Here is a 57,671-nt window from a genome sequence, read left to right as displayed (position 1 = left end):
CACGTCAGGGGTCATCACACCGCGGTAGGTGTGTACCCAGCCGTGGCCCACCTCGCGACGCAACGCCTCGGTCACCGGGTTCGCCGGCACGAGGATCGGACGGGCGAGGGACAGGGCCAGCAGTGCGGCGCCGGAATTGTGCATCTCCCGGTAGGGCAGCACCACCAGCTCGGCTCGGCCGATTTCGGCGGCGAGGTCCCTGTCGCTGGCATGGCCGAGGGCCACGGCGACGCGGTCATCCGCGGTGGCCGAGAGGAGGACTTCCGCGCCGATGTCGGCACTCGTGGCCCGACCGACCACCCGCAACGAGAGGGCGTCGTCGTCCGGCCCCGTGGTCAGCCCGGTGAACGACTGAATCAGGCCGGGGACGTTCTTGTACGGGCGGATCAAACCGAAATAGACCAGCCGGCCCGAGACCGAGTCGGGAACCGTGGCACCCGCGAACCACTCTCGGTAGTCACCGTGCACGATCGTCAACGCGGGAGCGCCCGCCGGAGTCGGCGTGCTCGGATTCAGCCTGATCCACAACGACGTGGCCCCGTCGAAGCGCTCCAGCAGCCGACGCTCCACCCGTGGCCCGTTTTCGTGGCTGCGCAGGTTGTGCACGGTACGCACGACCGCTATCCGCTTGTGACTGAGTCGGAGTCGGAGCAGAAGGGCCCGGAACAGCACCCGCCTGGCCCGGCTGCGCCACGGGCTGGTGCCGTGCAACAGGGCCTCTGGCCAGTGCGCGTGGAAGACGTCGTACCGCTGGGTGAGTGCCCGGCGCCAGGTGAAGCCCAGCACCACCGGCTCCGGGGCCAGCTGGTCACAGAGCTGCACCAGGTAGGGGTTGGTGGTGGTGCGGCCCGCCGGGAAGGATTGGAGGACGCGCATCAACTCACCGTGGTCTTGTCCGTCGTCTTCGCTTCACGGCGGGTGGCCGGCAGCGGGCCGGGACGGTTCGGGCGGGAAACGGCGGGCACGGCGATGGCCGGAGGTGCCGGCGGGACGTGCTCAGCGGACGAGGACGCTCCAGGGGCGGTCTCCGGGAGGTCCGCAGTCCCGTAATAGGCCTGCTGTCCGCTCTCCTTCACCTGGTTGAGCACGATCCCCAGCACCGTGGCGTTGACGTTTTCCAGCGACGCGATGGTGTCCTTGAGCTGGCTGCGACGGGTCTTGCGGTAGCGGGCCACGACGATGGCTCCGTCGGCGATGTGTGCCAGGCCCAGGGCATCCGTTGTCGCCAGCAGCGGCGGTGAATCGATGACGATGTAGTCGTAGGACTCCGCCAGGGTGCGGATCAGGGTGCGCATGGCGTCGGAACTGAGGAGCTGACCGGGGTTGGGGGGCAGAGCCCCTGCTGACAGCACCGACAACGTCGGGCCGAGGGGCACGATGGCCTCCTCCGCGGAGATCGCACCGACGAGGACCGTGGTGAGTCCCACGTCCGGCTCGACGCCGCAGACATCCGCGATGCTCGGTCGCCGCAGGTCCGCGTCGATGAGGAGCACCCGCGGGGAGCGTTCCGCCAGGGCCAGCGCGAGGTTCACGGCCGTCGTGGACTTGCCGTCGCGGGTCACAGAGGAGGTGACCACGATCGTACGCGGGCGATGATCGACATCGATGAACTCGAGGTTGGTCTGGATGCGCCGGTACGCCTCGGCCGCCGTGCTCCGCGGCATCACCCGCATGGTGATTCCGGCCGGATCCCGGCGTCGTTTCATCCCCACCTTGCCGAGGAGCGGCGCGTAGGACACCCGGGTCAGGTCCTTCTCATCCCGTACCCGGGTGTCGAGCATGTCGCGCAGAACGGCGAACGCCGCACCCAGCGCCAGGCCGAGGAGGGCCCCGGTCGCGGTCAACAGCACCAGGTTGGGGGAGAACGGGTTCAGCGGGGGCTGCGCCGTCGACACGGATTCGACGGCGATGGACGGAGCTCCGGACGGGCCCTCAGGGGCCAGGTCCTGACCGACGGTGGCGAGGGATCTGGTGATGGCGTTGGCGATTGTTGCGGCCTGATCTGGCGACCCGTTGACCACGGTCACCTCGATGATCACCGTGTTCAGCGGGGTCGAAGCGCTGACCTTCGCGGCGAGGGCGGCCGGGGTGGTGTCCAGCTGTAGATCGTCGATCACCGGTTGCAGCACCGCCGGCATTGTCGCCAGCTGTGAGTACGACTGCACAAGCTTTTCGGTGAAGGTGAAGCCCTGCACCAACTCGTTGGTGGTCTCGCCGCGGGGGCTGGATACGAACACGCTGCTGGTCGCACGGTACATCGTCGGCAGGGTGGAGGCATAGGCGTAGCCACCGAGGCCGCCCAGGATCCCCAGCAGCAGGACGACCTGCCACCGGCGGATCACGCTCCTCAGATAGTCGACCGATTCCATGGTGCCTTCCCCTCGTTGAGTGATGATGCGAGCACGGTGACGTGCGCAGAGCCGGCCGGACGGCCGGAAACTGTGAAGCCGGCTGCGGCCGGGTGCTGGGCGTGGTTGACCGCGTCCCTGATCGCCGAACGGTACCCCGCGAGGGCGTGCCGGTCCCGGGCCAGGAACTGGTCGGTGACGGCCGCCAACCGCTCGTGCGGCCAGTCCCGCACGATCCGGGACACCGCGTCCGCGATGGCGGACGAGTCACCCGGCGGTACCCGGAGGGTCGAGGCGAAACCGGCCGATGCCTCCCGCAGCCCCGACGTGTCGCTGACGACCACCGGGCGGGCGGCCAGGGTGCCCTCCACCGCGGTGTTGCCGAAGCCTTCTTCGAGTACCGACGGCACCAGGAGGATGTCGGAGGCGGCCAGGAACGGCCAGACGTTGCGCTGGTAACCGTGGAAGTGCACGCAGTCGTCGAGACCCTCGGCGTGCACCAGCTGGTGCAGCCGGGTGAGGTACCACTCGTAGCCGGGGAACACATCGCCGACCAGGTGGAGTTCGGCCGCGTGACCGCTCGACCGGTATCTGGCCAGTGCCCGGACCGCGACGTCGACGCCCTTCCGCTCCGAGAGCCGGCCGACGTAGACCAGGCGAACCCGATCGGTCAGAGCGGCTCTGGCCGGTTCCGGATGCTGGGGGCCCGCGATCGGGTTCGCCACCACGGTCGTTCGCCGGTGGAGGGCGGGGAACGATTCCGAGACGACGTCCCGGCAATGGTCGCTGTTGGTGATCACGCTCGCACAGAGCAGCAGGGGAGTCGCCAGGGCCCGGCGGATGAGGCCGGGCGCGTTACGTTCCGCCTCATGGATGTGGGCGATGACCGGCAGGCGGCCCAGGCGGGCCAGCAGCACCCAGAGTGGCAGGGTCACGGTGTTGACGTAGACCACGTCTGGGCGGGTGCGGAGCAGCACGCCCACCCCGGCAAGAGCGCCGGCGACCGTGTCGCGGAGGAATGCCGCCGCACCGGCCGGGCGGAGGATGCTCTTGCGCAACACCGGGGTGCGGCAGAACACGGTGGTGGCACCGCGCCGTTCGAGTTCGGCCACCAACGGTCCGTCGCCGGGGAGGGCAACGGTCACGGTGCTCCCGGATTCGACGAGGGCGCTGACGGACTCGAGCATCACCAGGTCCGAGCCGTAGAGCTCCGCACCCGGGTGGGCGATGAGTACGGTCGTGGGCCGGTGGCGGGCTGTCACGATTCCTCCGTCACGGTCTCACGCCGTGTCGGCGACACGTGCGGGGTGCGCCGGTCGGTGCGACCGGTCAGGGCCACCACGGTCACAGCCGAACCGCGCGCCAGGCCGCGCAGGGCGGCCAGCAGCAGCGGTCCGGCGTGGCGCAGCAGGTCGCGCCGACCGCCGCGAGTGAGAACGTCGACCGCGTACCCCGGGCTGCGCAGGTACCAGCGCGCCAGCTGCCGACGGGTGAGGTGAGTCGCCGCGAACAGCATCCGATTGCGGATGTTGTAGTACACGTAGGCCGGTGACTTGCCTGCCCCGGCCTGCGTACCGCCGACACCGTGCACGACCGTGACATCCTGGCGCACGACGAGTGAGCCGCCGGCCTGGGAACACCGCCAGGACAGGTCGACGTCTTCCCAGTAGAGGAAGTACCGTTCGTCGAATCCGCCGAGCCAGTGCCACATCGATGCGTGCACCATCAGGCAGGCTCCAGTGAGCCAGCCGTCCGCCGCCGAACTGTCCGAATGAGCGCCGGCGCGGGTGCGCCCGGCCGCCACCTCGACGGTGCCGCCGGAGAACCAGAGGGTGCCGTTGGAGCGCACGATCCTCGGGCACTGCAGGCTGGCCGGGTCGGCGGCGCAGCCCTCGGCCAGCACGCGCACACCGGCTTCGTCGATGAGCGCGTCGGGATTCAGCAGCAGTAGCCGCTGGCAGCCGGTGGCGATCAGGTGGTTCGCGCCGGCATTCATACCCGCCCCGAAGCCGAGGTTCAGCGCCGGACCGATCAGAGTCCAGCCCTCTCGCTTTGCCAGCGCGGCGGTCGCCGCTCTCTGGGCGATGCCGGAGAAATTGTCGACCACGACAACGTGGTCGCGGCGGAGGTGCCGCGCCAGCGGGACGAGGTTCTCTTCGAGCAGCGTGGGGTAACCGTAGTTGACCACCACGATGCCCACGTCAACGGGCAGCGGCACCGTCGCCCCATTCCTCGGCCCGGTGCCGGGGACCGGTTCCCGGTTGGATCCGTGCGGGCGGGGTGCCGAGCGCGCGCATGTCCCTGAACCACTTGGCCAGCGCCAGGACGAGGTAGAGCAGGTTGGCGGCGAACAGGGCGGTGTAGGCGGCGAAGAACACCAGGGGGGCACCCAGCAGCACGAACGACAGGCACAGAATGCCATAGTCGGTCGGGAGGGCGAGGAGAGAACGCCCCGGCGAGCTCGGTGTCGACTTGTTCGCCGGGAACGCATATTTCGCTTTGAGCAGGTCGTTCAGGATCATCGCGAAGAACGCGACGGATGCCACCAGGGCGAAGCCGAGCGGTACCAGCAGCCAGACCGGTTGCAGCCCCGTGGGGTGGCGGAACAGCATCACCAGAACGGCGAGGTGCACGCTGGACATCTTCCAGGCGTCGACGACGTGGTCCAACCACTCGCCGGCGGGGCTGCCGCCGCCGCGGAGCCTGGCGAGTTGCCCGTCGGCGGAGTCGAGTACGTAACCGCCCGCCAATAGCAGCCACACGGCGAGGCCGGATGCGAGGCTCGGGGTGGCCAGCGCGAGCACCAGGACCCCGGCCAGGCTGAACCCGGCGCTGAGCAGGGTGACCATGTTCGGTGTCCAGCCGAGCCGGAAGGCCACGGCCGCCGGCACACGGCCGAGCGGCCGGTTCACGAACAGGGAGTAGGCCGGGGCGCCGTGCGCCGCGGTTTTCTGGGCGCCGGCGAGCTGGCGAACCACGTCGGCGAGGGTGAGCGTCTGAGCCGGGTTCGCGCTGGTCACAGTGACCCCCGCAGTGCTGCTGGCCGCTGGGCGGGCTCCGGCCGGTGCAGGGGGGAGCGGCCGGTGCGGCCGACGCTGACGCCCTGCGTGCTGTAGCCGGCGACGAGGCGTCTGGCCAGATCCTCGTAACTGTCGGTGACGTGTCCCCAGTTGTACAGGGCGCTGGCACGCCGTTGCAGGGCCTCGCTCACTTCCTCGGTGTGGTGCGGGTTGAATTCAGCGTCCTCGATCAGGGAGGCCAGGGTGGCCGAGTCGCGGAAGTAGGCGCCGTAGACGCCGAGTACCTCCCGGTTGAAGATGACATCCCAGGCGATGGCGGCGGTGCGAGCTCCCATCGCGCGCAACAGGGACGGGTTCGTGCCGCCGACCGAGTGGCCATGCAGGTAGCTCACCGAGTGGGCGTAGAGCTGGTCGAGCTGTTCCTGGTCCCACACCCCGCCGAGCAGGCGCACCCGGGGGTCGGCGGCGAGGGCGGCGATCCGGCGGCCGTGCACACCGGAGTAGATGGCGGATCCCACGACCACGAGGGGCAGCCGGGAGCTGCTGCGCAGGAATCCCTCGATGATCACGTCGACATGGTTTTCCGGCTCGAACCTGGCGACCACCAGGTGATAGCCGGAGGGGGAGAGCCCGAGCTCGCCGAGCCTGTCGCTGGGCGGGTTGTGCAGAACCCGGGTGCCGTAGCTGATCAGTTCGGTGGGCACCGCGAACTCGTCCCGGTAGTAATCGACGATGCCCTGGGCGTCAGCGATGAGTGCATCCGCGGAGCGCACCGACTGTTGTTCAGCCCACCGGTAATAGCGCCGAGCGGTGCCGCCCCACTTGTCGCGTTTCCACTCGAGGCCGTCCACGTGCACCGTCGTCGGGATGCCGCGTTGACGGAGCAGGGGAACGAAGGGTGCGTTAGCGGCATTGAACACGAACGCGGCGTCTGGGCGACGATGGGTGGTCACGTGGGCCACGGACAGAGCCGTGTGGCTGAGGGTCTCCAGGGCCTTCACGTGCATGGCCGGAAGGTGCACCAGCCGCATGCCGAGATGCTCAGTGCGTGCGGCGTCGGAGCCGGGAACGCCGGTGCGGCAGTAGACGGTCACGGCGTGGCCGCGGTCGACCAGGCGCCGGCCGATCTCTTCGACGGCTGTTTCGAATCCGCCATAGGCGGCTGGAACCCCGCGGGTACCGATCATGGCGATCCGCAGTGCGTTGGCGGGCTGTGACGGCGAGGCTGCGTCTGTCGGTGCGGTCATGTCAATATGCCCCTTGCGGTCGGATGATGATTTTGAAGGTTCGCCAGATGATCATGAGGTCGCCGGCCAGCGACCAGTTCTCGACGTAGTAGAGGTCAAGGCGCACGCTTTCCTCCCAGGTGAGGTTGGAGCGCCCGTTGACCTGCCACATGCCGGTCAGGCCGGGCTTGATGTACAGGCGCCGGTGCATGTGCGACTCGTAGTTCTCCACCTCGGCGGGAAGCGGAGGGCGGGGGCCGACCAGGCTCATCTGCCCGGCCACGATGTTCCAGAGCTGGGGCAGTTCGTCGAGGGAGTACTTGCGGAGGACCCGGCCGACCTTGGTGATGCGGGGGTCGCTCTTGATCTTGAACAGCAGGCCGGCGCCCTCGTTCTGATCGAGCAGTCCAGCGAGGTCGTCCTCCGCCGTGCGCACCATCGAACGCAACTTGAGCATGTGGAAAGTGCGGCCGTTGCGGCCCACGCGCTCCTGCCGGAACAGGACCGGCCCAGGGCTGTCCAGTTTGACCAGCACGCCGATCACCAGCAGCACCGGGCTGATCAGGAGAAGTGCGGCACCGCCGAGCGCGATGTCCAGGGCGCGTTTGAGGACGTGTTTCGCCCCGTCGTACTGCGGGATTTCCACGTGAATGAGCGGGAGCCCCTCCACCGGGCGGAAATGGATGCGGGGACCGGCAACATCCGTCAGCCGACTGGAGAGCACGAGCTCAGCCGAGGTCTTCTCCAGATCCCAGCCGAGATTGCGGATGAAGGTGTTTCCGAGGTGGGGATGCCCGGCCACGATGACCGCGTCCACCGCCAGGGCCTGGGCCGCGTTGGCCACGTGAGCGAAGTCGGCCACGACGGGCACTCGTTGCCCGACCGTGTTGACGCTCGTGCTGTCGCCGCCGTCCAGGGCCGCCCCGACCACCTGGTAGGCCGCTCCGGACTTGTCGTTGATCTGCCGGACGACGTATTCGACGTCCTCCCTGGCGCCGACGACGATGGCTCTGGCCAGGTAGTGACCGTACCGGCGCTGCCGGATCAGCCACTTCCGCCACAGCCACCGCTCGAAGACCAGCACGGCCAAGCCCAGGGGCAAGGCGAAGACGAAGTAGGCGCGAGCCGTATCCACCTGCAGGAGCAGGAAGAAGATGGCCAGCATGCCGAAGGCGAGGGCACTGGCGTTGATGACCAGCTTGTATTCGGTGGCGCCGACCCCGACGATGCGCGCGTCGCGGGTGCGGAAGGTGCCGAGGGTGACGATCCAGGTGACCGCCACGATGGTTGTGACCGCCCAGTGCTCCAGGGGAATCCGGCCCGCTCCCGGGACCGGATCTGCCAGGGCGAACCGCGCGAGGAAGGCCACCAGCACGGCGAGGGCGATGACCGTCGCGTCGGTCAGGGTGAGCCAGCGGCGGTACTGCCGTGCCCAGGCGGCACCGGACAGCCCGGTGACCGGGTCTGCGGTCGGCGCACTCGGGGCAGTCGGCGCGGGAAGCGCCGGCGCTAGGGGCGCAACCGGGCCGGTCGCAGCCGCCGGTCCGACCAGGCGCAGCGGGGTGCGGGGTGCCGCATCGGGCATCGAACCGGGGTAGGACGCACTGGGCTCTGATCGGCTCACCGCTGACCGCCCTCTGGCAGTGAATCCGGGCAGGCAAAGCGCGGGCCGCAACGGCCAGACGGGGGCTGTTGGTGTTTCTGGGGTCGACGAATAGGTCGACACGTCAAGAACGTGTTCACGGTGGTCCCCTGCAGTTCGGGTTTACAGGTTCGGGCGGGTGGAAGAACGTTGCTGTGGCCGGGTCTGTGGGTGGGTGGCCCACGGGGCAAGACCCGGATCGAGCGATGGTGACGGGTGTGACGGGTGTGAGTGAAGCTCAGCAACTCACGACGTGACCATACTCCGCAATCAGTTTTAAGCGCTGTGACCAGAACAGGGGCCAGTTTTCGGGCCGGCTTTGTACCCCCGGTTGGGGGACTGCGGGACGGCGGGGGCGGTGGCACTGTGCAGGTGAGCGACCCTCAGTTTTTGAGCGGACAGTGCTCGTGCCACCGATCACCAGGCAGAAACCATCAACCATTGGGGTTCACAGTGACCGACACGTTGCGGATCGCCGTCATCGGCGCGGGCTACTGGGGACCGAACCTGGTCCGGAACTTTCGGGCCAGCCCGCACTGGCAGCTCACCGCTATCTGCGACCTCGACGGCGACAGGGCCCAGCGCCTGGCCGGCCCAGGCGACGCGGTCCGCGTCACCACCTCCGTCGGATCCCTCCTGGCTGGCGGAGACGTGGACGCCGTGGCCATCGCCACTCCGGCGGCGACCCACCACGACATCGCGCTCGCCGCGCTCGCCGCCGGCAAGCATGTTCTGGTGGAAAAACCGCTCGCGGACACCGGGGAACGCGGCCGTGCGATGGTGCGGGCGGCGGCGGAGTCCGGTCTGGTGCTCATGACCGACCACACCTATTGTTATACCCCGGCGGTGCTCAAGATGCGGGAACTGATCCAGGGCGGTGAACTGGGCGACATCCTGTTCATCGACTCTGTCCGGATCAACCTGGGCCTGGTGCAGCCGGACGTGGACGTGTTCTGGGATCTGGCTCCGCACGACCTGTCGATCATCGATTTCATCCTCCCTGGCGGCCTGGACCCGGTCGCGGTCAGCGCCCTCGGCGCTGATCCGTTGGGCGCCGGCAAGTCCTGCATCGGCTACCTCACCCTTCCCCTGGCCAACGGGGCGATCGCGCACGTGCACGTCAACTGGCTGAGCCCCACGAAGATCCGGCAGATGATCGTCGGCGGCTCCCGACGCACCCTGGTCTGGGACGACCTGAACCCGCAGCAGCGCCTGAGCGTGTACGACCGCGGCGTCGACCTCGGCCTGCAGGTGCTCGACGGTGCGGAGCGACGCCAGGCGACCGTGTCCTACCGGCTCGGTGACACCTGGTCGCCGGCCCTGCCGGAAACGGAGGCGCTCGCCGCGATGGTGACCGAATTCGCCTCGGCCATCCAGGACCGGCGAGCCGCGGGCACGGATGGCGGCGCGGGCCTGCGGGTGCTCGGAATCCTCGAGGCGGCGAGCCGAAGCCTCGACGCCGGCGGCGAGGCGGTGCCCCTGGCGATCGACCGCGTGCCGGCGCTGGCAGGAGAAGCTGGCCATGGTTAGCGCGGGCAGTCGGCCCGTTCACGAGTTCACCTCAACACACTCTGGGAGCAGCACATGAATCCATTGCCCATGACGTCCTTCATCGGTGCCGATGTGCTGGTCACCGGCGGTGCAGGCACGATCGGATCGACCATCGTCGACCAGCTCCTCGACGCCGGCGTGGCACACGTCGACGTGCTCGACAACCTCGTGCGCGGTCGGCCGGCCAACCTCGCCGCCGCCCTCGGGTCCGGACGCGTCTCCCTCGTCGTGGGGGACATCCGCGACCGCGCTGTCGTGCAGGACGTGACCCGCGGCAAGGATCTGGTCTTCCATCAGGCCGCGATCCGGATCACCCAGTGCGCCGAGGAGCCCCGGCTGGCCCTCGAGGTGCTCGTCGACGGAACCTTCAACGTGGTCGAGGCGGCGGTGCAGCACGGAGTGGGCAAGATCGTGGCTGCCTCCAGCGCCTCGGTCTACGGTCTGGCCGAGAGCTTTCCCACACCGGAAGGTCACCACCACCACAACAACGACACCCTGTACGGTGCCGCCAAGTCCTTCAATGAAGGCCTGCTGCGCAGCTTCCGGGCCATGCACGGCCTCGACTATGTGGCCCTGCGCTATTTCAATGTCTACGGACCGCGGATGGACGTGCACGGCCTGTACACCGAGGTGCTGGTGCGCTGGATGGAGCGGATCGCCGACGGGAAGCCACCGCTGATCTTCGGCGACGGGCAGCAGACCATGGACTTCGTCTACACCGCCGATGTGGCCAGGGCCAACCTCCTGGCCGCAGCAGGCGACCGAACCGACGGCGTGTACAACGTGGCCAGCGGAACCGAAACGACCCTGCTGGAGCTCGCCGAGGCGCTCCTGGCGGTGATGGGCTCCGACCTGTCGGTGGAGCACGGGCCGGACCGCGCGGTCAATGGAGTGGCCAGGCGCTGGGCCGACACCCGAGCCGCCCGCGTAGACCTCGGCTTCGAGGCCGGCGTCGGGCTACACGAGGGCCTACGATCTCTGGTCGACTGGTGGCAGCCGCAGCGCGACGAGATCGCCGCCGGTCGGTTGAGCGTGGCGTCATGACCCGCATCAACGTGATGAAGCCGTGGCTGGGAGCGGACGAGATCCACGCGCTGACCGAGGTGATCGAGTCCGGCTGGGTGGCCCAGGGGCCGAGGGTCGCGCAGTTCGAGCGGGAGTTCGCCGTGGCGATGCAGGCAGACCACGCCGTCGCGACATCGAACTGCACCACCGCCCTGCACCTTGCTCTGGTCGTCGCCGGAGTGGGTGACGGAAACGAGGTCATCGTCCCGTCGTTCTCCTTCATCGCCACGGCCAACGCACCGACCTACGTCGGCGCGCTGCCGGTCTTCATCGACGTCGACCCGGTGACGGGATGCGTCACGGCCGAGGGAGTGGCCGCCGCGATCACCCACCGCACCCGTGCCGTCATCATCGTGGACCAGGGCGGTGTCCCTGTCGATTTCGGGGCGATTCGCACGCTGTGCGATCCGTTGGGCATCGTGGTGATCGAGGACGCGGCCTGCGGCGCCGGCTCGACCTATCGGGGCCGTCCCGTCGGTGCGGGCGCCGTGCTCGCGGCGTGGTCGTTCCACCCGCGGAAGCTGCTGACCACGGGGGAGGGCGGCATGCTGACCACCTCGAACGCTGGCTGGGCAGAGCGCGCCAGACGACTGCGGGAGCACGCCATGAGCGTGTCGGCCGCTGACCGGCAGACGAGCATTCTGGCACCGCCGGAAAGCTACGCGGAAATCGGATTCAACTATCGGATGACCGACCTGCAGGCTGCGGTGGGCATCGTGCAGCTGGGCCGGCTGCCGGAGATCGTTCGCCGGCGCCGGGAGATTGCGGCCGGTTACACCGCGGCGTTGGCCGGGGTCGGAGGCCTGCGCCCGGTCGGAGACCCCGGCTGGGGCACGTCGAACTTCCAGTCCTACTGGGTCGAGGTCGGCGTGGACTACCCCCTCAACCGGGAGGCCCTGCTGCTCCACCTGGCGGAAGCGTCGGTGTCCGCTCGACGCGGCATCATGGCCGCCCACCTCCAGCCGGCCTACGTCGGGAGCCCCTCGGTGCGTTCCCCGTTGCCGGTGACCGAGTCACTCACTGCGAACACCCTGATCCTGCCGCTGTATCACCAGCTCGACGCTGCCGATCAGGCCACCGTGATCGACGCACTGCTGGCTCCCCTCGCGGTGGTGCGACATGGCTGAGGTCCTGTTGGTCGCGGCGAGCGGGCTGGCGAGGGAGGCTCTGGCCGTGCTTCGACGTTCCGGCGAGCACCGCGTGATCGGCTTCCTGGACGACAACGCCAGCCTGTGGGGCAGAACACTCGACGGACTGCCGGTCCTCGGTGGAACAGACCACGTGGACGAGCATGCGCAGGCGCACCTGCTGATCTGCGCCGGGCGAGGGTCCGTGCGCGCGGCGATCGCGGCCAAGCTCGCCGCGAAGGGCCGAACGAAGGCCGACTACGTGAGCGTGGTCGACCCCAGCGTGGTGGTGCCGGTGGACTGCACCGTCGGCGCCGGAAGCATCCTGCTCGCCGGTGTCGTCCTGACCACGAACGTCGAGCTCGGCCGGCACGTCGTCGTGATGCCCAACGCCACGCTGACGCACGACGGCCTGATCGAGTCGTTCGCCACCCTCTGCGCCGGAGTCGCGCTCGGCGGACACGCCTGGATCGGGGAAGGCGCGTACCTGGGCATGAACGCGAGCGTGCGGGAAGGCATCAGGGTCGGAAAACGGGCGGTCCTGGGAATGGGCGCGGTGCTGACCCGCGAACTGCCGTCTGGACAAACCTGGGTCGGCGTGCCGGCCCGCCGGTTGGAGGTGGCGGCGTCATGACCGTCCCCTTCCTGAATGTGGCCGCCCAACAGGCCGAGATCGCCGACGAGGTACTGCCCGTCTGGCAGGCGCAGTTTGCCTCCGCCGCGTTCATCGGCGGGCCGGAGGTCTCCGCGTTCGAGCGGGAGTACGCCGCGTACATCGGCGTCCCGCACTGCGTCGGCGTGGCCAACGGCACCGACGCCGTCGAAATCGCCCTCCGCGCCGTGGGCATCCGCCCAGGCGACGAGGTCATCATCCCGGTCAACACCTTCATCGCCACGGCCGAGGCGGTCACGCGTATCGGTGCGGTGCCGGTCTTCGTCGACGTCGACCCCGAGTGCCTGCTCATCGACCCTGCTGCCGTCGAGGCGGCGATCAGCCCGCGTACCAGGGCGCTCGTGCCCGTGCACCTCTACGGTCAGACCGCGCCGATGGAGGCCCTCCTCCCGCTGGCGGCACGGCACGGACTGGTGGTCGTGGAGGACGCCGCACAATCCCAGGGGGCGTCATCGACCCTCGGCTCTGCCGGGGCGCTGGGCCACGTGGCCGCGACGAGCTTCTACCCGGGCAAGAACCTCGGTGCCGCCGGCGATGCCGGCGCCGTGCTCACCGCCGACCCGGCGATAGCCGAGTTCGTGCGCAACTTCGGCAGCCACGGCAGCACCGTGAAGTATGTGCACGACCGGGCGGGCGTGAACTCCCGCCTCGACGCGGTGCAGGCCGCCGTACTCAGGGCCAAGCTGCGCCGCCTCGACGGCTGGAATGCCGCCCGTCGGCTCGCCGCCGCTCGCTACGCGGAACTTCTCGCCGACATACCCGGCGTGCGTCTACCCACCAGCCGGGCAGGCAACGCAGACGTCTGGCACCTCTACGTCATCCAGGTCGACGACCGCGACCGGGTGCTGACGGGGCTCGGGGATGCGGGGATCGGCGCGGCCATCCACTATCCGACCCCCCTGCACCTGACGACCGCGTACGCCGACCCGGGCTATCCGGTCGGCCGGTTCCCGGTCGCCGAAGCGGCGGCCGATCGGATCCTCTCGTTGCCGATGTTCCCGCACCTGACGCCAGAGCAGCAGTCGCTCGTCGCAGCCGCGGTCACACGTGCCGTCACGAGCTCGGCCCTGGCCGAGGCCGCAAGCGGGGCAACACCGTGACCGAGGACTCGCCGCTGACCGTGTTGGTGCACCTCAACGCCCTTGAGCTGGGTGGCACCCAGATCAACGCGGTCGACCTCGCCGCCCAGATGCGTACCGAGGGGATCACCTCGATCCTGGTCGGCTCCCGCGACACCATTCCGGATGGGCCGTCCCTCATCGAGATCGCGGCAGCACGCGACCTGGAAATCTGCCTCTACGATCCTGCGCCGACCATCCTGGCCCGGGCGCACCAGATGACCGCGATCGCCAATCGTCACCTGGTCGACCTCGTACACGTCTATGGGTCATGGGGCGGAGGGGCGCGGCCCACATACTGGGGGCCGTCCAGGTTCGCGCGATTGCCGTGGGTGCAGACGGTGTACGAGATGAGCGTGTCGACGCAGATTTTCCGGCACATGCCGATGATCGTGGGAACGGGCTATCAACGAGACGAACAGCGTGCTCGTCCCGGTCGCACCATTCTCATCAGCCCGCCAGTGGACCTGACCGAGAATCATCCAGACGCGCAGGTCGGCAGGCAGTTCCGCACCGGTCAGGGGATCGAGGATGGACCGCTCCTGGTCATAGTCAGCCGGCTCGATACCAGCATGAAGACAGTGCCAGCGCTCGCCGCGATCGACTCCATGCGAGTGCTCGCCTCAGCGGGTGCTGCCCTGGTGATTGTCGGCACCGGCGACAATGTGGCAGCGATCCAGCGCAGAGCAGAATCGGTGAACGCGGATGTCGGCAGGAGCGTGATCCGGCTGCTTGGCCCGGCAGCGGACCCCCGGCCCGCCTACGCCGCAGCGGACATCGTGCTCGGGATGGGCGGTTCCGCCGCCAGGGCGTTGGCCTTCGCGAAGCCACTGGTGGTGCAGGGTGAAGCCGGATGGTCCTCACTTTTCGAACCGTCCTCGGCCGAGACTCTCGCACGATCCAGTTTCTGGAGTCCGGACGCGGTCCCCGATGCCGCAGCGCGCCTGGCGGCCATAATCACGCCCCTCCTCGCGGACCCAGAGCGACGCATGGAACTCGGCCGGTTCGGGCGGGCGTTCGCCGAGGAGCGTTTCGCCCTCGAGTCCATGGCCCGTCGCCTCAGCCACTTCTACAGGTCTGTCCAGGGCGAGTACACCCGCAGGGACTGGATCGCCGACCTTCCCTTCGAGGGGCGGATGCTGGGGGCGAAAGCGGCTCGAATGACCCGTCACGCCCTGCGTCTGCCGCCGGCAGCCGAGGTGGGAGTCTGATGGTCGATGCGGGCAAGAGGGCAACCCGCGCGGAGGGCATCGATACGCCAGAGACCGCGGCTCAGCGACTCGAGGCGTCGATCAACCCGAGCGCCCGGAGCGACGTCGGACGCCATGCTGCCTCGGGCATCCTCTGGTTGACAGTCCAGAAGTGGACTATCCGGGTGTTCGGGTTCGTGACGATTGCGGTACTCACCCGGCTGCTCACGCCGGCAGACTTCGGTACGGTGGCCGCGGCTTCGACGGTCTTGCCGTTCTTCTTCCTGCTGGCGGATCTCGGATTCGCGGCATACATCGTTCAGGTCGAGAAGGTCGATCGGCGCATGTTGAGTACCGCATTCTGGTTCTCGATGCTGGCAGGAATCCTGTTGTGCGGATGCGTGTATCTGGCGTCACCGCTGCTCGGCGCGATATTCGGGGCCGCCGGTGTTGTTCCGGTCCTGCAGGTGTTGTCGCTCTGGGTCGTACTCACCGCGGTCGGGTCCGTCCCGATGGCCTTGATGCGGCGCGACATGCGATTCGCGACGATAGCGGCCCAGGGCGCGACGGCAGCCATCATCGCGCAAATCGTTGCGATCATTGTGGCGCTGTCCGGGTTCGGCGTGTGGGCCCTCGTCGCCCAATCGCTGGTGGCCGCTGTGATCTCGACCGCTCTGGCCTGGTGGACGGTCACGTGGCGTCCGACGTGGCAATTCTCGAGAGTGGACTTCCACCGGATGGCCCGGTTCGGCGGGAAGGTCCTGGGCGTGGAGTGTGTGGCGCTGCTGCGCGCGTGGGGAGAGGCCGCTGTCATCTCTGCAACTCTCGGCCTCGCAGCACTCGGATACATGAACATCGCGCAGAGGCTCGTGCAAATCGTGCAAGACCTCACGGGAAGCGCGATAGTCCCCGTCACCAATGTCGCGTTCGCCAAGATCCGGGATTCCGCGTCGCGGCTGCGTGACGCGTATGGTCGGGCTCTGAGCGTCACGTATGCTGCGCTGTCCCTGCCGCTCACCACGGTCGCGGTCACAGCACCTCTGCTGATTCCGATCGTCTTCGGCGAGGGGTGGGAGCAGAGCTATCAGATTGCCCAGGTCCTCGCGCTCGCCGGCACGCTCTCCGTCGGTGCGTGGCTGGATCACGGTTTGTTCTACGGGCTGGGCAGACCTGGCACCTGGTTCGTGTACGCCCTGATCATAGATCTGCTGACCTTCGCGACCACGCTGTTCACGGTGAGATGGGGACTTGTCGCCGTCGCCGTGGGGTTTCTCTGCGTTGCAGCGGTCGCCACGGTGGTTCGCTGGTTCCTGGTCGCACGTGCACTCACGACGACGCCGTGGACGATTGCACGTCCGTTCGTCTATCTCGCCGTCGTCGTCAGTTGTATGGGGGCGGCTGGATGGGCGGCACGGATCTGGACCGATGCGCTGTCGCCGTGGCTCTCGCTCATCGTGATCGGGTTCGTGATGTTCGCCGTGCACGCCGGTATCACCCTGCTCATGGCCCGGCCCGCTATCCGGGAAGCGTTACGCATCGTGAGCCGGTTCGGGTTCAGTTCACGGGTGCCCTTCCTCGCCCGGCTGCGAGAGCAATCATGACCGCGTCATCGAGGTCGGCTCGTGTGGTGGTCGCTCGTCTGAGCGCCGTGCTGTTCGGTATCGTCACGGGGGCGACCGGACTGCTGCCACCTCGTATCCGGTACGGCTATGTGCACCGGCTCACCAGAGGCGTGCTGCGCACGACGCTCCCTGCCGTTCGTGCAGATGGTCCCGACACGGCTACTGCCGTCGCCACACACGTCACTCGTCCGGGAACTCTCAGCTGCGTCCTCGCGGTGGACGCACTGGACACCGGAGGAATCGGTTCTGTCGTGGAGGTGCTTGCCACGAGGCTTCCGGCGCGGGGCATCACTCCGACGGTCGTCTGTTTCGGCGAAGGAATACGTGTGCAACGTCTCCGTGGACTGGGCATCGACGTGCGTCCCGTCTCCGACCTGGCCTCCGCTCGCGCGGTGTTCGACGAACTTCGTCCACACGTGATCCAGCTTCACAGCGCACCGTCCTTCCTCGAAGTCGCCGCGTCGACGAGCCAGGTCCCCCTCGTTGTTGTGCTGCACAACACCGAGATCCACTTTTCTCGGGCCAGGTGGCAACGGGTGGCAGAACTGCTCTGGCGGTCGGAGTTCTCGATTGCCGTCAGCGACTTGGTGCGCAGCTTCCATCTGGAGCACCTGCCAGGCGTGCTTCACTCGCGAGTCGTGGTGGTTCCCAACGCCGCTCCTGGCCAGCCCGCTCCAGACCAGCACCGGCGCCAGGCGTCCCGCGAAATCCTGGAAACGGCGCTCGACTGTCGTTTCAACGACGATGTCATCTTCCTGTGCCTGGCCCGCTATGACGCGCAGAAGAACATCGCCGGCACAGTGGCGTCGTTCCTGGCCTGCGTGTCGGCCGGCGTGCCGGCGCAGCTCGTGGTTGCGGGCGAACCGTCCGACTGGGTCGAATTCCACAGATCCGACGCTATTCGACGCGCCAGTCGTTCTGCGGATCGGGTACATTTTCTCGCTGCCTCAGACCCGCCCACATTGCTGGCCGGCGCAGATGCGTTCTTGCTCAACTCGTTCTTCGAGGGATGGCCTGTTGCCGCGACGGAAGCGTGGACGACGGGGCTCCCGCTGGTTCTGAGCGACGTCGGAGGGGCGAGAGAACTCGTTGAGCGCGATCCAGGCCGATCGATTCTCATCTCCAATGCGACGGGTGAAGCGTCCGGGGTGACCGACACCCGCGTTGAACGTGCGCGCCGGAGGGCGAGACACCAATCCAACTCACCCGAACTCGGCGACGCCATCCGATCCGTCGTCGGCACCGTGCGGCGGGAACGGGTCGAGAGCCCCGCATCGCAGCCCGCGGCTGACGGTGTCGCCGTCATGATCAGCGAGCACGCGCAGGTGTTGAGGGATGCGGCTCAGCGCCGTCCCCCACGAGGTACGACCCGACCGGGTCGGTTGTCCGATGGTGAAATGAAAGGGACGGTCACAACATGAGCCGAGGTGCAGCACTTCTCGGGAAGACCCGCAGAGCGTTCGCCGTTGGGTCGTCCGGCATCGCGCAACGTATCGCGCAGCGTGCCTATGAACGAACGGGCGCGGCAGATCTATCCTTCAATCTCGACTTGGATGACCTCCTGGTCGATGTTCCGATCGATCTCCCCGTGCCCTCTGCGCGTCCAGAGCCGGGACGCCCGCTCCGCATCGGGTGGGTGACGACACCGCCGGCCGCTGGGTCGGGTGGCCACACCACCGTGTTCCGGATCATCGAGTCGCTGGAGGCCGCGGGACACCAGTGTGTGCTCTTCCTCTATGACAAGCACGACCTCGACGTCGCGCGCTTACGTGCGGTCGTCCGCGAGAACTGGCCGCTCGTCCACGCCGACGTGCGGGATGCGCGAGCTGGCATCGCTGGCGTGGATGCAGTCGTCGCCACGTCGTGGGAAACCGCGCACGTGATCGTCAAGTACGCGACAGCTCCTCTACGACGGCTGTACTTCATCCAGGATTATGAACCGTTCTTCTACGGTCATGGTGCCGAGTACGCCCTCGCCGCCATGACCTACCGGCTGCCGTTTCGTCGCATCGCCCTGGGCGAGACTCTCCACGGGATGCTTCGAGAGCAGACCGGGTTGCCCAGTGACGTCGTGCCGTTCGGATGCGACGCAGCCGTCTATCACCTGCCTCCTGCGGACACCGTGCGGAGCGGAATCGTCTTCTATTCCCGACCCGACACCCCGCGGCGAGGTTACCAACTGGCCTGTATCGCGCTCACGTTATTTCACCAACGACATCCCGAGCAGGAGATTCACGTGTACGGAGCCGCACCACGAGGACTGAGAATTCCCGTCACCTTCCACGGCCGATTGCCGACATCCGCCTTGAACGATCTGTACGGGCGGACCATCGCCGGACTTGCGATGTCGTTCACCAACGTCACGCTTGTCGCTGAGGAGATGTTGGCTGCGGGAAATATCCCGATCGTCAACGACTTCCCCCTCGCGCGCCGCACGTTGCCCAACCCCCACGTCAGCTGGGCCGAGCCGACTGCTGCGGCGCTAGCGGAGGCGCTCAGCGCCGCTGTCGCCGCCGATGACCCCGATGGCCGCGCAGCGGAGGCCGCTGCCTCCGTCATCGGACGGTCGTGGAAACCGACCCAAGACGCCGTTGTCCGCATCATCGTCGAGGAGGTGATGGGCGCATGAAGGCAGCACCCGCCCAGTCCCCGCACGTGCTCATCATCGTCGAGAACCTTCCCGTACCGCTGGATCGACGGGTGTGGCTGGAGTGCCAGGCCCTGATCGAGCACGGGTACCGGGTGAGCGTGATCTGCCCCAAAGGGCCGGGGGACCCCGCGCGCCAACACCTTGACGGGGTGGATATCTACAAGTACAAGCCCGCGCCTGAGGCTGACGGCACGCTCGGGTTCGTTCGCGAGTTCGCCTACAGCTGGTTGCGTACCGCGTGGCTGACGCTGTCTGTCCGCCGGAAGGGACGCTTTGACATCATCCAGGCCTGCAATCCCCCCGACAGCTATTGGCTGTTGGCCCTGTTCTGGCGGCCACTCAAGGTTGCCTTCGTCTTCGACCACCACGACCTGAACCCCGAACTGTTCATCTCGCGGTTCGGTGAGGCGCGCGGCCTGCTCAAGACCCTGGAGTACCGCGGGTTGGTCTGGTTGGAACGCGCCACGTTCCGCAGCGCGGATCGGGTGATCTCGACGAACGAGTCCTACAAGGCGATCGCAGTGAAGCGCGGCGGACGCCGCCCCTCCGAGGTGACCGTGGTGCGCAGTGGCCCTGACACCCGTCGCATGCGCCCGATCTACCCCGACCATCCTCGGGCCGCCGGCGAGATCAACCTGGTGTACCTCGGAATCATGGGACCCCAGGACGGGGTCGATCAGGTTCTGCTGGTCGTCGACGAGCTCGTGCACCGCAGAGGGCGAACGAACATCACCGTCACACTCCTCGGATTCGGGGATTGCCTGGAAGACCTGATCAGACAATCGACAGCGATGGGACTCGACGACCACGTGACCTTCACCGGCAGGGTGGACAAGGTCGCAATCGCCGAGCACCTCAGTCGGGCAGACATCGGGTTGTGCCCCGACCTGAAGACGCCACTCAACGACGTGTCGACGATGAACAAGACCATGGAGTACATGGCGTATGGACTGCCCGCCGTCTCCTTCGACCTGGTCGAGACCCGCGTCTCCGGCGCAGACGCCTTGTTGTATGTGCCGTCCGGAGATATCGCGGGGTTCGCTGATGCGGTCGAATCTCTGATCGACGACCCGGCACTGCGAGCGACACTGGGCAGGCGTGCCCGCACCAGGGTTGAGACGCTTCTCGATTGGCGGCCCCAGGCCGAGGCGTACCTGTCGGTGTACGACGGCCTGTCCGGACTCGCGCAGCGGCCTCTGCGCCTGACCAACCCCGACGACGGGCTGAACGCCGACCGGGACCCCGAGGGGCGTCTCTATGTCGACCTCAACGATGCCGAGGAGTTTGATCGTTTCCTTCGGCATCGCAGCGCACGAATTGAATGGAGCGAGACGATGATGCCCGCCAGAACCAGCCTCCATCACCTGCTCAGTCAGGCGGCCACCACCACCCCGGATGCCCCGGCGCTGACGTATGGTGACACCACGCTCAGCTACTCGGCGACCTGGCAGATGTCCAGATCCGCGGCAGCGCAATTGCTCGCGCTGGGCCTGGAACCGGGCGATCGGGTAGCGATCTACCTGGAGAAACGGCTGGAAACGGTGGCGTCGATCTTCGCCGTGTCCGCCGCCGGGGGTGTGTTCGTCCCGATCAACCACGTGCTCAAGCCGGCACAGGTCGGCCACATTCTGCGCGATAGCGGTGCGCGGGTTCTGGTCACGTCCTCTGATCGGCTCGTTCAACTCGCTGAGGCGTTGCCAGATACGCAGGTGACGCAGGTGATCACGGTGGATGACACTGTCCATGAGTCAGACACGACCTGGCAGGTCCACAGCTGGGCGGCGGGACAGACCGCTGCGGGACACCCGCTCCGGGCGCCGACGATTGACATCGACCCCGCGGCGATCCTGTACACCTCGGGGAGTACCGGCCCGCCGAAAGGCGTCGTGCTGAGCCACCGAAACCTGATCGTCGGGGCTGAAAGCGTGAGCACCTACCTGGAGAACACGAGTTCGGACGTCATCCTCAGCGTTCTGCCGCTCAGTTTCGACGCCGGCCTGAGCCAGGTGACCACGGCATTTTCCGTCGGTGCGCAGTGCGTCCTCATGAATTACCTGTTGCCGCGGGAGGTCCCCCAACTCTGCGCCAAACACGGCGTCACCGGTCTCACCTGCGTGCCGCCATTGTGGCTGGCGCTGGCAGACCTGAACTGGCCGAAGGCCGCCACACAGCGAATGCGGTACTGGGCGAACACAGGAGGACGGATGCCCCGGGCGACCCTCGACCGACTCCGCACGACGTTCCCCACTGCCGCTCCCTTCCTTATGTACGGCCTCACTGAAGCGTTCCGTTCGACCTACCTGGATCCATCCGAGGTCGATCGGCGTCCGGACTCGATAGGCAAAGCTATCCCGAACGCGGAAATCCTCGTCCTCCGTCCGGACGGAACGCCGTGTGCGCCTGGAGAGCACGGAGAACTCGTGCACCGTGGCGCTCTCGTGGCCCTCGGGTACTGGAATGACCCCGTCCGCACGGATGAACGGTATCGGCCTGTGCGCCATCTCGAGCAGGAGTGGCGGGCACCCGAGCGGGCGGTCTGGTCCGGAGACACCGTCGTCGCCGACGAAGAGGGCTTCCTCTATTTTGTGGGTCGCAGCGACGACATGATCAAGACGTCCGGGTATCGGGTGAGCCCGAGCGAGATCGAGGAAGCAGCTCACGCGACCGGTCTCGTACGAGACGCGGTCGCCCTCGGGGTGGAGGACCCGGCTCGAGGGCAGAGGATCGTCCTGCTCGTCACGTCCGGCGCTGCCGCGCTCGACATCGACGTGCTGATGGCAGCCCTGAAACGAGCATTGCCGCTCTACATGGTGCCATCGCGTATCGTCCTCCGTGACGAACTGCACCGTTCTCCGAACGGCAAGTATGACCGCCACCGGCTTCTCTCCGACCTCGCGGAGGAGGTGCCCGATGAAGCCGCATGAGCACGCAGCGACTTTCGGCAGCACGAACGGTGAGCTCAGGCTCGGTGGCCTGCCCCTCTCCAGGCTGGCGGCCCGGGTAGGGTCGACGCCGTTCTTCGCCTACGACCGCGGCCTGCTCGACCAACGCGTCGATCGGCTCCGAGCGGTGCTGCCAGACAGGGTGGAGCTGAGTTTTGCGATGAAGGCGAATCCGATGCCCGCGGTTGTGCAACATCTGGCACGCCGGGTGGACCGGCTGGACGTTGCCTCGGGGCTCGAAATGCAAACGGCCCTGGATACGTCCGTCGGTGCAGACCGGATCAGTTTCGCCGGTCCGGGCAAGACGGCCGCGGAAATTCGGCAGGCCGTCGCTGCCGGAATACTCGTCGAGGTCGAGTCGGCCACCGAGTTTCGCCGGGTACTCGCCGCCGGCGACGATCTCGGACTGGAGCCGACGGTCGCCGTGCGGGTGAACCCTGACTTCGCGGTGAAGGGATCGGGAATGCGGATGGGGGGCGGACCGCAACAGTTCGGAATCGACGCTGAGCTTGTACCCGCGCTGCTGCGCGAATATGCCACGGCCGGCGCGGACGTTCTCGGATTTCACGTGTTCGCGGGCTCACAGAACCTGGACGCCGACATCCTCGCAGAGGCACAGCGGCGCACCGTCGACGTGGTCAGCGACCTCGCCGAGCACCTCATCTCCCCTCTGCGGTACCTCAACTTGGGTGGTGGCTTCGGAATACCGTACGTCGAGCGAGACCGGCCGCTCGATCTCGAGCGTGTCGGAGCGACGCTGCTGGAGCTGGTGGAAGGACCGATCGTCGAACGAATGCCCGAGGCGCGCCCGGTACTGGAACTCGGTCGATACCTCGTCGGGGAGTGTGGGGTGTACGTCACCAGGGTCGTCGATCGAAAGGTGTCCCGCGGCACGACCTTCCTGGTCGTCGACGGCGGAATGCACCACCAGCTTGCTGCCTCCGGCAACTTCGGTCAGGCCATCCGCCGCAACTATCCGGTGACTGTCGGAAACCGCATCGACGGTGCACCCGGCGGTGCTGTCACTGTCGTGGGATGCCTGTGCACTCCGCTCGACGTGCTGGCAAAGGACGTCGAGCTTCCCCCCGCCGACGTCGATGACCTCATCGTGATCTTTCAGGCCGGGGCCTACGGACTCACGGCCAGCCCGACCGCTTTCCTCGGGCATCCCGCACCGCCGGAGATTCTCGTCTGAGCGTGGGACCTTTCTCGTCGCTCCACCCGTCCAACCACAAGGAGTAATGATGACCGACACCCTGAACACCGACACCCTGAACGCTGTGCGCACCGTACTGATTGAGTCGCTCGAGTTGCGTCAACGACCGGAGGATTTGCGGGAGGAGACCGCCCTCTTCGGTGCCCTGCCGGAACTCGACTCGTTCGGCGTCGTCAGTCTTGTGGCGTCCATCGAGGACCGTTTTGACATCACCGTTGACGACGATGAATTCGGCGCAGACATATTCGAGACTGTGGGCAGCTTGACTGGATATGTGGCTGCAAAACTCGCGGCAGCCTAGCCGCGTGCGTCCGACGGCAAACGACGGTTTCGCTTGACGTAGCGGGATGCGCCGTGCTTAAGGTTGTGCCTGTGCCCCGAACGGGGGTAACACACACAATCCATGGCCGAACACTTTTCGTGTTCGACACAAGATTTAGGAAACACATATGTACCCCCTAGGAGGTCCGGCGAGCCAAATCGCCAGCACGCCCCGCAGCTTGTCACCCCGCGGCCGCATCGCGGTCGTACTGTCGATGCTGCTTGCGCTTCTACTGGCGGCCAGCCAGTGGGCAGTCAGCCCCGCGGGTGCCGCCACCAGCACGATCTTCGGCACCTCGACGCCGTCCTCCCTCGTGCAGCACACGGATAGCCAGGCTGTGGAGGTCGGGACTCGCTTCACGGCGCGCTCGAACGGAACGGCGACTGCCATGCGATTCTGGAAGACCCAGGATGCCGGCGGGACTCACACCGGAACGCTGTGGAGCGCGCAGGGCGCAAAGCTCGCCGGGGCGACCTTCTCCACTGCCTCCGGTTCCGGCTGGCAGTCAGCCAAATTCGACCGAGCGGTCGCGTTGAAAGCCGGTCAGACCTACACGGTCTCGTACCAGGCCCCGAAGGGACGGTACGCGGCCACCCAGAACTACACAGGCAAGTCGCTCTCACCCGATCTGGCCATCGCGGCCGGGGCCGGCGTCTTCAGGTACGGGGCGACATCGCAGGTGCCCACCGGGACCTACCGAAACAGCATGTACTGGGTCGACGTCGAGTTCGCCCCCACCGCAGTCGCTCCGGCACCGCAGCCCACCACGGCGCCGTCACCTGTCCCAGCACCCGGAGCTTTCCCGGACGCAAGCACCACCGGCCCGCCTGCCGGCACCACGCTGAAGCCGTCTGGTGGAGTCACGATCACGACGAATGGCGCCGTCTACGACGGCTACAAGTTCTCCGGCGACATCATGATCCGGGCCAACAATGTCACCATCCGCAACTCCGTCGTCGATGGCCGGATTGCAATTCGCCCGCCATACACCGGGCTTCAGGTGCAGCGCACGGAGATCGTCGGGCCGGGCCCAGGGTACGCGACCAAGTACCCCGCTATCGGGTTCGCCAATTTCAGTTGTGACGCCTGTGACATTCACGGGTGGGGCGATGGCGCCATGATGGACAACAACGTGACGGTCAAGAACTCCTGGATCCACGACATCGCCGTGTCGGGCGGCTCGCACAACCAGGCCATTCTGAGCCTGGGAGGGTCGAACTACAACATCCTCAACAACCGTCTGGACGCCGGGCCGGATGCCAACTTCACGGCGTCCCTCTCCTTCCTGAACCAGTGGGGGGCGTTCACGAACACCCTGGTGCAGGGAAACCTCTTCAACGGAGGCGGATACTGCGTCTACGCCGGCGGTGAGGCCAAGGGCAATGCCGCCCGGCCATCCTCGAACGTCCGGTTCCTGGACAACACCTTCGGCAAGTCCCTGCACCAGAAGTGCGGCTTCTACGGGCCGGTGACTGCTTTCGACCCGTCGGGTGCGGGGAACCAGTGGCAAGGCAACCGCTGGGAGGACGGTAAGTCAGTACCCGCAGGCTAGCCGGCACTGGGCTGTAACCGAGCCGCACTGGCCTTGCGCGATGGAGACGGGATTCCCGTCTCCGTTCGCGCAAGGCCAGTGCGGCGTCTGGTCGTCACCACTCGAGCAGCGTCAGTTCGCTGTAGAGGTAGTCGATGGCGTCACCCGGTACCGCCGTGCCGCGGAACATCTTGGCCCGAGGACGTGTCATGTCGATACCGAGGCCCGGCACGAAGCCGAGTACCCGACGCTCCGCCAGGGTCGCCACAGTCCCCTGGCGGAGGAGCAGATGCGAGCCGACCTGTGGCCACGCCGACTGCAGCAATGCCCGGCTCCCGCCGACATACAGCGGTGAGGAGAAGAGCGGAAGGCGTTTGCGGCGGTCCTTCCGCACGACGAGGTAGGAGTAGCCGCCGTCTCTGATCACCACTATGTGGTGAGCGGCCGGTGCGCCCAGATGATCACGGTAGACCCGGGCGTCCGTGCCGGTCAGGACCCCCGCCACGACGGAGGGTTCGGCTGAAACCGTGAGGCCACGGCGCGGAAGGCTGGGCAGGTTGGGGACCACTCTGGTCGTGGTGTCGAGTGCGGTGAAGCCGAGCCTCTCGTTCACTGCTACGACATTTCCGCTCGGCGAGAAGTCGGTGAACTCGAAGCCCTTCTGGGCGAGGATCGCCCGCAGTAGGCGGACGCTGTGCGCGCGATAGTCCTCGAGAACGCAGAACGCTGCGAGATTGCAGAACCTGTGCACTGTCCCGTCGAGGACACGTTCGGAGTACACCGCCGCATAGACCCCGACGATCCTGCCGCCCACGACGAGGTGGTAGCCGAGATTGGGTGATTCCGCATACCAGGGTGGAGAAAGGACGCCGTGCCACGCCTCGGCGCTCACCCGTGAGTTGAGGTGCTGGTGCAGAAAGAGCGAGACCGCGTTGGCATCGTTTTCCCCGGTGGGGCGGACAACCACTTTCTCCCGATCCATGAGCCGATAGTACGGCACACGAGTCGGGCGCAGCGGGGTATTGTGCCGGCACAGGCGCTCAGGCCGTCTCGCAGTCTCCCACCGAAAGGACCCCCATGCTGAGCATCGTGATCTCCGCCCACAACGAGGAACACGTGATTTCCAGGAGTCTCGACGCATTGCTCAGCCAGGAGACGCCCGTGCCCATCGAAGTCATCGTGAGTGCCAACGGCTGCACCGACCGCACGGTGGAGAGGGCTACTCGCCCCGGCGTCGTGGTGATTGATCGCCAGGAGCCGGGCAAGGCCGCGGCGCTCAACGCCGGTGACCGGGCGGCCAGCGGGTTCCCCAGGATTTACCTCGATGCCGACATCATCGTTCCGCGTGGTGGACTCGCCGCGGTCCTCGCCCGTTTCGCCGAAACCTCTCACGCGCAAGCCGTGGTGCCCCGGCGGCGTCTGGATACGGCAGGACGGCCTTGGTCAGTCCGGGCATATTTGTCGATCCACGAGCGGTTGCCGGCTTTCCGGACCGGGTTGTTCGGACGGGGGATGATCGCCCTGTCTGCAGAAGGGCGCGCCCGGTTCGACGCCTTCCCGGACATGATCGCCGACGACCTGTTCCTGGACGCCCTGTTCACCACTGCGGAGAAGGTCGAAGAGAGCAGCGTTGTGGTCGTGGTCGCCGCACCGTTCGCGACGGTAGATCTGGTGCGCCGGCTGGTTCGCGTGCGGCGGGGCAACGCCCAGATGCGGGCAGGCGCGATGGGTGGACGGATCGGTGTCCGAGTCCGGCCCGCAGACCGCTGGAGCTGGTTGCGTGACGTCGTGCTGCCCAACCCCCGGCTGCTGCCTGCCGCCGTTCCGTACGTGGTGATCACCGTGATCGCCGGCCTGCTCGCGCGGCGAACGGCGAAGCCGGGTGCCGGGTGGGGGCGTGACGAGAGCACGCGTCGGACGCGGCCTTCGGCGACGAACGGTGCATCGGCATGATCATCAATCTCTGCTTCCACGGCATCGGAACCATCGAGCGCGAGCGGGAGGTAGGAGAGGCCCGCTATTGGGTGACCGAGGAACGCTTCCTCCGCATCCTGGACGAGGCGCGCGAGAGCCCCAAGGTGCGACTCAGCTTCGACGATGGCAACCGGTCAGACGTCGACGTCGCCTTTCCCGCCTTGCGAGAGCGCGGCCTACGCGCCTCATTCTTCGCGCTCGCCGGGCGGCTGGATGACCCGGCCAGCCTCGCAGCGTCCGACCTCCGTGACCTGCGCAAGGGCGGCATGGTGATCGGCAGCCACGGCTGGACACACGCTCCGCTGCGCGGGCTTGACGAGCAGGAGGCTCGCCGGGAGCTGGTCGATGCCCGCACGGCCCTTGCAGAGGCCAGCAACGGAACGATCGAGGAGGCGGCCCTCCCTCTCGGCCAGTACGACCGCCAATTGCTGGGACGACTCCGGCGGACGGGCTACCAAACTGTGTACACGAGTGATCGGCTCCCCGCGCGACCGAACGCCTGGCTTCAGGCACGGTACAGCGTGACCGCAGGGGACACCGTGGCATCGATTCGGTCGGTGATCACACACCGCCTGGGCGTCCGGGATGTGCGCAACCTGCTCGCGACCGGGGCCAAACGGATGCGTTGAGCCCCCTACCCGGGAAGGTACCCGGTGCTCGCGCCTAGCTGTGGGGGGCGCAACGAGGGCCGCAACAGCGCGCGCACGGTCGTCCAGGACTTGCGGTCGCCGAGGACGGCACGGCGGACCTCGACGAGTATCGTCATGCCGAAGTAGAGCCACGCTCGAAGGTCACCCGTGCGACGACGATAAATACGGACCCGGTTGAGCATCTGCATCGTGTGGGTCGTCGCGCTTTCACCGGACCCTCCGCCGACATGCATGGCACCCGCGCTCGGGGTGTAGACGGTGGTCCAGCCCGCGTCGCGAGCCCTAAGACTGAAATCGGTCTCCTCCGAGTACAGGAAATAGGACTCATCGAGGCCGTCCAAAGCATCGAAGCACCGACGGTCGACGAGGAGGATCGCGCCAACGGCCCAGTCGACCTCATGTTCGGTCTCGTACTCGCCCGGAATCTCGATGCGCTCGGCGAACACCGGCAGGCGGGTGAAGCTCAACCCGCCGACGCGGCCGAGCGTCGGCCCACGCCGCAGCGTGGGGGAGAGGCTTCCGTCTTCCTCGCGCACGCGCGGTGCGACCAGGCCGGCGCCGGGCCGTCGTCGGAGAACCGTGAGCATCTGTGGCACGGCGTCGGGGTCGAGCGTTGCATCGGGGTTGAGGATGAGGATCGCCGGAGCTTGGGGTGACGCACGCACGGCACGATTGATACCGGCCGCGTACCCGTCATTCGAGGCCTGGACGACATCGCAGTCCGATCGATCAGCCAACAGGTCCGGCGTGCCGTCGGTCGACCCATTGTCGACCACCACAACCGAATAGGTCAGGTTTCCGAACGCGTCGGGAAGACTGTCGAGAAGTGCGCCCACGTGTCGGGTGCTGTTGTACGTGACGACCACCGCGGCGACGTCGACTACATCCAAGAGGGTGTTCCTTCCGGGGCGATGCCTCACTGGTCCTGTGGCGACCGTATCCTCATTCGCATTCGTCCGATGTGGCCACTTCGGGGGTGGTCGGCGTGACCCGATTGGGGGGTGTGCGGGGACTGGTTTGAATTGAGGAATGCTCATACATTCTCATTATCCGAATGCGAGCCGCATGACTTGTGCCCTAGGTTGTGTGACCTTCTCGCCAGCACACGACGTTAGCGGCGGGACACAACGATGGCGGCACATCAGAACACCCAGAGTCACGGTCAACCGGCCTGGCGCCGAAGCCGCGTCGCTGTTGCCGTCGCCCTTATTGCCGCCATGGTCTTCACCGGGCTCAGTGCCTCGCCCGGCGCTGCGGATGCGGCGAGCGGATGCCGAGCGGCGGTGAACCCGGTCGCCTGCGAAAATGCCAAACCTGGAACGAACCCCAACACCTGGCAGATCAGCGGCGCCGGCGACCCCAGCATTCAGGGTTTCGGCACCGACATCTCCGTTGAGAACGGCGAAACTATCGGCTTCAAGATCGACACCAACGCCGCGAACTACAGCATCGACATCTACCGCACCGGCTGGTACCAGGGCCTGGGAGCACGCAAGGTGGCGTCCGTCACGCCTTCGGCCACCCTGCCGCAGAACCAGCCCGAGTGCCTGTCAGACCTGGCCACCGAACTCTACGACTGCGGCAACTGGGGCGTCTCGGCGAGCTGGCTGGTTCCGGACGACGCGGTCTCCGGCGTCTACGTTGCGCTGCTGCGCCGAGCAGACACCGGCGGCGAGAGCCACATCATCTTCATCGTGCGTGACCAGACCTCACAGTCGGACGTGCTGTTTCAGACCTCCGACCCCACCTGGCAGGCGTACAACTCGTACGGTGGCTCCAATTTCTACCAGGGGGCGGACAACGGGCGGGCATACAAGATCAGCTACAACCGGCCGTTCGCAACCCGGGAGGGTGTGACCAAACGGGACTTCTACTTCAGCAGCGAGTACGCCCAGGTGCGCTTCATGGAGCGGAACGGCTATGACGTCAGCTACTTCAGCGGGGTCGACACCGACCGATTCGGTTCCCTCCTGGCCAACCACGAGGTGATTCTCTCCGTCGGCCATGACGAGTACTGGTCCGGCGCGCAGCGGGCCAATCTTTTCGCCGCCCGCGATGCCGGGGTCAACCTCCAGTTCCTGACCGGGAACACCGGGTATTGGCGCACCAGGTACGAGCCGTCAGCGGCGGGCGGGACGTCCACGAACTATCGCACCCTGGTTTCCTACAAGGAGACGTGGAGCAACGCCAAAGTCGACCCGTCACCGGAATGGACGGGTACCTGGCGGGACCCCCGGTTCGCGTCGCAGCAGGCCGGAGGCGGACTGCCAGAGAACGCCCTGACCGGCACAATGTACCAGGCGAATTTCAGTGACCTGCCCGTCACCGTCTCCGCCCAGGAGGGCAAGCGCAGGACGTGGCGGAACACCGCGCTCACCGCCCTGGCACCGGGAACGACGGCGGCGCTGGCACCCCACACTGTGGGCTACGAGTCCGAGGAAGACATCGACAACGGATTCCGGCCGGCCGGCCTCATCCATCTGTCGACAACTGTCGGCCCCACCCCCGAATACCTCGTCGACTACGGGAACACGGTCGTGCCCGGCTCGACAACGCACAATACGACCCTGTACAAGGCTCCCAGCGGAGCGCTCGTGTTCTCGGCTGGAAGCGTGCAGTGGGCCTGGGGTCTCGACGCCACCCATGACGGTAACGGCGCCCCGGCCGACCCCGACATGCAGCAGGCGCAGGTGAACCTCCTCGCCGACATGGGCGCCCAGCCGTCCACCCTCATGTCCGGACTTGACCCGGCGCAAAAAAGCACAGACACCACCGCTCCCTCCGCCCAGGTGACCTCACCGGTGACGAATTCCACCATTGCCGCAGGCACCCGCGTGACCGTGACCGGCACGGCCTCGGATGTCGGCGGCGTCGTGGCCGGGGTCGAGGTCTCCACCGATGGCGGCGCCACCTGGCGGATGGCCACCGGCACCACGTCGTGGTCGTTCAGCTACTACCAGACGGGCCTCGGCTCTGCGGGTATCCGGGCCAGGGCGATCGATGACAGCGCCAACTACCCGTCAACGCCTGCATCCGTGAACCTCGTCGTGACGGGTCCGACCGGGGTTCTCGGCCAGGAGGTTCCCGCTATCCAGAACTCGGGCGACACGACCGCTGTCGAGCTCGGTATGCGGTTCCGGCCCGAAACGAACGGCTTCGTCACCGGTGTGCGCTTCTTCAAGAGCGCCGCGAACGGGGGAACCCACACCGGCTCGCTGTGGACCAGCGCCGGCACCAGGCTCGCGACGGTGACGTTCTCCGCCGAGACCGCGACGGGGTGGCAGACGGCGAATTTCAGCACGGCAGTCACCGTGACGGCGGGCCAGGATTACGTCGTGTCCTACACCGCCCCACAGGGTCGCTACGCCATCGCCGAGTATTACTGGCCATACTCTGCCAAGAAGAGTTCACCCATCACCGTGCCGAGCGGCTTCACCGACCCCGCACCCGGCACCTTCGGCTCACCGGGAACGTTCCCCGACGACTCCTACCGGGACTCCAACTACTACGTCGATGTGCTCTTCGACGCCGTCGACACAACGCCCCTGACAGTTACGGGTCAATCTCCCGCACCCGATTCGACGTCGGTGCGCACCGACACGACGGTCACAGCCAGGCTCTCGGCCGACGTGGTGTCCTCATCGGTGGCCTTCACGGTTACGACCGCGGCCGGCGCCGGCGTCGCCGGAGGTACGACCTACGACGCGAGCACCCGCACAGCGGTGTTCACCCCCTCGGCGCCCCTGGCCGTCGGCACCTCCTACCTCGTCAAGCTGGCGGCCCTCGGCACGAACGGAGCAGCCATCACCGCGGGGGCCACCTGGTCCTTCAGCACGGCAACGACCGCTGCGGCGTGCCCGTGCTCGCTGTTCGATCCCGCCACGACACCGGTCATCGCGCAAGTGGATGACGATCCGGTCACCCTCGGCGTGCAGTTCACGGCCCGCACCGGCGGCGCCATCGCCGGGATGAAGTTCTACAAGGGCCCCGGCAACACCGGCGTGCACGTGGGGACCCTGTGGAGCAGCAGCGGCCAGGCACTGGCATCCGCGACATTCCTGGCGGAATCAGCGAGCGGGTGGCAAACCGTGTACTTCACCCAGCCCGTTACGGTCCAGGCCGGATCGAACTACACGGTCTCCTACCAGACCACGACCGGCAATTACTCGGCGACGATCGGCGCGTTCGCCTCGGGGTTCACGAACGGACCGCTGTCGGTGAGCCCCAACGCCGGGCGCTACACCTACGGAAGCGGATTCCCGACGTCGACATCGTCCACGAACTACTTGGTTGATGTCGTGTTCGTGACCGACGGGGTGATTCCGCCCCAGCCGGTGTCCGTCACCCTGGTCAGCCCCACCGCAAACCAGACCGCGGTGCCCCCGGCGAGCCTGGTGACCGCGGTCCTCTCCGCCAACCCGCCGTCGGGTACGGTGCCGCAGATCGGACTGTCGTCGGCGCTCGGGGCGGTGGCCGGTACGTCGAGCTACGCACCGTCCACCCGCACGATCACGTTCACGCCGGCCGCGGCTCTCGCGTGGTCGACCGCCTACACCGCGACAGTGTCGATCGCCGGGACCGTTCCCGCCGGAGGCACCTGGTCGTTCACCACGGCCGCGAACGTTCCCGCAGACGGCACGTTCACCCTCCTTGGCAATGAAACCCCCGCCGTCGCCTCCGACTCCGACACCGACGCCATAGAGCTGGGCATGGCCTTTGCCGTCTCACAACCGGGGGTTGTGACGGGAATCCGCTTCTACAAGGGGGCGGGCAACACCGGAACCCATGTCGGCTCACTGTGGTCGGCGGCCGGTGTCAAGCTCGCGTCCGTGACGTTCACCGGTGAAACGGCGACCGGATGGCAAACGGCCACCCTCGCCACCCCATACGCCCTGACACCGGGGGAGCGCTATGTCGTCTCCTATCTGGCGCCGGTGGGGCGCTACTCCAGCACGTCGAACTACTTCTCCATCCTCAGGAGCCAGGGCCCGCTGACGGCCGACACGGCGTCGAACGGGCGCTACCGCTACGGGTCGGGAGGCGGTTTCCCGACGGGGACCTACCAGGCGACGAACTACTTCGTCGACGTGCAGTTCCGCACCCAGGCGGCACCGCCACCGGCCCCGGCCACCGTGACGTCCACGAGCCCGGCATCATCCGCGACCGGGGTGAGCTCCACGGCGCCTGTCTCGGCCGTGCTCTCCGCGGGAACCCTGGCCCAGAACCCGACGCTGGCGCTTCAGGGGCCCGGGGGCGACGTTGCCGGAACATCGACCTTCGACACGGCTTCGCGCACCGTCACCTTCACGCCGGCGACCGCCCTCGCCGGAGCCACCCAGTACACGGCGACAGTGACCGTGGCGGGCACAGCGCCTGCGGGAGGAACATGGTCCTTCACGACCGCCGCCGCTCCAGCGCCGGACACCGAGTTCACCCTGCTCGGTACGACAACCCCCGAAACCAACTCCTTCAACGACGGAACCAGCGGCATCGAGCTCGGCATGGCGTTCACCGTCTCCCAACCCGGTTCAGTGACCGCGATCCGCTTCTATAAGGGCAGCGGAAACACGGGCACCCATACCGGCTCGTTGTGGTCGGCGTCGGGTACCCGGTTGGCAACGGTGACGTTCACCGGGGAGTCCGCCGGCGGATGGCAGACGGCCTCCCTCCCGACGGCGCTCACCCTGACACCGGGCACCCGCTACATCGTGTCGTACTACGCACCCGTCGGCAGATACTCCGCCACGGCGAACTACTTCGCCACACAGAGAACGAACGGTCCGATCATCGCCGATACCGTCTCCAACGGGCGATACCGCTACGGAGGGGGCGGCGTCATGCCCGCCTCGAGCTACCGAGCAACCAGCTACCTGGTCGACATCGTTTTCACCACCGCTGGAGCGCCAGCTGCTCGCTTCGCACCGGCTCCGACCGACACTGCGACACCCTCGCCGTCAGACGCCGCCACTCCCACTCCCACACCCACCCCCACCCCGAAAGTGACCCCCACACCCACACCGAAAGTGACCCCCACACCCACACCGAAAGTGACCCCCACACCCACACCGAAAGTGACCCCCACACCCACGCCGATTCCCACGCCCACGGCCCCTGCGAGACCGGAGGACATCACCACCCCGACGCCCGCACCTCGCCTGACTCCGACTCCGACTCCTACGGTAGAGCCGGCTCCCGCGACCCCGAGCGCCGATACGCTGTCCCCGGCATCCGATGCCACAGGCGTCAGCCCCACCGCCGTGGTCTCGGCGACGGTGGCCGGTGTGAGTACGGCCGCGATCACCGTCGCAGGCCCGGCCGGCGATGTGGTCGGTGAGTCGAGCTACGATCCGGTCACCGGCGTGGTCGACTTCACGCCGACAGCGCCCCTGGAGTGGTCGTCGGACTACAGGGTCGTGCTGACCGCGGGCGGGGTGGCCATCGAAGACTGGCGCTTCTCCACCACCGACACTCCCGCCATCCAGGAGTACGGAGCGTTCCTGCCCGGGTCATTCCTTCGCACCGCCGACGACGCGGACCTGCAGCTCGGCGCGCGCTTCAGTCCGACCGTCGATGGTTCGGTGTCCGGCGTCCGGGTCTACGTGGGCGCTGACGACGAGGGATCTCACACCGGATACCTGTGGAGTGCGGACGAGACGCTTCTCGCAACTGTCGCGTTCACCGGTGAAACCACCGACGGATGGCGCACCGGGGAGGTGAGCCCAGCGATCGAGCTCACCGGCCACGAAGAGTACCGCGTCACCGTCACCAGCTCGACCGGTCGATACGCACGGCTGCCGAACGGTTCGGCATCCCCGATCGTCAACGGGCTCCTGTCGTGGGACCCGTCAGCGGGCGTCTACGGCAACGGGTACCCGGATCAGGCCACGACGGACAGCTTCCTTGTCGACGTGATCTTCGCCACGACACCGTGACCGGTTTTCGGTCTGCGCCTACCTGGGCACGGGCGGGCCACAGGCCTCTCTCCCCGGTCACCGCACGATGGACGGCGACCACGCGTGGGAAAGGAAAACCGAGGGCCCGGTCGACCCGTCCGCTGACACCGACCAGACGTCGCTGTCGCCGGCCTCGTCCGCCCGGGCGAGGCCGTAGAGGAGGGTGTCGTTGTCCAGCCACTCGACCTGGTCGTCGACGTTGCGTTCTTCGGGCAGGATCGTCTCGGTTCCGGTCGCGAGATCCAGCACGGCGATCGACCACGTCGGGGCGCCGCCAGAGGACACCCTTTTTTTGTAAGCGATGCGCGCCCCGTCGGGCGACAGCGACGGGCATTCGGCGGTGTCCCTGATGGCGATCAGAGTTCTCGCGGTCAGATCCCCGCGTACCAGCCAGGTGCGGTTGGCTGATGCGGCCGTGGCGAAGAAGGTGTTGTCGTCATCGTCGAACGTGACGCCCCAGATGTTGCGGTCGGCAGCGGTGATCGGCACCCCGTCGACGCTCAGCGCGAAGTCCTCGAGATTGCCATAGTCCATGCTGCCGTCGGTCCGTGACACTGTCGTCATGGTGGCGAATCCGACGGTGGCGTACGACTCGCCGGTCACGAAAGACGTGACGGCGACCAGCCGCGAGTCGGTGGAGATGCGCGTGCGGCTGGGCACCCCGGCCAGGGGCCAGGAATCAGTTTCCCGGCCCGACGAGTCCAGCACAGTCGCATTGAAGGTCGTGACGACTCCTCGGTTGGTGTGCAGGCAGGACTGGACGTCGGCGGTCGCGTAGACACGGTCGCACGCCAGCCCGGTAACGGTGCGCACAGCCGACGGATCGGACAGGGGCACGGATGCGACCAGGCCGTAGCCGTCCCCACTGGCGGTATTGCGGAAGACCACCCGTGCTCCGGCCGGATGAACATCCGATGTGACGGACTGCGCCTCGCTGGGCGCCGAGGCGCGGTCGCGGTGATCAGCCCAGGCCCCGATGCCGTACCCCGCGGCACCGGCCAACAGAACGACGCCGATGGCGGTGACCAGCCAGACCCTGACGCGGCTGCTCATCGAGTCGGCTGCCGGGTGGCCACGGGTCGAAGGAGGATCGCCACGACGGGGATCACCGCCGCAAGCGCGACAGCCGCGGTAATCATCGCTTCCTCGCGCCCCAGCGTGAACCAGAGCAGTCCGAATCCGGTCGACGCGACCAGGCGGGCGAGGGCTACGACGGTCTGGGCGGCCGCAATGCCGCTGGCACGAGCCTCAACCGGTACGCACTCCGAGGCGAGGGCGGCAAGGATCCCGTCGGTCGCGGCGTAGAACGTTCCGAGCAGGGCCAGACACAGGATCGTCACCGGCGCGCCGGTGACGGGAAGGGCCGCGCACACGTAGGCGGCCAGCAGCGCGATGTGGCCGATGATGAAGATGCGCCCGCGCCCGAACCGATCGCCGAGCCGACCGAGCGGGATCGCCAGGAGGAGGAACGCGACGTTGGTTCCCACGTACAGGAGGGGGAACCACGCCGCAGCGAACGCCCCCCTGTTCTGCAGGACAAGGTAGATGAAACCGTCGCCGATCGTCAGGATGCCGAGAAGCCCGGCGCCGAGCAGCAGGCGGCGAAGCCGGGGATCGGCCAGCTGACGCCACCGGAAGCGCACTGCCGGCCGGCGCTCGGCGGCCCTGGCGGCCCGTTCGGCGCGCGGCCGCGTGTTGGGAACGAGGATGCCGAGGATGGCGAGACCCAGGATCGCGCAGGCCAGCGAGACCACGAAGATCGTGCTGTATCCGTCGGGGATGAAGAAGAGGATCACGAACGCCAACAGCGGGCCGACCGCCGCACCGACAGTGTCGAGCATCCGGTGAACGCCGAAGGAACGGCCGAGGTTCTCTGGGCTGGAGGAGGCCGTGATCAGTGCGTCCCGCGGTGCGGTGCGCACTCCCTTGCCGAGCCTGTCGATGGCGAGGACGCTGACGAGAGCGCCGAAACCCGAGGCGAACAGGAGGCCGATCCTGGCAATCGCGGAGACCCCGTATCCGAAGAAGGCTATCCATTTGGGCTGGTCACCGCGGTCGGCGGCCCAGCCGCCGGCAATGCGCACGAATGCGCTGATGCCCTGGTACAGCCCATCGATGAAGCCGTAGGCAACAGTTGACAGTCCGATCACTCCGGTGATGTAGAGCGGGAGAATCGCCGAGACGGACTCCGAGGAGATGTCGGTGAGCATGCTCACAATGCCCAGGCTGACGACGACCGAGGACACCTTGGCCGCCGATTTCGATCCTCCAGGAGTGAAAGTGTCCGGTGTGGTCCCGCGGCCATTGCGGTCAGAGAAGGAAATGTACATCTCGTCAGCTCCCTGCGGTGAAGGTGCCGAAGACCACGTAACGACAGCCGCCCTCGATCGGTGAGACGGTGAGCGCGACACTGTTGTTCCCCCGGGTGAAGGCGATCGCCGAGGAGCCGTCGACGGACGGCGCCGGAGCGTCGGACAGCCCGAGTTCGGCCAGGGCGGTGCGGTAGAAGTCCAGCACCTCGTCGGCGGTGAGGGTCGTTCGCCCCGACAAGGCTGCCTGCAGCTGGGAGCCTTCGGTAGCGACTGAGCTCACCTCGACCACGGAATCCGGCGGCTCGGGGATGACACCCGCCGGGAATCCGGCCACGATCGAGCCGACGGCGGTGGCGGTGTCAGGCAGGGGCAATGACACCAGGGCCGGCAGTGTCCCTTCCGGGGGCGGTCCTTCCGGTGGCGTTCCCCCCGGGGGTGTCTCCTCCGGGGCCGGGGCAGGGGCACCACTCGGGATGCCCTCGCCGCGATCGCCCGTGTCGGCCTCCCCAGTCTCGGCCTGGCTCGAGTCGGTGGTCCCTGGCGATGGAATCGGCGTCGGTGAGCCCGGTGACACCGGCGACGGGGTTCCAGCGGAATCCGACGTTTCCGCTGGCCGGGAGCCGGACTGCTGGATCGCGAATGCCCCGGCCGCGACGACGACGGCCGCGGCGGCGAGAAGTGCACCGGCAAGGAGTGTGCGGCGCATGGTCAGGTCTCCACCGGTACGCCCGGCGTTTCGCGGGCGGACGGCGACACGTCCGACACCGCTTCAGCGGCCACGATCGCGCGGACGCTACCGCAGAGACCGGCCAGGAGGAACAGCATGCCGCCCGCGATCGGGAAGGAGAGCCCGTCGAAGAAGGCGAAGAGGATGGCGATCGTGAACAACGACAAGGCCAGGGCGTGACCCAGTAGTCGAACGTCTGGCGTGGTGGAACGCCGAGATTGCAGGGCGCTCCAGATTCCCGCGACGAAGAACGCGGCAAAAGCCAGGAGCCCCAGAATGCCCACTTCGATTGCAATGAGCACCCACTGATTGTCGAAAATGTAGTACCTGGGAAGGAATATCCCGAACCCGGAACCAACCACGGGAGAGGTGGACATGAACTCAGGGACCCGTTCCAGCGCATTCGTTCGAGACTGCGTGCTGGGGTCGGTGGCCGCGCCGGAGAACAGCTTCACGGTCGTCGACAGCAGACCGGGCATCAGCGCGAAAGTCGCAAAGGCGACGCCGACGCCGGCGCCGATGACGATGGTTCGGTACCGTGCCGGAACCGCCGGAATCATCAGGATCACCGCGAGCGCGAGGCCGATGATGGCTGAACGCGATACCGACACCAATGCCGAGACGGCGATCAGGCAGACGGGCAGCCACCACGCCAGGTTTCCGCCGGACTGGCGCGATCGGAAACCTCGAGACAACGCGGCGGCGATGACGAGTGGGAGGGCGGCGTTGAGCGCCGTTGCGTATTCGAGGGGGTGGATCGCTGTTCCCGACGAGCGGACGATCCCGGCACGCTCTCCGAGGCCCCCTTCCGCAGTCAGACCGGGAATCGACCCGAAGAAATCGACCAGTGGCGATCCGGTGAGAAACTGCGCGAGACCGAGGGCGGCGAGCAGCCCGGCACCGATGACGATGCGGCGGGCCATCCGGGCCAGACTGTGCACGGTGCGGATGCCGTCAATCGCGACGAACAGCACGCCCGCCCACGACAGCATGCGGACGAGTGCCGTGACAGCGGGGCTCTCCTGATCGTCGGGCTGCCCACGCAGCATGGCGGCGGTGAAGCTGAGGAGGACAACCACCAGAAAGACGACGAAGGCGACACGGACCGGCTGGGAGATCGGTGTTCTGCCGATGGAGACCGGCAGCTGAAGCCGAGTGATGGCCCACCAGCCCAGCAGGACGAGACCCCACATCAGGGACGGGTGACCGAGCGCCCCCAGAGCGGTGACCACCACACCGGACGGAATCCCCAGGAGCAGCACCAGATAGATTGTCAGCATCATCACGGCGTCGCCACCGTGTCGACCGGCGCTGCTCCGCCGCGTTTCCTGCCGGGGAGAGGGCGGGCGTGCTGAGCGCATCGGACTTACCTGACGCTGCGGGCGGGGGCAGCGGTCATGTCCCGCTCCGAGTCATATTCCGGTCCGTCCAACGTCCTGGGCGGCGCGGCCGGCGTGGTGGCGAGGACTCCCTCCTCGGCAGTCGCTTCGCCCTGATCGTATTGCCCGGGATCGGAGGGCTGGTCGTCCCCCTTCCTGCGTCTCGCGCGGCTCGCGCTCCACCCCTCCGCCAAGCCCGCGAGGAGGAGGGTGAGCGTCATGCCCACGAGGCCGGTGGCTGCGACCGCGATGAATCGGCTCCGCTGGTCCAGGACGCTCTGACTGTCCACGGTGATGGGAAGGAGGGTCACGCGATTCTCCGCCCTGATGTTCTCGGTCTCCTGTAGCTCGTCGAGCACGGTTCCGGTTCGGTCCACGAGAAGTTCCAGGACTTCTCTGGCGTCACCGTCGCTGGCTGCTGTGACCGCGATCAGGATGACCGGCCCCGCCGTCGAGGTGTCCCGTAGGATCTCGATCTCCACGTCGGGGTAGTCCGCCACGAGCTCGTTCCTGGTATTTTCTGAGCCGACCGCTCGAACGAGTACATCGGCCGCCGGCGAGAGACCGCCGAGGAACAGATATGGATTCGCTCCGTCCGGCATGCTCAGAGCGCCTGGAATGAGGAGTTGTGTGGAGGACCGTTCGTAGCCGGGCGGAATCATGCTCCAGGCGCCCGCTGCTGCTGCTGCCGTGAGGAGCATGCCGGGAATGACGATGTACCAGCGTCGCCAGAGCCCACGGAGCGTGTCGACGAGATTCATGATGACGTTCCTTCCAGAATGCGGCGCGATGGTGCCTGTGTCTGGGCTGTCGTGGCACCCCGGCGGGACAGCCGGCGGTCGACCGTGATCGAGCCCCAGCCGCTCAGGATGAGGGCGACTGCAAGCATTGCGGCTGCGGCAGCAAGCTGGTTTCCCCTGGACGGGACGATGTGCTCGATCTGAGTGGTGAGCGGCGCGACGCTCGCGGTGATCCGACTCTCTCCCGGAACCTCGAGGACGGCCTGCTCGGCGGCGGCGAAGCCCGTGACCAGGTCGACCATCTCGTCTTGTTTCGCCTCGACCCAGCTCAAGGAGCGCCCGACGATCCTGATCTCGACATCGGACCTGCTGAATGTGGACGACCACTGATTGCCTGCGTCAGCCAGGTCGACCCGGATGCCTTCGCGAATACCGGCCCCGTAGTACGGGGCGCTTGCCATCGAATACGGTGCGGGGGCTCTTCCCTTGTTGACCGCGGTGACGACAGCCCCCGCAAATGCGACGACGCTCGAGTCGTCCGTCCCATTGTGCGGCGACAGGCTCGTGGCCGTCGGGCGCATGAAGGTCACGACCGGGCTCGTGGTGTAGATGCCCCCGTCCCGGAGGAGAAGCAGGGTGACAAGGGCTGCGCAGCCGAACACGCCGAGCGGGACATACCACCGTCGGACCATGGCAGTCAGAATGTCGGGAACAGTCATCGGCAGCAGACCGATCCCACGGGGCCGCACGCCGTGGTGCGATCGACGTCGCCTGCGTCTCGCCGGTCGGAGGAGGACATATTCACACTTTCCCTGCAGCTTGAGTGACAGAACGGGCTCTCTCAGGTCTTGCTCGGCGAGAGTATCCTCGTTCGTCGCCGTTCGCTGTGGCCCCTTTGGGGGGTTAGGCGGGGAGGGCTCTCAGCGTGCCGTCGACCTCCCGGTAGCGGATGCCGGTGCCAGGGCAGGTGAAGAGGTCACCGGTCTGGACGAGCGGGAGTCCCGCTTCGCCGACCCAGCCGACCTGCCGGGCGGGAGCGCCGACGACCACGGCGTAGTCCGGAACGTCCCGGGTCACGACCGCCCCGGCAGCCACCAACGCCCACCGACCGATGGTGACCGGAGCGATGCAGACGGCACGCGCGCCGATCGACGCACCTGCGCCGACGACAACACCGACCGCGTCCCAGTCTGCGGCGCCCTTCCTGGTCCCGTCGGCGTTGATCGCACGGGGGAAGGTGTCATTGGTGAGGACCGCCGCCGGCCCGACGAAGACGCCGTCACCCAACACTGCCGGCTCGTAGATCAGGGCGTAATTCTGCACCTTGCAGTTCGCACCGAGAACGACCCCTGGACCGACATACGCTCCCCGGCCCAGGCTGCATCCCGAGCCTACGTGGGCGTTCTCCCTGACCTGCGCCAGGTGCCAGATGGTGACATCGCTGCCGATCGTTGCGGCGGGATCGACGTCGGCGGTGGAGGCTATCGAGGCTGTCTGGTGAGTCATGGCTACCGTCCCGAGTGGTTGTCGGTGTGTTCAGTGCTCCTGGTCGACATCAGTATGCCCCGGTTCGGGGGATGCGTCTGCCAGACCGAAACTCAGGGACCGACAGCTGATTACGGCGCGAAGGTGATCTCGCTGTACAGGTAGTCAATGCCGTCTGGGCTGACCGTCGAGCTCCTGAACATCCGCTGCCTGGATCGTGGCATGCGGACGGAGGGATGGATGCGCCCGGCGGTCAGTCGGTCTTCGACAATGGTGGCGACTGTGCCCTGGCGGAGGAGAAAGTAGCGTGCGAGCGAGCCGATCGACTCGCGAAACAAGGAGGGGTTGCTGATGTACTGGATGGACACGAACAGGGGGATGCGTTTGATGCGATGCCTGCTCCAGATGACGTAGCAGGACTGGTCGCCACGGATCAGCACCAGGTGCCGGGACCTGTGGCAGTCGAGGTGGTCCTCGAAGTAGGTGCGTACGTCCCCACTCAGAGTTGACGCGATTACCGCTGGATCTGCGCTTATTCGTGCCCGCGCCAGGCCGATCCACGGCAGGTGGGGGATTGCAGCCGCGGCGGTCTCGAGATAGCTGAAACCCAGCCGAAGGTTGAGCTTCTGAACCGGTTCGATCGGGGTGAGGTCCGTGAAGGTGACGTCCCGCTGTCCCACGATGGCTCTCACCATGCTGAGACTGTGAGTCCGGTATTCGGGGACCGTGAACCAGTCATAGAGGTTGCAGAATCGTTCCAGGTGGCCGTTGATCGACCGGGTCGAGTAGATCGCCAGGTACGCGCCGACGACCCGATCATCGGCCCGCAAGAGGAAGCCATGGTTGGGTGCGCTGCTGCCGGGGAGGTTCACAGTCGCGCGCCAGGCCATCGCCCATTGATCCGCCGGAATGCGTGGCGGCCAGTGCTGAGCCCTGGCTAGTCCAACCTCGTGGAGGTCCTGGTCGGTGATGGGGTGCACCGATGCCGGCGGAGACGGTGCACTTTTCCGATTCATGGCCAGATACTAGCCACTATCCGAGCCAGGTCAACGTGGCCGGGTGAACCCGCTACGGCGCGCTCGTTATCTCGCTGTACAGGTAGTCGATGTGCTCAGGGCCAACCGTTGAGCTTCGAAACATCCGCTGCCTGGATCGCGGCATACGGAGGGAGGGGCGGATGCCGCCTGACGTCAGTCGGTCTTCCACGATGGTTGCCACCGTGCCGTGGTGGAGGAGAAGATAGCGCGCCAGAGCGCCGAACGATTCGCGGAACACGGCGGGATTACTGATGTACTGGACAGAGGCGAACAGGGGGAGGCGTTTGATCCGATACCTCCGCCAGACGACATAGCAGGATTGGTCGCCGCGGACGAGAAGCACGTGCCGTGCCCAACGGCACTCAGCGTGATCCGCATAATAGGTGCGAACGGGCTCTGGCAGCGTCGCCTCGATGACCGCTGGGTCATCGGTCACCCGTGCACGCGTCTGTCCGATCCACGGCAGATGGGGAACGGCGACCGTGGCCGTGTCCAGGTAGACGAAGCCGAGCCTCAGGTTGAGCTTCTGCACCACGTCGATCGGAGAAAGGTCGGTGAAGGTGAGGTCGTGCTGACCCAGGACCGCGCGGACCATCCGGATGCTGGAGGACCGGTACTCGGGTGCCGTGAACCAGACCGCAAGATTACAGAAGCGTTCCAGGCGGCCGTTGATGACCCGGGTCGAGTAGATGGCAGGGTATGCGCCGACGACTCTGCCGTCGGCGCGCAACAGGAAGCCATGGTTGGGCGCGGTGCTCCCTGGGCGGTTCACAGTGGCGAGCCAGGCGTCAGCCCACTGATCCGTCGGGGTATCGGGCGGGAAATGCTCACCGAGTAACCGGGCTACCTCGGGGAGATCCCGGTCGGTGATGGGATGCACTGACACGTGCGCAGATGGTTCGCTCTTCCGATCCATGGCCAGATACTACTGACCTTTCTCCTGGGCGCCACCCCGCACGGCTGCCCATCGGAGAGGCGGCGCTCAGCCCAGCCGTGCCGGCTGCGTCACGTCGTCGCGGGGGAGCACGTCGGCGACGGCGGTGACGGTGAGCACGTTGAGCAGAACAGCGGCGCCCGCCGACGACAGGAACGCCGTATCGGCGGCATCCCGGCCGGTCGCGATGCGCATCAGCGACTGCCGCGGTGCGAGCCCGGTCGCGTCGACCACCTGCCAGGCGCCGTCGACATAGGCCTCGGCGACGGCGTGGAAGTCCATCGGCGACAACCCGGGTGCGTAGACCGACACCAGTCGGGCGGGCACGTCGTGGGCGCGGAGGAACGCGATGACGAGGTGCGCGTAGTCCCGACAGACGCCCTGCCTGGCCAGCAGGGTGCGCACCGCACCATCCGTCGGCAGGCTGGCACCGGGAACGTAGCTGAGGTGACTGCCGACCCAGGAGGTGATCGCGTCGAGCAGGGCGATGCCGGTGAGCCCGCGGAACTCGGCCTGGGCGGTGGGCCACAGGTGATCGGACTCGCAGTACCGGCTGGGCCGCAGGTAGCGCACGATGTCGATATCGCTCACCTCGGGGGCTGCGGTCGCACCGCTGACCTCCACCGTGTAGTCGATGTCGATCCGGCCGGCCTGCACCGAGATGAGCTGCAGGCGGGTGCCGTGCTGGTCGAGAGTCTCCCGGTATGGCAGCGTCTGGCCGTTCTGCACGATGCGGAGCAACTCGGTGGCGTCGGCATCCGCGGCGACGGTGACGGACAGGACCAGCTCGGCGGGCCCGAGGGCCTCCAGCTCGAGATGTGCGGATGCGGAGCGCTTCATGCACCGATCGTCGCATAAATCTGACCGCGCGCTGTGAGCTGAGCCAGGAAACCCGGACACCGGTCAACCGGACTGTTCGCGGGCACAAAAAAAGGCCACCTACGGTAGAAGCCCGTAGATGGCCAAGTGGCCCCGACCGGCGTCGATCCGGTGACCTTTCGATTTTCAGTCGAACGCTCTACCAACTGAGCTACAGGGCCTCGATGACGACTGCAAGAGACGCCTTCGAAAGGACGAAAAGCCCCTTCTTTCGAAAGGGCTTGTCGCCTTGGCGACCCTGACCGGACTTGAACCGGCGACCTCCGCCGTGACAGGGCGGCGCGCTAACCAACTGCGCTACAGGGCCAAACTGTGAAACTTGTGTTGCGATCGTGCTGGTGTTTCTGTCTTACTTTTCGTGCCGTGTACAACCTACAGTATGCGTAGCCCCAACGGGATTCGAACCCGTGTTAACGCCGTGAAAGGGCGCCGTCCTAGGCCGCTAAACGATGGGGCCTTGCTGTTTTCAGAAGCTGAGAACTTCCGACGCATAATCATAAGATGGAAAAGCCGGAATGCCCAAATCGGCCCGCGCGAACCGAGTGGCCGCGAGCGGCCGAGGGGCGCTCTGCCCCGTAATTCCGGGCCTGAACGCGGGTGCCGCGCTCAGCCGCTTCGGCGTGTCGCTTTTGCACCGCGCCCGCAAATGGTTCGGGTTTTGGCTGTGTCGCGGGTTACATTTTGGTGGAAGCCCGGGTCCTCAGCCGGGTTTGTTATTGTGACGAGTGTTACCACAGTGACGGATGTGACTAACGAAAGCCCGATCGGGGAGTTATGAAGCGCACGGCAACCGTGATCAGCCGCATGAAGGCTGGTCTGCACCGGATGCGACCGACCCCCCGCACGCAGCACGGCCCGACCGACGGCTCCGCCAGACGGGTGGGCATGGGAGTGACCGGATTCGTCGCCGCCCTCGCCCTTGCGGTGACACTCGCCAGCCCGATCAGCCCGGCCCAGGCCATCGACTACCCGAGCTGGGAAGACCTGCAGAACGCGAAGTCGAACACCGCGTCCGCGGCGAACCAGGTCACCGAGATTCAGAACGCCATCGCCGGACTGCAGACCGAACTCACCCGCACCCAGGCCGAGGCCGAGGCGCGCGGACTCGAGTTGCAGGTTGCCCAGGCGAAGTTCGACGACGCCAGCATGCGCGCCTCCGACCTGCAGACCCAGGCCGATGCCAGCAAGACCGAGGCGGATGCGGCCACCAGGCAGGCCGGCCAGCTCGCCGCTCAGCTCTACCGCACCGGTGGCAGCGACCTCAGCGTGAACCTCTTCATCGACGGTCAGGAGAGCGGCGAAGACGCCGACGAACTGCTGTCGAAGCTCGGCAGCATGAGCAAGCTCGTCGAACGCAGCACCGACGTCTATGACCAGGCCCAGACCGCGAACAACACCGCCCAGTCGCTCGGCGACCAGGCAACCATCGCTCAGGCCGAGCGGGAGACCCTGCGGATCGCCGCTGAGGCCGCCATGGCGGCCGCCCAGGAGGCCGCTGACGCCGCCGCAGGCGCCCTGGCGGAATCCGAAGCCAAGGGCCTCGAGCTCGAAGCGCAGCTCCAGTTCATGCAGGACGCCGAAGCCACCACGGCCGCCGGCTACCAGGCCGGCGTGATCGAACGTGCCCGGATCGCGGCTGAGGAAGCCGAGCGGGCCAGGCAGGCCGCCATCGCCGCTGCGGCGGCGTCGGCCGCCGCGGCGTCGGCCGCCGCCTCCTCCGGTTCGTCCAGCGGAGTGGCCACGGGTTCGCCGGGAGCGGGCCTGGCCGGCGGTCGCATCGGCGGGCAGGGCTGGGCGGTTCCCGCCGGCGGCCGCATCACCGCAGGCTACGGCCCCCGCGCCGTCCTCTGCGGCGGTGGCAGCTGCAGCGGTGGTTACCACTACGGCACCGACATCGGCACCGGCTGCAGCGCCCCCATCTACGCCGGGGCCACCGGAACCGTGACCTACGCAGGCCGGTACGGCACGTACGGAAACTTCGTACTGATCAGCCACGGAAACGGTGTCGAAACCGGTTACGCGCACATCCGCGATGGCGGTATCTTCGTCTCGGTCGGCCAGCGCGTCGACGTGGGCCAGAACATCGCCAGCTCCGGCACCACCGGCGCTTCAACCGGCTGCCACCTGCACTACGAGGTGCGCACCGGCGGCAACCGGATCAACGCAGTTCCATTCATGTCCGACAGGGGAGCACCGATTGGCTGATAACACCTCCACTCGCCGCACACGTCGCAACTCGGCAGCGCTGTTGTCGGCCGTCGTGATCGGATCCGTCACGGCCGCCACCGGTGCCGTGGCACCTGCGTTCGCTGAGGAAGACTTCCCCAGCTGGGACGAGGTCACCAAGGCCAAGGAGAGCGAAGCCACCAAGGCCGCGGAGATCGAGAACCTGACCGGCCTGCTCGATAGCCTGCAGGTCTCCTCGGCCGGCGCCACCCGCACCTCGCAGATCGCCGCAGAGGACTACCGGATCACCCAGGACGACCTCGACGCGGCGACGGCCCGCGAGGAGAGCCTGAACAAGCAGTCGGCCGTCGCACAGACAGCGGCAGACACCTCGAAGATGCGGGCCGGTCTGATCGCCGCCCACCTGGCCAAGACCGGCGCGCAGGATCTCTCGCTCACCCTGTTCATGAACGGCAACACTGCGGATGACCTGCTCGGCCAACTCGGCACCGCCAGCAAACTCAGCGAACAGTCCGAGACCACCTACCGGCAGGCCGTGCAGGACAAGAACACGGCGGAGTCCCTCATCGCCCAGGCCGCCGCGGCCACCGCGGAGCGCAAACGACTGAGCGAAGAAGCCCAGGTCAAGTACGCCTCGGCGAACGTCGCCGCCGTGGGAGCCCAGGCCGCGCTCGACGTGGAGCTGAAGAAGTCGGCCGAACTGTACGAGCAGCTGGCCCTGCTCAAAGACACGACCGCCGAGGCCGAACGGGAGTACCAGACCGGATTGAACGCGGCCGCCGCCGCGGCCGCTTTCGCGAAGGCCCAGGCTGCCGCAGCTGCCGCTGCCGCCGATGTGGCCAACGACCCGCCCAGGGAGTCCGCCCCTGAGGCGCCGTCCACACCGGTAGCAGAGACTCCGGCGAAGACTCCCGCAGTGGCTGCGCCCGCTCCCGCGGCTCCTGCGCCGGCGGCCCCGACCCCGTCAGCCCCCGCGCCTGCCGCACCGGCCCCCGCTGCCCCCGCTCCGGCGGCTCCGGCACCCGCCGCGCCAGCACCCGCAGCGCCAGCGCCGGCCGCGCCGGCCGAGCAGCCGGCCAGCGCTCCGGCATCGTCAGGATCCGCCCCGATCGAGGTTTCCGCCCCGGCGCCGAACGCCTCCGCCGTCGCCACGGCCGTCGGCTTTGCCCGGTCGCAACTGGGCGACGCCTACGCCCTCGGCGGTTCCGGCCCGGATGTCTGGGACTGCTCTGGTCTGACCAAGGCCGCCTACGCGGCAGCCGGCATCTACATCGGCAGCCACTCCGCGACCAACCAGTACAACACCATGGCCGGACAGGGCAAGCTCGTCTCCTTCGCCAACGCCCGCGTGGGCGACCTGGTCTTCTGGGGCGTGCCGGGCAACTACTACCACGTGGCGATTTATCTGGGAGGTGGGCAGATCCTCGAGGCGCCCAACCCCACCGCGCCGGTGCGGGTGCACAGCATCTGGTCACCCGGCGAGGTCGCGCCGTACGTGGGCCGGCCGTCCTGACCTGAGCGCACCTGACCGACCCGGCCTGGGCGCACAACGACAGAAGCCGCTTCCATTCGGAAGCGGCTTCTGTCGTATCGATGGTGCGAGAGGTCAGTGACCCTCGTCGACGAGCTTCTTGAGCCCGTCCCGTACGATCTGGTCGGCCTCGGCAGCGTCGCCCCAGCCCTCGGTCTTGACCCACTTGTTGGGTTCAAGGTCCTTGTAGTGCTCGAAGAAGTGCTCGATCTCCTTGCGGGTGTACTCCGGGATGTCGGTGACGTCCTGGATGTGCTCCCAGCGCGGGTCGCCGGCCGGAACGGCGATGACCTTGGCGTCTGAGCCGCCGTCGTCGGTCATATTGAAGACACCGACGGGGCGCACGGACACGCCGACGCCGGGGAACAGCGGGAAGTCGAGCAGCACCAGGACGTCGACGGGGTCGCCGTCCAGGCCCAGGGTGTTCTCGAAGAACCCGTAGTCGGTCGGGTACACGAAGCTCGTGTACAGCACCCGGTCGAGGTAGACCCGACCGGTTTCGTGGTCCACCTCGTACTTGTTGCGGCTACCGCGTGGGATTTCAATGACTGCGTCGTATTCGGCCATGGCCTGGTATCTCCCTTGTGTCGAAGTCTGCGGATAACGTTACTGGATGAAGTCTTCCCGCCGCCCGCGACTGACGCCGGCCATCGCCGACCTGCGTCGCGCCGTGCGGGCGCACCTGCCCGAGACCGGCCTGGTGCTGGTGGGCCTGAGCGGGGGAGCGGACTCCCTGGCCCTCGCCGCCGCGACGGCGTTCGAGGCCCAGCGGGCCGGGCTCCGTGCCGGCGCCGTGATCATCGACCACGGGCTGCAGGCCGGCTCAGCCGAGATCGCCGCCGCCGCAGCCAGGCAGGCCGCCGAGCTCGGCCTGGACCCGGTGCTGGTGCTGCCGGTGCGGGTGACGGATGCCGGCGACGGCCCCGAGGCCGCCGCCCGCGCCGCCCGCTACGCCGCGTTCGATGCGGCCCTCGCCGACACGGGCGCTGCCACGGTGCTTCTGGGGCACACCCTCGACGACCAGGCCGAGACCGTGCTGCTGGGCCTGGCCCGCGGTTCGGGTGCGAGGAGCCTGCAGGGGATGGCCGCGATCAGCGGGCCGTTCCGGCGGCCGTTGCTGGGCATCCGCAGGGCCCAGACCCGACAGGCCTGCCTCGACGCGGGCCTGCACGCTTGGACCGACCCGCAGAACTCCGACGCGAGGTACGCCAGGGTGCGGGTGCGAGACCGGGTGCTGCCGATGCTCGAGAACGAGCTCGGCCCCGGCATCGCGGAAGCCCTCGCCCGCACCGCCGAGACGCTCAGGGAGGACGCCGACGCCCTCGACGCCCTGGTGCCCGCACTCGTGGCGGACAGCATCCGGCCGGCCGAGACGGGCATCGGTGTGTCTGCCCTCGTACTCGCCGGCCACCCGCCGGCCCTCGCCCACCGGATCATCCGCCAGGTTGCCGAGACGGAGTTCGGAGTGACCCTCGAACGCAGCCACACCCTCGCCGTCGCCCGGCTGGTGACGCAGTGGCACGGACAGAAGGCACTGGACCTACCAGGCGTTAGAGTGGAACGTCTGGGGGGAACGCTCGTGTTTTCTGCTCCTCGACCCACCTAACAAAGGACTCTTCCGCTCCCATGGAACCTCGTGACATTGACGGCGACCTCACCGAAATCCTGATCGAAGAGACCGAGATCCGGGCTCGCCTGGCAGAGATGTCGCGGCAGATCGAAGCGGACTACGCCGGTCAGGACCTGCTCCTGGTGGGTGTGCTCAAGGGTGCGGTCATGGTGATGGCCGACCTGGCCCGCGAGCTCGTGCACCCGGTCACCATGGACTGGATGGCCGTCAGCTCCTACGGCTCCGGCACCCAGTCCAGCGGCGTCGTGCGGATCCTCAAGGACCTCGACACCGACCTGCACGGCCGCCACGTGCTCATCGTTGAAGACATCATCGACTCCGGCCTCACCCTGTCCTGGCTGATGGCCAACCTCAAGTCGCGCGGGCCCGCATCGCTGGAAATCTGCGCCCTGCTGCGTAAGCCCGACGCCGCCCGCGTCGAGATCGACGTGAAATACCTCGGTTTCGACATCCCCAACCAGTTCGTCGTCGGCTACGGTCTCGACTACGCGGAGAAGTACCGCAACCTCCGCAGCGTCGGGGTGCTCGCACCCCACGTATACTCAACCGGCGAATAGGCTCCACCGCACGACGTCCTCCAGTTCACCTTTGGGCGAACACTCGGTGTTCCCCCAGTACGAGAGCGGTAGCCTGTGACCACCATGAACGTCAAGAAACTTCTGCGCGGGCCGCTCCTCTACATCATCCTCGCGGTCATCGCCGTGTGGGTAGGGTCGAGCCTCCTCACCATGTCTGGCTTCCGTGAGATCTCCACCCAGCAGGGTTTGGATTTCCTCAAGGACGGGAAGGTCGCCGAGGCGAAGATCGTCGACGGCGACCAGCGCGTTGACCTCACCCTCAGCACCGCTGATTCGACCTACGGCGAGCAGGTGCAGTTCTACTACGTCACCCCCCGCGGCGAAGAGGTCGTCGACGCCGTCACCGCCGCAGACCCCGAGGACGGCTTCACCGACGAGGTACCGCAGGCGAGCTGGTTCCTGTCGCTGCTCGGCATCCTGCTGCCCGTGCTGCTGATCGGTGCGTTCTTCTGGCTGATGCTCTCCGGCATGCAGGGCGGCGGAAACAAGGTCATGCAGTTCGGCAAGTCCAAGGCCAAGCTGGTCTCCAAGGAGACCCCGCAGGTGTTCTTCAGCGACGTCGCCGGCGCCGACGAGGCGATCGAAGAACTGCAGGAGATCAAAGACTTCCTCAAGGAGCCGGCCAAGTTCCAGGCCGTCGGTGCCCGGATCCCGAAGGGTGTGCTGCTGTACGGCCCTCCAGGAACCGGTAAGACCCTGCTCGCCAGGGCCGTCGCCGGCGAGGCCGGCGTACCGTTCTACTCCATCTCCGGCTCCGACTTCGTCGAGATGTTCGTCGGTGTCGGCGCCAGCCGGGTGCGCGATCTGTTCCAGCAGGCCAAGGAGAACTCTCCTGCAATTATCTTCGTCGACGAGATCGACGCCGTCGGCCGTCACCGCGGCGCCGGAATGGGCGGTGGCCACGACGAACGCGAGCAGACCCTCAACCAGCTGCTGGTCGAGATGGACGGCTTCGACGTCAAGACCAATGTGATCCTCATCGCCGCCACCAACCGGCCGGACATCCTCGACCCCGCTCTGCTGCGCCCCGGACGCTTCGACCGCCAGATCGGTGTTGACGCGCCGGACATGCTCGGCCGCAAGCGCATCCTCGAGGTGCACTCCAAGGGCAAGCCGATGGCCGCAGGCGTCGACCTCGAAGTCCTCGCCCGCAAGACCCCCGGCTTCACCGGCGCCGACCTGGCGAACGTGCTCAACGAGGCCGCGCTGCTCACCGCGCGTTCCAACGCGCAGCTGATCGACAACCGCGCCCTCGACGAGGCCGTTGACCGGGTGATGGCCGGACCGCAGCGCCGCACCCGCGTGATGCGCGACCAGGAGAAGCTCATCACCGCGTACCACGAGGGCGGTCACGCACTCGTGGCCACGGCGATGCGCAACACCGACCCGGTCACCAAGATCACCATCCTGCCCCGCGGGCGTGCCCTCGGCTACACCATGGTGATGCCGCTCGAGGACCGCTACTCGGTGTCGCGCAACGAGCTCCTCGACCAGCTCGCCTACGCCATGGGCGGTCGGGTCGCCGAGGAAATCATCTTCCACGACCCCACCACCGGTGCGTCCAACGACATCGAGAAGGCCACCGCCACGGCCCGCAAGATGGTCACCGAATTCGGCATGAGCTCCAATGTCGGACCGCTCAAGCTCGGTTCAGCGTCCGGCGAGATGATGTTCGGTCGCGACATGGGCCACCAGCGGGACTACTCCGAGCGGCTCGCCGAACGGGTGGACACCGAGGTGCGACAGCTGCTCGAGGCCGCGCACGACGAGGCATACTCGGTGATCAACGCCAACCGCGCCATCCTCGACGACCTGGCCGCGAAGCTGCTCGAACACGAGACGCTCGACCAGACCGCGCTGGTGGAGATCTTCGCCGGTGTCGAGAAGCTGCCGCCGCGCCCGCAATGGCTCTCCAGCGACAAGCGCCCGGTCTCCGACCTTCCCCCGATCGCGATGCCCACCCCGAAGGCGCCCATCGACGGCGCCGCCGTGGACGGCGGAGTGACCAGCGGCGGCAGCGAGTCCGACAAACCCAAGCTGGCGCCCGCTCGCAAACCACGCCCCGCAACAGCGTAGAACGGCGCACGTGGGAGTCGACCAGCCACGCGTCCTGGCGGCCGTCGCCGAGATCCTCGCCGCCATCGGTGAGGATCCCGGCCGGGCCGGCCTCGAGTCCACCCCCCAGCGGGTGGCGGCGGCGTACGCCGAGTTCTTCGCCGGCATCGGCCGTGACCCACTGGAGCACCTGCGCGACACCGTGCCGGTCGGGGACCGCACCGGCGACCTCGTGCTGCTGCGCGACATCGAATTCCGCTCGGTCTGCGAACACCACCTGCTGCCGTTCCTGGGCACCGCCCATCTGGCCTACCTGCCGGGGGAGCGCATCGTGGGCCTCGGCAAGCTCGCCGACGTCGTCGCGACCATCGCGGCGAGGCCCCAGCTGCAGGAACGCCTGACCGAGGAGATTGCCGACGCCCTCGAGACCGGCCTGGCACCGCGCGGGGTGCTCGTGATGCTCGATGCCAGCCACGGCTGCGTCACCACCAGGGGTCCGCGGCAGGCGCACAGCACCACCGTGACCATGGCCACCCGCGGTCAGCTCGCCGAACCGGCCGCACGCTCCGAGGTCATCACCCTCATCGGCGGCTCGCTGTGACCTGGGTGCCGGCATGACCCTGGTGATGGGCGTGCTCAACGTCACCCCGGACTCGTTCAGCGACGGCGGCCGGTGGGCGAGTACCGAGTCCGCGGTGCGACATGCCCTGCAGCTACGCGACGAGGGCGCCGATCTCATCGACGTCGGCGGCGAGTCGACCCGCCCCGGCGCCACACGAGTGGCCGCGGAGGTGGAACAGGACCGGGTGCTGCCGGTCATCGCCGAGCTGAAGCGACACGGCATCCGCACGAGCGTCGACACCCTCAACGCCCAGACCGCCGAACGGGCGGTGGCGGCCGGGGCCGACATCATCAACGATGTCTCCGGCGGCCTCGCCGACCCGGCCATGGCCGCGGTGGTCGCCCGCGCCGGCGTGCCATACATCGCCATGCACTGGCGCGCACACGCCGGCACGATGGACACCCTGTCGACCTATGACGACGTCGTCGCCACCGTGGTCGCCGAGCTCACCGAACGGGTCACGGCCCTGCAGGCCGCCGGTGTGCGACGCGACCAGATCATCCTCGATCCCGGCCTCGGCTTCAGCAAGGATGCCGAGCAGAACTGGCGCGTCTTCGCGAGGCTCGACGCCTTCGCTCCCCTCGGCCTGCCGGTCATGGTCGGGGCATCCCGCAAACGTTTCCTCGCCGGAGTGCTGCCCGCGGACGCCGCCGTTCTCGAGCGCGACCTGCCGACCGCGGTGCTCAGCGTGCTCGCCGCCCAGGCGGGGGCCTGGGCCGTGCGGGTGCACGATGTCGCGGGAACCCGAACGGCGCTCAACGTGCTGGCCCGGGTCGATTCGGCCAGAATAGGGTCATGAGCACTGACTCGATCACCCTCACCGGTCTGCGGATCACCGCACATCACGGTGTATTCGACTTCGAACGCGCGAACGGCCAGGAATTCGTCATCGATGTGACGGTGTGGCTCGATTTCCGGGCCGCGGCCGCCGGAGACGACCTGGCCAGCACCATCCACTACGGCGAACTTGCCGTGGAGGTCGCCGAGGCCGTGCGACGGGACCCGGTGGACCTGATCGAGACCCTCGCCGAGCGGATCGCCGAGGTGGTTCTCGCCCACGACGCGGCCGAACGGGTGCGCGTGACGGTGCACAAACCGGCAGCCCCGATCGAGGTGCCGTTCGCGGATGTCTCGGTGCAGATCGAACGGAGCCGACCGTGACCGGGCCCTCGATGTCCGCCGCCCCGCCCACCGCCGTGCTGGCGCTCGGCAGCAACCTCGGCGACCGCGAGGCCACCATCGCCGCCGCCGTGCGCGCCATCGCCGACCTGGACCAGGCCGTGCTGACCGCGGTGTCGCCGGTGTACGCCTCCGACGCCGTCAAGCCGGGTGGGGTCGACCTCTCGGCCCCCGGCTACCTGAACCTCGTGATCACGCTGCGCTGGGCGGGAGAGCCGCACGCGCTGCTCGACGCCGTGAACGCCATCGAGGCCGACCACGGCCGTGTGCGTGACGAACGCTGGGGCGACCGCACCCTGGATATCGACCTGATCAGCATCGACGACCTTCGCATCGACGACGACAGGCTCACCCTGCCGCACCCGCGCGCCGGCGACCGCGACTTCGTGCTCGCACCGTGGCTGGACATCGACCCGGACGCCGAACTGCCCGGACGCGGCCGGGTGAGCGAACTCCTGGCCGTGGCCGCCCGCACCGCCCGCGCGCACCCGGTGACCGCCAGCACCGACCCCTCCCACACCGAGGTGGCGCACGAGCACACCCTGCACCACGAGCCCGGCCGCCCGGCGCCCGGCACCCCTGACGACGACACCGACCCGACCGTGACCATCGATGGAGACGGTCGATGAGACGCACCAGGGCGACTCCGCTGCTGGCTCTGGCCCTGGTCGGCCTGGTCGTGGCGTTCCTGGCCGAAATCGGCGCCACCGCAGCCGGCTGGGCCATCATTGTGCCGCCGTACACCTTGCCGCTGGCGCTGGTGCTGATCACGGCGATCCTGCTCACCCTGGCTTGGCGGATCCGCCAGTCCACCCGGGGCAAGGCGGCCAGTCGGGTCGACCCGTTCATGGCCATGCGAGTCGCCGTCCTCGCCAAGGCGTCCAGCCTGAGCGGGGCGCTGCTGCTCGGTCTCGGCGTCGGGATCGTCGGCTTTATCCTGACCCGCACGGTAATACCGGCGGTAGCATCGTTGTGGCTCGCAATCGGGATGGCGCTCGGCGCCGCAATCCTGCTCGCGGGCGGCCTTCTGGCGGAGCACTTCTGCACACTGCCGCCCGACGACGACAACGATCACGACGAAGGGGGCGCAGCACGTGTCTGACTACCGAGACACCGACACCGGACCGGCCGCGCCGACCGAACCGGCTCTGCCGGCCGCCCAGCCCGCGGTGACGGAACCGGCGATCGCCGCCGAACAGCCCGCTGCTGCGACAGACGCCCCCGTCGTGCCGCCGGTCGGCACCAGGCTCGACCTGCCGGAGGCCGGTGAGTGGCAGCGGGTGTCACCCAAGTACGTGATGGTCGAAATCGTCGGCAGCCTGATCTTCCTCGTGATGATCTGTGTCGCCGCCGGGCTGCTCTGGCTGCTCCTGGACCAGACCTGGGCCGCCATCGTCGGCGGCGCCCTCGCGCTGATCGTGCTGGTCTCGGTGGCGTTCGAACCGCGCCGGGTGCGGTCCATCGGCTATCAACTGCGCGCCGATGACCTGCTCTTTCGTCGCGGCATCATGTTCCAACGATTCGTATCGGTGCCGTACGGCCGCATGCAGCTGGTCGACATCACCCGCGGTCCCGTTGCCCGCTGGCTCGGCCTGGCCGACCTCAAGTTCGTCACCGCCGCCGCTACCTCCGCCGTGGCCATCCCCGGCCTCGCCGAGGACGACGCCAATACCCTGCGCGACAGGCTGGTCGAGCTGGCCGAAAGCCGGCGGGCCGGATTGTGACGCTCGCCGACGGGGAGTGGCACCGCCTCCATCCCGCGAGCCCGCTGCTGCGCGGCGGGATCTTCATCTTCGCCCTGCTCGGCTTCCTGATCGCCAACCTGCGCGAACGGGTCGTCGAGATGGTGTTCGGCATTCCCCGGGAGTCCGGCGACCCGCTCGATGAGATCTACCAGCGCGGCGCCGTGGGCTGGGCCCTGCTGGCCACCGCGGTCGTGCTGGTCGTGATCCTGGTCGTCTTCGCCCTGTCCTGGCGGATGCATACCTTCCGGGTCGGCGACGAATCCGTCGAGGTGCGCAGCGGGGTGCTGTTCCGCAGCCACCGCCAGGCCCGGCTGGATCGCATCCAGGGCGTCAACATCGTACGGCCGCTCATCCCGCGGCTGTTCGGTGCGGCGAAACTCGAGGTCAGTGTCGCCGGGCAGGACGCCAACGTGCAACTGGCCTACCTGGGCTCCGCGCTGGCCGACGGCCTGCGCAGGGACATCCTGCACGCGGCGGGCGGAGCCAGGGCGCCTCGGCAGACCGCGGCCGCGACCGCTGACCCGGCCACGGGGATGCCTGTCGCCTCGGGCTCTCTCCCGGGCGAGCCGTCTGCGGCCGACACCGTCGGCCAGGCGCGGACCGGCCTGGGCGGCTACGCGACCGCCAGAGTGGGCGAGTTTCTCGCGCCTGAGCTTGATCCGGATGCGGCGCCACCGGAATCGGTGGTGCGCATTCCGCTGCTGCGCCTGATCGGCTCGATCGTGCTCAGCAGCTTCACGGTCGTCGTGGTCATCGCCATTGTCGCGGTGATCGTGAGCGTGGTCTCCGGCAGCACCGGCTGGTTGCTGGTGGCGATCTTCCCGTTCCTGCTGGCCAGCTTTGGTTACTACTTCTCCCGGATCACCAAGTCGCTGCGGTTCAGCATCGCCGGCACCCCCGACGGAGTACGGGTCGGTTTCGGGCTGCTCACCACGAGCAACGAAACCCTGCCGCCTGGCCGCATCCACGCCATCGGCGTGACCCAGCCCCTGCTCTGGCGGCCGTTCGGCTGGTGGCAGGTCAGCATCAACAAGGCCGGCCACTCCACCAACGACGGCGCCGCAGGTCAGGCCGCCACCACCATCCTGCCGGTGGGGACCCTCGACGACGTCACTCGGGTGCTCGAATTGGTGCTGCCGGCCTTCACCGGTGCCGACCAGCACGCCCTGATCGAGCGTGGCCTGCTCTCCCGCGGCGGCGAAGGCGACGGTTTCAGCAGCGCGCCACGCCGGGCGGCCTGGCTCCGCCCGTTCTCCTGGCGTCGCACCGGGTACGCCCTCTCCTCGGGGACGGCGCTGATTCGCCGCGGGGTGGTGGCCCGCAACCTGGTCTTCGTCCCCCTGGCCCGGCTGCAGAGCGTCGCCATCCACCAGGGCCCGGTTCGTCGCCGGCTCCGACTCGCCACCGCACGGCTGCACACCGTCACCGGACCGGTCACGGCCAGCCTCGGCGTGATCGACGTGGCCGAGGCCGCCCGACTCTTCGACTCCATCGCCGCAGGGGCGATCGCCGCCTCCGACTCCGACACCAGCCACCACTGGAACCGCGAACTCGAGGTGACCACGTGACCGCCCGACCCGGCCGCCTCGGCATCGGCGTCATCGGCGCAGGGCACGTCGGCCCGATCCTCGCCGCCGCCCTCGCCGGCGCCGGCCACGCCTTGGTCGGCATCTCCGCGATCTCGCAGGCCAGCCGTGACCGCGCCGAGGCGATCCTGCCACTCGTGCCGGTCTTGACCGTGCCGGAGATCGTGGAGCGCAGCGAACTGGTCATCATCGCCGTTCCCGACGATCAGCTCGACAGCCTGGTGGCAGGGCTCGCGGCCACGGGC

49 protein-coding genes and 3 tRNA genes (2 of these 52 only partly in view) are annotated in these 57,671 nt (G+C 67.6%); 29 read left to right on the top strand and 23 right to left on the bottom strand.

Annotated elements, in window-relative coordinates; genetic code table 11:
- The 7 genes in view from K2F54_RS05715 to K2F54_RS05685 are tightly spaced (at most 1 nt apart) and all read right to left on the bottom strand, a layout consistent with a single transcriptional unit that may run on beyond the window.
- Nucleotides 1–876, bottom strand: the 5' portion of a protein-coding gene (locus tag K2F54_RS05715) for a glycosyltransferase family protein (RefSeq protein WP_220604885.1). It extends 285 nt beyond the left edge of the window; 876 of the gene's 1,161 nt are visible here — the first part of the coding sequence; it begins with the start codon at nt 874–876; its stop codon lies off the left edge, out of view.
- Entirely contained in the window at nt 876–2,369 is a 1,494-nt protein-coding gene (locus K2F54_RS05710) for a tyrosine-protein kinase domain-containing protein (RefSeq protein WP_220604884.1), read from the bottom strand. Before K2F54_RS05710 ends, K2F54_RS05715 begins: the two co-directional genes overlap by 1 nt.
- Nucleotides 2,348–3,610, bottom strand: a complete 1,263-nt coding sequence (locus K2F54_RS05705) for a glycosyltransferase (protein ID WP_308287534.1) — start codon at nt 3,608–3,610, stop codon at nt 2,348–2,350. Before K2F54_RS05705 ends, K2F54_RS05710 begins: the two co-directional genes overlap by 22 nt.
- A complete protein-coding gene (locus tag K2F54_RS05700) occupies nt 3,607–4,566 on the bottom strand; it encodes a glycosyltransferase family 2 protein (RefSeq protein ID WP_220604883.1) in 960 nt (319 codons plus the stop codon). The genes K2F54_RS05705 and K2F54_RS05700 overlap by 4 nt, the downstream gene beginning before the upstream one ends.
- Nucleotides 4,550–5,368, bottom strand: a complete 819-nt coding sequence (locus tag K2F54_RS05695; RefSeq protein WP_220604882.1) for a CDP-alcohol phosphatidyltransferase family protein — start codon at nt 5,366–5,368, stop codon at nt 4,550–4,552. Before K2F54_RS05695 ends, K2F54_RS05700 begins: the two co-directional genes overlap by 17 nt.
- On the bottom strand, nt 5,365–6,615 hold the full coding sequence (locus tag K2F54_RS05690) for a DUF1972 domain-containing protein (RefSeq protein WP_220604881.1): 1,251 nt from the start codon (nt 6,613–6,615) through the stop codon (nt 5,365–5,367). The genes K2F54_RS05695 and K2F54_RS05690 overlap by 4 nt, the downstream gene beginning before the upstream one ends.
- Before the next feature lies 1 nt (nt 6,616).
- The gene (locus tag K2F54_RS05685; protein ID WP_220604880.1) at nt 6,617–8,179 is read right to left on the bottom strand and encodes a sugar transferase; all 1,563 of its coding nucleotides are present in this window, start codon (nt 8,177–8,179) and stop codon (nt 6,617–6,619) included.
- Nucleotides 8,180–8,689: 510 nt separating this feature from the next.
- Between K2F54_RS05685 and K2F54_RS05680 the strand changes: the two genes are divergently transcribed.
- The 13 genes from K2F54_RS05680 to K2F54_RS05615 all read left to right on the top strand — a co-directional run bounded on the left by K2F54_RS05680 (nt 8,690) and on the right by K2F54_RS05615 (nt 25,264).
- A complete protein-coding gene (locus K2F54_RS05680; RefSeq protein WP_220604879.1) occupies nt 8,690–9,766 on the top strand; it encodes a Gfo/Idh/MocA family protein in 1,077 nt (358 codons plus the stop codon).
- A gap of 69 nt (nt 9,767–9,835) precedes the next feature.
- Nucleotides 9,836–10,831 carry an NAD-dependent epimerase/dehydratase family protein gene (locus K2F54_RS05675; RefSeq protein ID WP_220604878.1) on the top strand — a complete coding sequence of 332 codons (996 nt, stop codon included), beginning with the start codon at nt 9,836–9,838 and terminating at the stop codon, nt 10,829–10,831.
- A complete protein-coding gene (locus K2F54_RS05670) occupies nt 10,828–11,979 on the top strand; it encodes a DegT/DnrJ/EryC1/StrS family aminotransferase (RefSeq protein WP_255576734.1) in 1,152 nt (383 codons plus the stop codon). Before K2F54_RS05675 ends, K2F54_RS05670 begins: the two co-directional genes overlap by 4 nt.
- Nucleotides 11,972–12,613 carry a NeuD/PglB/VioB family sugar acetyltransferase gene (locus K2F54_RS05665; protein ID WP_220604877.1) on the top strand — a complete coding sequence of 214 codons (642 nt, stop codon included), beginning with the start codon at nt 11,972–11,974 and terminating at the stop codon, nt 12,611–12,613. Before K2F54_RS05670 ends, K2F54_RS05665 begins: the two co-directional genes overlap by 8 nt.
- Nucleotides 12,610–13,752, top strand: coding sequence for a DegT/DnrJ/EryC1/StrS family aminotransferase (locus K2F54_RS05660; RefSeq protein WP_220604876.1), 1,143 nt, complete (start codon nt 12,610–12,612; stop codon nt 13,750–13,752). The genes K2F54_RS05665 and K2F54_RS05660 overlap by 4 nt, the downstream gene beginning before the upstream one ends.
- Nucleotides 13,749–14,981 (top strand): glycosyltransferase family 4 protein, encoded by a 1,233-nt coding sequence (locus K2F54_RS05655; RefSeq protein ID WP_220604875.1) that lies wholly within the window; start codon nt 13,749–13,751, stop codon nt 14,979–14,981. The genes K2F54_RS05660 and K2F54_RS05655 overlap by 4 nt, the downstream gene beginning before the upstream one ends.
- Nucleotides 14,981–16,561, top strand: coding sequence for a lipopolysaccharide biosynthesis protein (locus K2F54_RS05650; protein ID WP_220604874.1), 1,581 nt, complete (start codon nt 14,981–14,983; stop codon nt 16,559–16,561). The genes K2F54_RS05655 and K2F54_RS05650 overlap by 1 nt, the downstream gene beginning before the upstream one ends.
- A 47-nt stretch (nt 16,562–16,608) precedes the next feature.
- Nucleotides 16,609–18,003 (top strand): glycosyltransferase family 4 protein, encoded by a 1,395-nt coding sequence (locus K2F54_RS05645; RefSeq protein ID WP_220604873.1) that lies wholly within the window; start codon nt 16,609–16,611, stop codon nt 18,001–18,003.
- Entirely contained in the window at nt 18,000–19,211 is a 1,212-nt protein-coding gene (locus K2F54_RS05640; protein ID WP_220604872.1) for a rhamnosyltransferase WsaF family glycosyltransferase, read from the top strand. The genes K2F54_RS05645 and K2F54_RS05640 overlap by 4 nt, the downstream gene beginning before the upstream one ends.
- Nucleotides 19,208–22,156 (top strand): acyl-CoA ligase (AMP-forming), exosortase A system-associated, encoded by a 2,949-nt coding sequence (locus tag K2F54_RS19060; RefSeq protein WP_255576733.1) that lies wholly within the window; start codon nt 19,208–19,210, stop codon nt 22,154–22,156. The genes K2F54_RS05640 and K2F54_RS19060 overlap by 4 nt, the downstream gene beginning before the upstream one ends.
- Nucleotides 22,143–23,369, top strand: a complete 1,227-nt coding sequence (locus tag K2F54_RS05625) for a pyridoxal-dependent decarboxylase, exosortase A system-associated (RefSeq protein WP_220604871.1) — start codon at nt 22,143–22,145, stop codon at nt 23,367–23,369. Before K2F54_RS19060 ends, K2F54_RS05625 begins: the two co-directional genes overlap by 14 nt.
- Nucleotides 23,370–23,418: 49 nt before the next feature.
- Entirely contained in the window at nt 23,419–23,691 is a 273-nt protein-coding gene (locus K2F54_RS05620) for an acyl carrier protein (protein WP_220604870.1), read from the top strand.
- Nucleotides 23,692–23,839: 148 nt separating this feature from the next.
- Nucleotides 23,840–25,264 carry a DUF4082 domain-containing protein gene (locus K2F54_RS05615; RefSeq protein WP_220604869.1) on the top strand — a complete coding sequence of 475 codons (1,425 nt, stop codon included), beginning with the start codon at nt 23,840–23,842 and terminating at the stop codon, nt 25,262–25,264.
- Between the two features lie 94 nt (nt 25,265–25,358).
- Here K2F54_RS05615 and K2F54_RS05610 read toward each other — a convergent pair whose 3' ends face one another.
- Nucleotides 25,359–26,225 (bottom strand): hypothetical protein, encoded by an 867-nt coding sequence (locus tag K2F54_RS05610; RefSeq protein ID WP_220604868.1) that lies wholly within the window; start codon nt 26,223–26,225, stop codon nt 25,359–25,361.
- Nucleotides 26,226–26,320: 95 nt separating this feature from the next.
- On the opposite strand from K2F54_RS05610, the gene K2F54_RS05605 reads away from it, so the two are divergent.
- Together K2F54_RS05605 and K2F54_RS05600 are read left to right on the top strand one after the other, a co-directional pair.
- On the top strand, nt 26,321–27,196 hold the full coding sequence (locus tag K2F54_RS05605; RefSeq protein WP_220604867.1) for a glycosyltransferase: 876 nt from the start codon (nt 26,321–26,323) through the stop codon (nt 27,194–27,196).
- Nucleotides 27,193–27,846: a polysaccharide deacetylase family protein gene (locus K2F54_RS05600; RefSeq protein WP_220604866.1), complete on the top strand. Its 654-nt coding sequence runs from the start codon at nt 27,193–27,195 to the stop codon at nt 27,844–27,846. The genes K2F54_RS05605 and K2F54_RS05600 overlap by 4 nt, the downstream gene beginning before the upstream one ends.
- A gap of 5 nt (nt 27,847–27,851) precedes the next feature.
- Here K2F54_RS05600 and K2F54_RS05595 read toward each other — a convergent pair whose 3' ends face one another.
- Nucleotides 27,852–28,904, bottom strand: a complete 1,053-nt coding sequence (locus K2F54_RS05595; protein ID WP_255576732.1) for a glycosyltransferase family 2 protein — start codon at nt 28,902–28,904, stop codon at nt 27,852–27,854.
- 93 nt (nt 28,905–28,997) lie between these two features.
- On the opposite strand from K2F54_RS05595, the gene K2F54_RS19425 reads away from it, so the two are divergent.
- Nucleotides 28,998–34,799, top strand: coding sequence for a DUF4082 domain-containing protein (locus K2F54_RS19425; protein WP_220604864.1), 5,802 nt, complete (start codon nt 28,998–29,000; stop codon nt 34,797–34,799).
- Between the two features lie 57 nt (nt 34,800–34,856).
- Here K2F54_RS19425 and K2F54_RS05585 read toward each other — a convergent pair whose 3' ends face one another.
- The 13 genes from K2F54_RS05585 to K2F54_RS05525 form a co-directional block, all read right to left on the bottom strand.
- The gene (locus K2F54_RS05585; protein ID WP_220604863.1) at nt 34,857–35,873 is read right to left on the bottom strand and encodes a TolB-like translocation protein; all 1,017 of its coding nucleotides are present in this window, start codon (nt 35,871–35,873) and stop codon (nt 34,857–34,859) included.
- Nucleotides 35,870–37,150, bottom strand: a complete 1,281-nt coding sequence (locus K2F54_RS05580) for an MFS transporter (protein WP_220604862.1) — start codon at nt 37,148–37,150, stop codon at nt 35,870–35,872. The genes K2F54_RS05585 and K2F54_RS05580 overlap by 4 nt, the downstream gene beginning before the upstream one ends.
- Before the next feature lie 4 nt (nt 37,151–37,154).
- Nucleotides 37,155–37,838: a hypothetical protein gene (locus tag K2F54_RS05575; RefSeq protein ID WP_220604861.1), complete on the bottom strand. Its 684-nt coding sequence runs from the start codon at nt 37,836–37,838 to the stop codon at nt 37,155–37,157.
- Nucleotides 37,839–37,840: 2 nt separating this feature from the next.
- Nucleotides 37,841–39,220 (bottom strand): O-antigen ligase family protein, encoded by a 1,380-nt coding sequence (locus K2F54_RS05570; RefSeq protein ID WP_220604860.1) that lies wholly within the window; start codon nt 39,218–39,220, stop codon nt 37,841–37,843.
- Between the two features lie 5 nt (nt 39,221–39,225).
- Nucleotides 39,226–39,999 carry a hypothetical protein gene (locus K2F54_RS05565; RefSeq protein ID WP_220604859.1) on the bottom strand — a complete coding sequence of 258 codons (774 nt, stop codon included), beginning with the start codon at nt 39,997–39,999 and terminating at the stop codon, nt 39,226–39,228.
- Nucleotides 39,996–40,697: a hypothetical protein gene (locus tag K2F54_RS05560; RefSeq protein WP_220604858.1), complete on the bottom strand. Its 702-nt coding sequence runs from the start codon at nt 40,695–40,697 to the stop codon at nt 39,996–39,998. Before K2F54_RS05560 ends, K2F54_RS05565 begins: the two co-directional genes overlap by 4 nt.
- A gap of 184 nt (nt 40,698–40,881) precedes the next feature.
- Nucleotides 40,882–41,484, bottom strand: a complete 603-nt coding sequence (locus K2F54_RS05555) for an acyltransferase (RefSeq protein ID WP_220604857.1) — start codon at nt 41,482–41,484, stop codon at nt 40,882–40,884.
- A 110-nt stretch (nt 41,485–41,594) separates the two neighbouring features.
- Entirely contained in the window at nt 41,595–42,479 is an 885-nt protein-coding gene (locus K2F54_RS05550; protein WP_220604856.1) for a hypothetical protein, read from the bottom strand.
- A gap of 52 nt (nt 42,480–42,531) precedes the next feature.
- The gene (locus K2F54_RS05545; RefSeq protein ID WP_220604855.1) at nt 42,532–43,416 is read right to left on the bottom strand and encodes a hypothetical protein; all 885 of its coding nucleotides are present in this window, start codon (nt 43,414–43,416) and stop codon (nt 42,532–42,534) included.
- Between the two features lie 66 nt (nt 43,417–43,482).
- A complete protein-coding gene (locus K2F54_RS05540; RefSeq protein WP_220604854.1) occupies nt 43,483–44,274 on the bottom strand; it encodes a transglutaminase-like domain-containing protein in 792 nt (263 codons plus the stop codon).
- A gap of 127 nt (nt 44,275–44,401) precedes the next feature.
- Nucleotides 44,402–44,474, bottom strand: a tRNA-Phe gene (locus K2F54_RS05535).
- A gap of 69 nt (nt 44,475–44,543) precedes the next feature.
- Nucleotides 44,544–44,620, bottom strand: a tRNA-Asp gene (locus K2F54_RS05530).
- A 77-nt stretch (nt 44,621–44,697) separates the two neighbouring features.
- A tRNA-Glu gene (locus K2F54_RS05525) sits at nt 44,698–44,770 on the bottom strand.
- A gap of 317 nt (nt 44,771–45,087) precedes the next feature.
- Between K2F54_RS05525 and K2F54_RS05520 the strand changes: the two genes are divergently transcribed.
- Nucleotides 45,088–46,518 (top strand): M23 family metallopeptidase, encoded by a 1,431-nt coding sequence (locus tag K2F54_RS05520; RefSeq protein ID WP_220604853.1) that lies wholly within the window; start codon nt 45,088–45,090, stop codon nt 46,516–46,518.
- A complete protein-coding gene (locus K2F54_RS05515) occupies nt 46,511–48,013 on the top strand; it encodes a C40 family peptidase (RefSeq protein WP_220604852.1) in 1,503 nt (500 codons plus the stop codon). Before K2F54_RS05520 ends, K2F54_RS05515 begins: the two co-directional genes overlap by 8 nt.
- Nucleotides 48,014–48,106: 93 nt before the next feature.
- On the opposite strand, the gene K2F54_RS05510 is transcribed toward K2F54_RS05515, so the two are convergent.
- A complete protein-coding gene (locus K2F54_RS05510; protein ID WP_066597972.1) occupies nt 48,107–48,598 on the bottom strand; it encodes an inorganic diphosphatase in 492 nt (163 codons plus the stop codon).
- 46 nt (nt 48,599–48,644) lie between these two features.
- Between K2F54_RS05510 and tilS the strand changes: the two genes are divergently transcribed.
- From tilS to K2F54_RS05455, 11 genes are all read left to right on the top strand, one after another.
- Complete coding sequence (gene tilS / locus K2F54_RS05505) at nt 48,645–49,637, top strand: tRNA lysidine(34) synthetase TilS (protein ID WP_220604851.1); 993 nt, start codon at nt 48,645–48,647, stop codon at nt 49,635–49,637.
- A gap of 20 nt (nt 49,638–49,657) precedes the next feature.
- On the top strand, nt 49,658–50,218 hold the full coding sequence (gene hpt, locus K2F54_RS05500; protein ID WP_220604850.1) for a hypoxanthine phosphoribosyltransferase: 561 nt from the start codon (nt 49,658–49,660) through the stop codon (nt 50,216–50,218).
- Between the two features lie 84 nt (nt 50,219–50,302).
- Nucleotides 50,303–52,315, top strand: a complete 2,013-nt coding sequence (ftsH, locus tag K2F54_RS05495; protein WP_220604849.1) for an ATP-dependent zinc metalloprotease FtsH — start codon at nt 50,303–50,305, stop codon at nt 52,313–52,315.
- 10 nt (nt 52,316–52,325) lie between these two features.
- Nucleotides 52,326–52,895 carry a GTP cyclohydrolase I gene (gene folE / locus K2F54_RS05490; protein ID WP_220604848.1) on the top strand — a complete coding sequence of 190 codons (570 nt, stop codon included), beginning with the start codon at nt 52,326–52,328 and terminating at the stop codon, nt 52,893–52,895.
- Nucleotides 52,896–52,908: 13 nt separating this feature from the next.
- Entirely contained in the window at nt 52,909–53,715 is an 807-nt protein-coding gene (gene folP / locus K2F54_RS05485; RefSeq protein WP_220604847.1) for a dihydropteroate synthase, read from the top strand.
- On the top strand, nt 53,712–54,077 hold the full coding sequence (folB, locus tag K2F54_RS05480) for a dihydroneopterin aldolase (RefSeq protein WP_220604846.1): 366 nt from the start codon (nt 53,712–53,714) through the stop codon (nt 54,075–54,077). The genes folP and folB overlap by 4 nt, the downstream gene beginning before the upstream one ends.
- A complete protein-coding gene (gene folK, locus K2F54_RS05475) occupies nt 54,074–54,724 on the top strand; it encodes a 2-amino-4-hydroxy-6-hydroxymethyldihydropteridine diphosphokinase (protein ID WP_308287533.1) in 651 nt (216 codons plus the stop codon). Before folB ends, folK begins: the two co-directional genes overlap by 4 nt.
- Nucleotides 54,721–55,197, top strand: a complete 477-nt coding sequence (locus K2F54_RS05470) for a DUF3180 domain-containing protein (protein WP_220604845.1) — start codon at nt 54,721–54,723, stop codon at nt 55,195–55,197. Before folK ends, K2F54_RS05470 begins: the two co-directional genes overlap by 4 nt.
- Nucleotides 55,190–55,819, top strand: a complete 630-nt coding sequence (locus K2F54_RS05465) for a PH domain-containing protein (RefSeq protein WP_308287532.1) — start codon at nt 55,190–55,192, stop codon at nt 55,817–55,819. Before K2F54_RS05470 ends, K2F54_RS05465 begins: the two co-directional genes overlap by 8 nt.
- Nucleotides 55,816–57,408, top strand: a complete 1,593-nt coding sequence (locus K2F54_RS05460) for a PH domain-containing protein (RefSeq protein ID WP_308287531.1) — start codon at nt 55,816–55,818, stop codon at nt 57,406–57,408. Before K2F54_RS05465 ends, K2F54_RS05460 begins: the two co-directional genes overlap by 4 nt.
- Nucleotides 57,405–57,671, top strand: partial view of a Rossmann-like and DUF2520 domain-containing protein gene (locus tag K2F54_RS05455; protein WP_220604844.1) — the 5' end (the start) only. Its footprint extends 510 nt past the window's final position; 267 of the gene's 777 nt are visible here — the first part of the coding sequence; the start codon lies at nt 57,405–57,407; the stop codon falls past the right edge of the window. The genes K2F54_RS05460 and K2F54_RS05455 overlap by 4 nt, the downstream gene beginning before the upstream one ends.

It is taken from the genome of Cryobacterium inferilacus (genome assembly GCF_019599185.1).
Taxonomy (GTDB): domain Bacteria; phylum Actinomycetota; class Actinomycetes; order Actinomycetales; family Microbacteriaceae; genus Cryobacterium; species Cryobacterium inferilacus.
This window is presented reverse-complemented; position numbering and strand designations above follow the sequence as displayed.

Bases quoted from the DNA above. Each gene is read 5' to 3' on its own strand.
- K2F54_RS05710 (WP_220604884.1), bottom strand. From the start codon at position 2,369: ATGGAATCGGTCGACTATCTGAGGAGCGTGATCCGCCGGTGGCAGGTC.
- K2F54_RS05690 (WP_220604881.1), bottom strand. From the start codon at position 6,615: ATGACCGCACCGACAGACGCAGCCTCGCCGTCACAGCCCGCCAACGCA.
- K2F54_RS05685 (WP_220604880.1), bottom strand. From the start codon at position 8,179: ATGCCCGATGCGGCACCCCGCACCCCGCTGCGCCTGGTCGGACCGGCG.
- K2F54_RS05675 (WP_220604878.1), top strand. From the start codon at position 9,836: ATGACGTCCTTCATCGGTGCCGATGTGCTGGTCACCGGCGGTGCAGGC.
- K2F54_RS05670 (WP_255576734.1), top strand. From the start codon at position 10,828: ATGACCCGCATCAACGTGATGAAGCCGTGGCTGGGAGCGGACGAGATC.
- K2F54_RS05665 (WP_220604877.1), top strand. From the start codon at position 11,972: ATGGCTGAGGTCCTGTTGGTCGCGGCGAGCGGGCTGGCGAGGGAGGCT.
- K2F54_RS05660 (WP_220604876.1), top strand. From the start codon at position 12,610: ATGACCGTCCCCTTCCTGAATGTGGCCGCCCAACAGGCCGAGATCGCC.
- K2F54_RS05650 (WP_220604874.1), top strand. From the start codon at position 14,981: ATGGTCGATGCGGGCAAGAGGGCAACCCGCGCGGAGGGCATCGATACG.
- K2F54_RS05640 (WP_220604872.1), top strand. From the start codon at position 18,000: ATGAGCCGAGGTGCAGCACTTCTCGGGAAGACCCGCAGAGCGTTCGCC.
- K2F54_RS19060 (WP_255576733.1), top strand. From the start codon at position 19,208: ATGAAGGCAGCACCCGCCCAGTCCCCGCACGTGCTCATCATCGTCGAG.
- K2F54_RS05625 (WP_220604871.1), top strand. From the start codon at position 22,143: ATGAAGCCGCATGAGCACGCAGCGACTTTCGGCAGCACGAACGGTGAG.
- K2F54_RS05620 (WP_220604870.1), top strand. From the start codon at position 23,419: ATGACCGACACCCTGAACACCGACACCCTGAACGCTGTGCGCACCGTA.
- K2F54_RS05615 (WP_220604869.1), top strand. From the start codon at position 23,840: ATGTACCCCCTAGGAGGTCCGGCGAGCCAAATCGCCAGCACGCCCCGC.
- K2F54_RS05610 (WP_220604868.1), bottom strand. From the start codon at position 26,225: ATGGATCGGGAGAAAGTGGTTGTCCGCCCCACCGGGGAAAACGATGCC.
- K2F54_RS05605 (WP_220604867.1), top strand. From the start codon at position 26,321: ATGCTGAGCATCGTGATCTCCGCCCACAACGAGGAACACGTGATTTCC.
- K2F54_RS05600 (WP_220604866.1), top strand. From the start codon at position 27,193: ATGATCATCAATCTCTGCTTCCACGGCATCGGAACCATCGAGCGCGAG.
- K2F54_RS05595 (WP_255576732.1), bottom strand. From the start codon at position 28,904: ATGAGCATTCCTCAATTCAAACCAGTCCCCGCACACCCCCCAATCGGG.
- K2F54_RS19425 (WP_220604864.1), top strand. From the start codon at position 28,998: ATGGCGGCACATCAGAACACCCAGAGTCACGGTCAACCGGCCTGGCGC.
- K2F54_RS05585 (WP_220604863.1), bottom strand. From the start codon at position 35,873: ATGAGCAGCCGCGTCAGGGTCTGGCTGGTCACCGCCATCGGCGTCGTT.
- K2F54_RS05580 (WP_220604862.1), bottom strand. From the start codon at position 37,150: ATGTACATTTCCTTCTCTGACCGCAATGGCCGCGGGACCACACCGGAC.
- K2F54_RS05575 (WP_220604861.1), bottom strand. From the start codon at position 37,838: ATGCGCCGCACACTCCTTGCCGGTGCACTTCTCGCCGCCGCGGCCGTC.
- K2F54_RS05570 (WP_220604860.1), bottom strand. From the start codon at position 39,220: ATGCGCTCAGCACGCCCGCCCTCTCCCCGGCAGGAAACGCGGCGGAGC.
- K2F54_RS05565 (WP_220604859.1), bottom strand. From the start codon at position 39,999: ATGAATCTCGTCGACACGCTCCGTGGGCTCTGGCGACGCTGGTACATC.
- K2F54_RS05560 (WP_220604858.1), bottom strand. From the start codon at position 40,697: ATGACTGTTCCCGACATTCTGACTGCCATGGTCCGACGGTGGTATGTC.
- K2F54_RS05555 (WP_220604857.1), bottom strand. From the start codon at position 41,484: ATGACTCACCAGACAGCCTCGATAGCCTCCACCGCCGACGTCGATCCC.
- K2F54_RS05550 (WP_220604856.1), bottom strand. From the start codon at position 42,479: ATGAATCGGAAAAGTGCACCGTCTCCGCCGGCATCGGTGCACCCCATC.
- K2F54_RS05545 (WP_220604855.1), bottom strand. From the start codon at position 43,416: ATGGATCGGAAGAGCGAACCATCTGCGCACGTGTCAGTGCATCCCATC.
- K2F54_RS05540 (WP_220604854.1), bottom strand. From the start codon at position 44,274: ATGAAGCGCTCCGCATCCGCACATCTCGAGCTGGAGGCCCTCGGGCCC.
- K2F54_RS05520 (WP_220604853.1), top strand. From the start codon at position 45,088: ATGAAGCGCACGGCAACCGTGATCAGCCGCATGAAGGCTGGTCTGCAC.
- K2F54_RS05510 (WP_066597972.1), bottom strand. From the start codon at position 48,598: ATGGCCGAATACGACGCAGTCATTGAAATCCCACGCGGTAGCCGCAAC.
- tilS (WP_220604851.1), top strand. From the start codon at position 48,645: ATGAAGTCTTCCCGCCGCCCGCGACTGACGCCGGCCATCGCCGACCTG.
- hpt (WP_220604850.1), top strand. From the start codon at position 49,658: ATGGAACCTCGTGACATTGACGGCGACCTCACCGAAATCCTGATCGAA.
- ftsH (WP_220604849.1), top strand. From the start codon at position 50,303: ATGAACGTCAAGAAACTTCTGCGCGGGCCGCTCCTCTACATCATCCTC.
- folP (WP_220604847.1), top strand. From the start codon at position 52,909: ATGACCCTGGTGATGGGCGTGCTCAACGTCACCCCGGACTCGTTCAGC.
- folB (WP_220604846.1), top strand. From the start codon at position 53,712: ATGAGCACTGACTCGATCACCCTCACCGGTCTGCGGATCACCGCACAT.
- K2F54_RS05470 (WP_220604845.1), top strand. From the start codon at position 54,721: ATGAGACGCACCAGGGCGACTCCGCTGCTGGCTCTGGCCCTGGTCGGC.